This is a genomic window from Alcanivorax sp. P2S70 (assembly GCF_000475295.1).
Classification (GTDB): domain Bacteria; phylum Pseudomonadota; class Gammaproteobacteria; order Pseudomonadales; family Alcanivoracaceae; genus Alcanivorax; species Alcanivorax profundi.
The window spans coordinates 1-57,671 of the sequence record NZ_AXBZ01000007.1 but is presented as its reverse complement, the minus strand read 5'-3'; the positions used below and the strand labels follow the sequence as shown (position 1 = coordinate 57,671).

Below are 57,671 nucleotides of genomic sequence, written 5' to 3'. Positions count from 1 at the left end.
ACCAGGCCTGTGCTGTTAAAGTCCAACCGTCCTGCCAGATGCAAGCCCTCTCTCGCCGCTTCCGGCAACAGATCCAGCACCGTAGGATGTGTCGCATCGGTTGTCGCACTGACCACCCCTGCAGGTTTGTTCAGCATCAGATAGCGACGGGTTCCGTCGCCGAGAAGCTGGTCGTCACATTCCACCCGGTCGAAGGGACCAATACGACGCTGACGGTCCCGCGCCACAGCCCCGTTCACGCGCACACGCCCCGCCGCCAACAACGGACGCAAGGCACTGCGACTCACCTGTAGCTGTTGACTGAGAAATCGATCGAGTCGGAAGTATCGGGTTGGCATGGCTCTAGTGTAATTCAAGTTCCGCAACGGCCGATAATCGGCATAGCCAAGGGCTATGAAGCCGGTTCAAAATGCCTATTGTTAAAAAGGAACCATAACCGTTCTCATTGCGCTCACAATTCTTACAACTTTTGCTGTCACCCTCAGGAATCTGTCCATGTCCCATGCCCCGTTCCGACTGACCGCCCTCGCTGTTGCCTGCATGGCCAGCGCGGCGGCTCTTGCCGACACAGATAATGCCCATGTCCTCGAAACCGTTGAGGTACAAAGCAGCGCGGATGCGTCGAAGGAAGGGCTCAGCGAAGCCTTCGCAGGCGGCCAGGTGGCCGAGGGAGGCTCCCTGGGCATTCTGGGGAAACAGGACAGCATGGCAACCCCCTACAGTTTCACCAACTACACCGAACTGTTGATTGAAGACCAGCAAGCCGAAAGCGTGGCGGACATTCTCATGAATGACCCTGCCGTCCGGGTCGCCCGCGGTTTCGGTAACTTTCAGCAGCTCTATCTGGTACGTGGCCTGCCGGTCTACTCCGATGACATGAGTTACAACGGCCTGTATGGCCTGCTTCCCCGTCAGTACCTCGCGTCCGAGTTTATCCAGCGCGTTCAGGTATTCCGTGGTGCCAATGCCTTTCTCAACGGCGCCGCCCCTGGCGGCAGTGGTCTGGGTGGCGCCGTCAATGTATTGCCCAAGCGTGCTCCGAACTATGACGTGAATCAGTTTACGCTGGGGGTACAGTCCGGCGGGCAAGCCTATGGTGCCGTCGACCTGGCCCGCCGCAGTAAAGATGGTCGTGCCGGCATCCGGTTGAACGCCGCCCGTCGTGATGGCGACACCGCGGTGGATGGTGAGAACCAGAAGATCTCCATGTCCCACATTGGCGTGGACTTCCGTGAAGAGAACCTGCGTATTTCCGCTGACCTGGGCTTCCAGAAATTCAGCATGGATGCCTCTATGCCCAGCATCACTTTCTTGTCAGGAGTGAGTAACCCCAAAACACCCGATGCCGATAAGAGCGTCGCGCAACCCTGGACCTACTCCAATTCCGAGGACCTTTTCGGAACAGTCCGGGCGGAGTATGACTTTGCTGACAACGTCACGACCTGGGTTGCACTGGGTGGCCGCGAAGGCAAGGAAGACGCCATCTTTGCCAACCCCAGGAATGTCAGCTCCGCAGGTGACTACACCGCCAACCGCTTTGACAATGTCCGCGAAGACACCGTCATCACCGGCGAAGCCGGGGTTCGCTGGAGCCAGCTCACCACAGGCCCGGTAACCCACACTCTGAGTCTCTCCACCGCGAGCTACGAGCTGGAATCCAAGAACGCCTATCTCTTCGGCTCAGGTGTCACCGGGAACATTTATGGCCCCACCGAAATGGCCATTCCACCTGCCCCCTTCGCGGGGGGCAACATGGATGATCCCGGCACCACCATTCGTACCGAATTACGCAGTGTCGCCTTTGCCGATCAGCTGAGCATGCTCAACGACAGCCTGCTGGTAACGCTTGGTGGCCGCTATCAGGAAATCGAAGACACCAGCTACGATTACATCACCGGCAATCGCAGCAACAAGTACGAAGATAATGCCGTCACCCCATCCGTTGGCCTGCTCTACCGATTGACCGAGTCCGTGTCCCTGTACAGCAATTACATTGAAGGTCTTGTGGCCGGAGGCAATGCCCCCGCCAACAACAATGGGCCCGTGGCCAATGCCGGTGAAACCATTGCCCCCTTTAAAACCGAACAAGCCGAGATCGGCATGAAGTTTGACGCTGGTAACCTCGGCGGCAGTGTCTCTTTGTTCCAGAGCGAGAAGCCCATCACCGGTTTCGACAGCAACAACAAGTTTGAAATCGTCGACGACCAGACCAACAGAGGGCTGGAACTGATGGCCTACGGCAAGCCACTTGACAGCCTGACGGTGCTGGGCGGTGTCAGCCTGCTCGATACCGATGTCGACGGTGAAAAAGCCATTGGCTCCCCGGACACCCAGGCCAATCTGAACGTGGACTGGGCCGTCCCCGGCACGGAAGGCCTGTCCCTGGATGGACGCATCATCTATACCAGCTCCCAGTACGTAGATGCCGCCAACACCGCCAAGATTCCCGACTGGACCCGCCTTGATCTGGGTGCCCGTTACCTGGTTCCCATCGGTGAAACGAAAATGCTCACCCTGCGCGCCCGGGTCGAGAACGTGGCGGATACCGATTACTGGGCCTCTGCGGGTGGCTACCCGGGTTCCAGTTATCTGACCGTCGGCGCACCTCGTACTGTTATGCTCTCCGGTACCTACGAATTCTGAAACAACGGATACGTCCCGGCACCGCCGGGACCAGCCAGCCTATATGAAAGCCAGCACACTCCGTCGCTGGTCCTGGTGGCACACCTGGACCAGTCTGATCAGTACCCTGTTCCTGTTGATGCTGTGCATTACCGGGTTGCCACTGATCTTTCATGATGAACTGGACAGCGTTCTGCACAGCGACACCTGGCAACCGGCCAATCCCGGTGGTGAGTGGTTAAGTCTGGACCAGATCCTCGATCACGCTGCGGCCAACCGGCCCGGCGAAGTCCCGCTTTACATGAGCTTTGATGTGGACCGCCCGGTGATCAATGTGACCACCGGACCGGCACCGGACTCTCCCGGCAGCGACATGCTGATGAGCTCCTTCGATCGCACCAGCGGCGAGCTGGTGCCCTACCACGAGGGGTTCGACATCATGCACTTCCTGCTGCAGCTGCATACGGACATGTTCCTCGGCTTGCCCGGCATGCTGTTCCTTGGCGCCATGGGCGTGCTGATGATCATCGCCATCGTTTCCGGTGTGGTGCTGTATGCGCCATTCATGCGCAAGCTGGATTTCGGCACCCTGCGAACGCAGCGGTCCCGCCGCATCAAGTGGCTGGATTACCACAACCTGCTGGGTATCGTCACCGTCGCCTGGCTCACCGTGGTCGGACTGACCGGAGTGATCAACACCCTGGCCGATCCCATCACCGCCACCTGGCGCAGCCAGGCACTGGCCGATCTCACCGCCGGTTATCAGGATACGAGCGTTCCCACACCCGCGCAGATGGCCTCCCTGGACGCCGCCGTTGAGCAGGCCGTTGCCGCCGCCCCGGACATGACCCTGCAGTTCGTGGCGTTCCCCGGGGGCTCCTGGTCCACCGACTTTCACTATGCCATCTTCCTGCATGGCAACACGCCGCTGACCTCACACATCATCACTCCGGTGCTGGTGGACGCCCGCACCGGTGAGTTTGCCGACATGCGGGAAATGCCCTGGTACAACAAGGCACTGTCCTTGTCCGGCCCGCTACATTTTGGGGATTACGGCGGGCTGCCGCTGAAAATCATCTGGTTTGTACTGGACCTGTTCACCATTGTGGTACTGGTAAGCGGCCTGTATCTCTGGTGGGTGCGCCGCGGCAATGCTGCACCGGGAGGCGCATGATGAAGCGTATCTTTGCCCTGCCATTACTGATCGCCATCACCAGCACGGTGGGACTGCTGTCCGCCTTGCTGGGTGACGGGGTGTATGACTGGGTATCCTGGTTAGGGCTTGGGGTACCGGTTATCGCCACCGGCTACGCCTACAGCAAACGTCGCTGAAACGCGTCACGGCCATTGCCATACCAGTGTGGCAGTGGCCGATGGCCTCTGAACGGGACAACGCACGCGGTTAAACTTCGGATGTCATCCCTCGCTCTCCAAAAGGGCTTCCACAGCGCGGGCCGCACTTTGACATGCCCCTTCCATAGTGGTGGTCCATTCCGTGTTGGTCCAGTCACCGGCAAGCGCTAAACCTGTCACCGACGTTTTCTGCTCAGGACGAACCCCTGACGTTCCCGGGCGCTGGGCAAAGGTGGAATGCGGCATGCGCACAATGTGGCTGTGAATCACCTGGGCATCTCTGGCCTTTGGATAATAACGACGCAACATCTCCATCTGGATAGCGATAATCTCGTCGTTGGACTTCTTGATCAGCTCGTAGGAGGCCGACACCGTGGTCGAGAAGAACCAGTGACCTGCAGGCTCCCGCCCATGCATCCGTTGACGATCCCAAACCTGTTCGAGGACCCCCTCTCCGTCGTAAAGAATTTCGCCCCAGTCTTCCATGCCGATATCGCGATCCAGGTACAAATTAACGCTGACAATGGGTACCGGGGTCAGCGCCTTCACTGCCCGCTCAATTTTTTCGTGCTCTGGCATTTGTTCCAACAAATCCTTCACCTGCCACACCGGCACCGCACAGATCACCGCATCCGCCTCCAGCTCCTCTCCATCACGCAGCGTGACGCCTTTCACCACACCCTCAACGATATCAATACTCTTCACCGGAGAGCGGGTACGCACCGACACATTATTCAGGCGGAAGAAGGCTTCGGCGCTGCGCACGAACAGGGTATCCAGATCCACCGTCGGGTAACCGATAGACACCGGGGTACGCATCTTCACGCCCTTGCGCATCCCTGTCACCAACAAGTCCGCAGGCACCTTGGCCGATGAGATGTCCGGCTTGTCGCCAGTCAAACCGATCACGATACCGTCCCACATGGCGCGGCGGGCAGACAAAGGCAGTCCCACGCGGTCGAACCATTGCGCAGCGGTAATCTGATCAAGATCGGCGGGTTGCTTTAGTGCTTCTCCAAAAATTCGTGCCTGGGCACGGGCCGTGCGCAGTTTGTCGAGCCCCTTGACGCCAGGCAAGTCGCCAACCATGGCCCGCAGCCCATCCAGGCCCCAAAATGCAGTTCGGCGGGTTTTCCCCCCTGGCATACGAGCCGTCATGTGACCGGGAAATTCAACGTGGTGGCGGGTCCCGACGCTGTCCAGATAGCGGAACAGATTCTCGTAACCACTGGCAAACACATGCTGCCCATTGTCAGGGACGTCGTTCACCTCTTTCTGTGGAATCGCGATCGTTCGCCCACCCAGGGCCCCGCGCCGCTCCAGTAGCGTCACCTCATATCCGGCTTCCGCCATCCACACTGCCGATGCCAACCCAGACAGGCCACCGCCTACCACAATGCATCTCATTCTCGTTTCTCCTATCCCTGAGTAACTCGCGAGATTAGCAAGGGAAAGGCCCGCCGGGGACACACAAAATCGAGGAAGATGAACACCCTTAACCGCGGAGCGGAAGGCATCAGAAGATGATCTCCATGATACGGCGCATCAGGGTATAGGGCAGCAGGCGGGCCGAGAGCGTCGCGAGCCAGTTGATCAGCCCGGGGACAACTTCACGCCGCCCGCGGTGCAACCCCTTTAGCGCTGACCAGGCCACCGCTTCACTCTTGCCGGTGAGCAGCTTCGCGAGCAGGTTCCGCTGGTGACCTGCCACGTCAAAAAACTCGGTTTCGGTGGCGCCGGGTGACACAACCGTGACCCGTACCCCTGCCGGCCGCAGCTCTCCGTTCAGGGCATAACCCAACGCCCGCACATAGTGTTTGCAGGCGCTGTAACCGGCATAGCCCGGAATCGCCATGTGTCCGGCCACTGACGCCACCAGCAGCACATAGCCTTCGCCCCGGGCCTGCATTCGGGTGGCAAAATGGTGAGTGAGGTGCGTCAGGGCGGTCATGTCTACGTCCATCATGCCCTGCAAATGGTCCCAGGGCATCGCCACAAACGGCTCCTGCAGCCCAAGACCTGCATTGTTGATGAGGATGTCCACTTTCACCCCGCGCCCATCCAGCGCATCCAGCATGGCCTGCCGTGACACCGGGTCCATCAGGTCACAGGGCAACACCAGCACATCCACCGAAAATTCCGCCAATAGCGTATCCCGCAGGGATACAAGACGGTCCTCACGGCGGGCAGTGAGCACCAGGTGCGCTCCTGCAGCGGCCAGCAACCGGGCGTAATCCTTCCCCATGCCGGAAGAGGCCCCGGTAATCAACGCAGTCTTGCCAGAAAAACGCTTCATCTCCAACTTCCCTTGTCACGCCAACCGTCAATGTCGCTGCAGGTATCACTGCAAGCATCGGCAAATTGCCAACAAGGAGGTGATGATTCAACCAAACCGGGAAACACCGGGTGACCAAAAATCGATGGAAGCGACCAAAGTGATCCCGGTCAGAAACGATCACCCAGGGGAACACTGTCTTCGCTGGAGAAAAAACCGCAAAAAAAGCTGAATTCGCACGGACAAAAACGATCAAGCCCGGTAAATACCGGCTTCAGCGCCCCTCAGGAGAGACAAGACAGGAAAGATCAGAAAGTGGCCAAAAACACATACCCTGCGAACAGCGTGGATCACACCATCGATATGATCTGCCGCCGTTCGCACAATTCACTTACCTGCTTCCAGAATAGGGAGCCCGGCTTCGGTCGGAATGTAGATCCTTTCTCCCTTGCCATCCTGAAGCCCCTTGATCCAGATATAGCGAAGGTACTCTTCGTTGTTTTTAAGTGACGCGCCTATAATTCGGTTCGCCTCGGCAGCGGCCTTCGCGCGTTCGATGTCCGCAGCCCCCTCCGCCTTTGCACGAGCGATTTGAGCTTTCCCCTCAGCCTCCGCTAACGTAATGCGTGCCTTGGCCTGCATCAGGGCGGCCTGCTCACGGGCCTTCGCCTCCTCTATGAGGATTTGCTTGGACCATTGCGCTTCCTTTAATGCCGCACGCCCATTCAGCTCCTGGCGATAAACGTTATATTTCGGCCAAATCCAGAACGCGAGAACCAACAACAAGACAACCGCCAACACCAACGTTATCAGGCTCCCCAGGGCCAGAGCCTGTCGATTCTGATACATATCCCCCCCAATCGTTTATTTTATTCCTGATGAAATGAAGGCCGTAAGGCCAGCACCACAAAGCTGACGGCCACGGCGAGGATTTCCAGGGCCAGATACAGATACATAAAGCCATTGGCAGATCCATCCACGATGAGGCCATAGCAGCGTCCCACCGCCATGCCGCCAAGCACCAGTATCACAGCCCAGACGCCGGCGCGTTGCGTTGCCGGCTCGCCAGCGAGTTTGAATAACACAACGGCAAGCCCCAAAGACAACCCACCGTAAGTGGCTCTAACATCGATCAGGGTGGATGGCATCACTGGCACCTCACCCAATTGCCGCAGCAGAAATATTTGCGGCCAGAACAAGAAAGCCGTTCCGTAAAACAGGAACACAGTTGCGACTATCCGTACCAGTAAAGCTTGCATGTGTAGCCTCCTCGGCCCGCAATCGTACAATCTGGTTTTCAGGTTGAATCAGAGCCAGAATGATTCGCCAGAAACTCGGCAAACAGCTCTTCGCCGGTAACATGTCGGGTCTTTTCTGCAAAGGAATAGAAGGATGGTTTACGTTCAATAAAAAGCTGTTGCGTCAGCTGCCAGTTTTCGTACTCCTGAAAAAGCCCAACGGGTATAGCGGTGTGCCCCCCCTGGCGAAGCCGGTAAAAAAGGTGCGTGCCACACTCACGGCAGAACCCGCGCTCCGCCCAGTCTGATGAAGCAAAAACCACAACGTGGTCCTCACCATTCACCACTACATCGTCATCACACTCAACGGCAAGCAAGGGACCTCCGCCCCATCGTCGACAAATATCACAGTGGCATACAGCAACATGCGGTGAATTTGGAGTAGCACCAAGGGAAACAGCACCGCATAAACAGCGGCCAGTCATGGGAGCCGGGAAATGCATGTCGAAATCCGTCCGTGGTAACTTGCACTGCTCTACTGTACCCCGACTCTGCACACTTGGCAGCCCCATTCACCGGTCACGCAGAGTCAGGCCAAAACAGAGCCATAACGAATCAAGAACGCCCATAACACGCGAGATCCGCGCGCCCCGTCTGCCTTGCCCACTCATCTGCCCACTCAGCCAGGGGACCCATTGCCTTCATCAACTTAAGGCCAAGGTCTGTGAGGGCATACCCCTTGCCATCTTCGAGTATCACCACCCCGGCCTCCCGAAGCTCCTTGAGACGAGACATGAGAACATTTGGAGAACTGATTCCACACTCTTGCTGCAACGCTCGACTGCTCTTGTGTTGATGCTCCCTCAGGCACCACAGAATCCGCAACGACCAACGGCGGCCCAGTAAATCCAGTGCCACCATAATTGGCTGTCCCGATTGGGAATTACGTACCGGCTGTCCCGGCTTGACTGAACGGGTTCTCGCCACACTTGATCTCCCGGCTTTACGCTACTAAATTGATAGCGCTATTTATCTGATAGCAAATTTTAACAGAAAATGAGGACAAACCATGATCATTGATGCTTGGGCTCAACACCCTACCCTGCGCCACCTTCAGGATCCTATTTTCGACTCCCTGAGGCGCTGGACTAAAACACCTGCCCCCTCCTCGGAACTCCCTGTGTCTGCCACCGTAGCGATGATGGATGCCGCCCAGGTCGACCTGAGTCTGATTTCAGCCTGGGAAGCACCGGGGAAAACCATGATCTCCAATGATGAAGTAGCGCAGTTTGTCCACCAGGCACCTAACCGGTTACTCGGGATTGGTTCCGTGGATATTTCCCGTCCAATGGCTGCAGTTCGGGAAATTCGTCGCTGTGTTAACGAGCTGGGGTTCAAGGGAATCCGAGTACTTCCCTGGCTGTGGGGAGTGCCACCCACCGACCGCCGTTTTTATCCTGTTTATACGGCCTGCGCTGAAATGGGCGTTCCATTCTGTACGCAAATTGGCCACACCGGACCGTTAATGCCGAGTGAAGTCGGTCGTCCCATTTATCTGGACCAGGTTGCGCTGGATTTTCCTGAACTAAAAATTGTGGGTGGTCATATCGGCTACCCCTGGACTGAAGAAGCGATTGCCATCGCCACCAAGCATGAGAACGTCTTCATCGACACATCTGCGTACACCGCAAACCGTTATCCGTCAGCGCTGGTGGAGTTCATGCGCGGACACGGCCGCAGCAAGGTCCTTTTTGGTACCAATTATCCTATGATCCCGGCCGAGAAAGCCCTTGAGGATCTGGACCAGTTGGCTCTCGATGACGAAAGCCACGCCCTGTTCCTTGCTGGTAATGCTCAGAGGGTGTTTGAGCTTACCTGGAACGGGTAATGTCCTGGCGGGTACTTCCGGTAGCCGCCGAAGGCGGGTAGCGATAATGCCCGGTGATCTCGTAGTCGAACAGCATATCCTCCAGTTCAGGGCCGGCACCAATGTTATGCACTATCAGTGGAGTGTCGCTGCCCTCAACCTTGCGGTCAGTCACAATACCGATATGCGGCAAGTTACCGGGTAACACCCATGTAACCATGTCACCGGGGGCATAGTCGGCGGGCCGATGGCTGACGGGAAAAGATTCACCATGTCGGCGGAAGAAAGTTTGCAAGTTGGGGACGCGGCGGTGGTCGATATTCCGATCGGTGAAATTCAACCCCCAGATCCGTTTCGACGGATAAGCGGCGAAATTGCTGACCATATCCTCATGGACCAATACCTGCAGATCAACGCCCAGTGCGCGGTAAGCCCGGATCACCACATCCGTACAGACACCGATATTGGAAGGGACATCACCATTTGGGTAAACCAACGCATAGTAGGCGCCGTTGTAACTAACCTGATGGCGTGTACGCTCCAGAGCTGCCAACACCAGCATCTGCTGAAACGTGGTTGCTTGCACCGTTCCTGGCACCAGCAAGCAAAGTAGCGTTACCCCTGCTACCAGACGTTTCATCTTTTTTCCGTCTCTTTCCCACCTCGATTCAGCAGACGGCCTCACATGGACCAACGCAGCGCCGGCGGGAATGATCAGTCATGGGAGCGTTGAGTCAGCGCCACCCAGCCGAAGAACACCATAAAGGCCAGATCGTTGAGCCCATAGATGCTGTAAAACACCCCGGCAAACAAATCCTGCTCATACACCGCACCAAGGCTATGGCTCGACATCCATACAGACCAGGCCACCACATACACCAGCTTCTCTACGGCAAACGCTGCCGCCAACCAACGAAGATCTCCCCGGACAAAAGCTGCCCCCAGATAAGCCAGCCCCCATACTACAATCATCATGAGCCCAAAGTTGGACATGACCACCGGGTCCGCCTGATTAATGGCATCATTGGTAAAGGCACGGGAGAAAAGCATCACCCCACCGATATTCATCAATGCCGCCGCAATAAAACCGTTACGAGTCAGGTTGCTATTCATTCTTTCTCCAAGGCAACACATTATTGTTTGATAAAGGCCAATCAGCACATCAGACATTCATGACTGCAGGATCGGTTTGGCAAGCTACGCCCGGAAAGCACTTGTAGGCATAACAGGTCAAAGGCGCTCAGCGATAAAGCGACCAACCCGGATCATGAGCGACCTCATAACCCCATTGTAGTGTTGATTCCTGTTGTTTCATGCTTTCAAGCACACCCTCAACCGTATCAGGCTGTGCAGTGTAAAAAACCAGTTGGCGCATTCTCGGGAGAGTCAGCACAACAGCAATGACAGTATCACTGTTTTTCAGAGCCGCCCCGACCTTATCTTCAAATTGATACAGTTCATGAGAGGCTTCGGCTACAGGAAACCCGTTCTCATCCACGCGGTTAATCCCGATCGCAATCATCACCCGGTAGGGGTAAGCCTTTCGACTCTTTGCCACCGCCAACGCGCCGCGGTTTTGTCTGACTATCAAGGGCGCGCCATCAACAGACCCACGGCTAATTTCCCAGGATTCCTCTTGCTCATCGATTGCTATCACGCTACTCGCGCAAGCCAGCAATGCCAAACTCACAGAGCCCACCACAAGCATTTTAATAATTTTCACGACTATCCATGTCCCTATTTTCTTCAACAACTCGGCATTACAGGATAATGATATCCAGTAGAAGTCGGGGTTAGCCTTTATTCTTCCAATCCAGACTATAAAGGTCATCCCTGCGATCGCGCAGATTGGTCACCGACCCCTCCCGGTGCAGCAGTTTCAGTTTTTCCAGATCCACATCCGCAAACATCAGCATTTCGGTGTTGGGTACCGACTCACTGATGATGGCATCGTGGGGGAAATAGAAATCGCTGGGGGAAAATACCGACGACTGGGCGTACTGGATATCGACCGCATCCACCCTGGGCAGATTGCCCACGGAACCGGCGATGGCCACGTAGCATTCGTTTTCGATGGCGCGAGCCTGGGCACAATGACGCACCCGCAGATAACCATTCTTGGTGTCAGTCCAGAACGGGACGAACAGGATATCCATCTTTTCTTCGGCCAGCAGACGGCCCAGCTCCGGAAACTCCACGTCGTAGCAGATCAGAATACCGACCCGACCGGCATCGGTATCGAATACCTGTACCTTGTTGCCGCCCTGGATCACCCAGTCCCGACGCTCATGGGGCGTGATGTGGATCTTGTACTGGGACTCCACCGACCCGTCACGGCGCATCAGATAAGCGACGTTATAGACCTTTTCATCTTCAATCACCGGCATGGAACCACCGACAATATTGATATTGTAACTCACGGCCATATCCGCCAGCGCATCACGCACTTCATCGGTAAAACTGGCCAGGAAACGCACCGCTTCCACTGAGTTCAGTTCCGGACGCAGGCCCATGAGTGGCGCACTGAAAAATTCCGGCAACACGGCAAAGTCCGCGCGATAATCCGATAACGCGTCGATAAAGAATTCCACTTGGTTAAGCAGGTCCTGCACATCCCGTGCCGCCCGCATCCGCCGCTGGACAACGCCCACTCGAACCACGGTACGACGGGGCCACTCAGTATCTTCATCTTCCGGTTCATAAAGAATGTTGTCCCATTCGAGCAGCGTCGCGTACCCGCGAGAGTCTTCATCCTCCGGCAGGTATTGCTTCATGAGACGTTTCACATCGAAGCCATTGGACAGCTGAAACGACAGAATAGGGTCGTAGATTGCGCGGGCTTCTACCTGCTCAATGTATTCGGTGACCTTCATCTGATCTGCGTATTTGGAAAAGCCTGGCAAACGACCACCGGCCAGAATGGCACGCAGATTCTCTTCCCGACACAGCTCCTTGCGCGCCTCATAAAGCCGACGCCCCAGACGGTAACCGCGGTATTCCTTGTCCACAAACACATCCAGACCATAGAGCGCATCCCCCTTGCGGTTATGGGAACGCACCTTGTCGTCGGTGATCAGGTCTTCATAGCGGTGCGGGTTGGAGAAGCGGTCGTATTTCACCTTGATGGTTAGCGCGGTTGCCACCAGTTCCCCGTTATCCTCTATCACCAACTGCCCTTCCGGAAAAATACGGATCAGGGTGCGAATAGTGTCTTCCGGCCAGGCCCCGCCAATGTCGTGATAGACCTGGTCCATCAGTCGTGCCAGCGCCGGGTAGTCTTCTTCGGTCAGGGTGCGCAGGCGCAGGCGGGTCGTTTCTTCAGCCATAAAAACTCCTTGTGGATACGCAGCACCGCTCTGTGCGGAGCGCTGCAGCACATGAAACATCAACAACATTACCGCTTTGAGGCCGGGCTCTATCAGGCATTCAACGGCGGGAACGGAATCAGCCAACTCATGGCACGATTGTGCAGCGCATCGGGGCCTGTAGGATAGAGGGCAACGCCATCGGGACGAATAAAAATCACCCCTCCATCATTCAGTGCGACGTAGCCGGAAGCATGCTCACGCACAAACCCGCAGGCTTGCCCCCAGGACGGTTGCAGCGAGGGTGGAATGCTTTCGTAGCCAATGACACCATTGGCAAGGGGGTCATCGATGGCGACCCGGTCACGATAGAGGCCAATAGCATCTTCCCCCACCAGCAGCACCATGCCCTGATGGAAGTGCAGCAGGGTCACATTGCCACGGCCGTTGAGAGTCAGATTTTCCTGGCGATCGATAATGGTATCCATAAGCAACCTTGGCAGATTGGGCAGATAAATGGCTGAAAACATTGTAATACTTACCGGCGCGGGAATCTCGGCGGAATCCGGCATCAAGACGTTCCGGGCGTCAGACGGCCTGTGGGAAAACCACCGGGTCGAAGATGTGGCCACACCCGAAGCCTTCTTTCGCAACCCGCTGATGGTGCAACAGTTCTATAACACCCGCCGCGAGCAATTGCTCAGCGCCACCATCAAGCCCAATGCCGCGCATCAGGCCCTGGCGCAGCTTGAAACGGCCTGGCCTGGACAGGTTCTGCTGATCACCCAGAACATCGACAACCTGCATGAACGGGCAGGCAGCCGCAACCTGATCCACATGCATGGGGAGCTGCTCAAAGGGCGCTGTCAGACCAGCGGTGGGTTGCTGGAGATTGATCACGACCTGACACCGGCGCTCCCCTGCCCGCTCTGTGGGAAACCCGGCTGTCTGCGCCCCCATGTGGTGTGGTTCGGGGAAATGCCCCTGCAAATGGAGACGATCTACCAGGCGCTGGCCCGGTGTGACCTGTTCATCAGTATCGGGACCAGCGGCAACGTCTACCCGGCGGCAGGTTTTGTGGAAGAGGCCAATCGTCACGGCGCGCACACCATTGAGCTCAACCTGGAACCCTCGCAGCGACTGACCGCCTTTGCCGAGCACCGTCACGGACTGGCCACAGATCTCGTGCCCCGCTACGTGGATGAGCTGCTTACCACCTGAACCTGCACGGTGGCCCACGTGCTCGCCAGACAAAGCAGGATCAGGTACGGAACCTGCGGATGGCAGGTCTGCAACAGACACCAATATTGAGGGTTTCTATCACCGGCAGAGCCGGCCTCATATTTCTATAAGCCGCTGTTTCCGCTAGACTGCTGGACCTCTAAGAAGGGAGAGTCAGCCAGGGGCGCGGCCTCCAGCAACGACAGGTAGCAAAGACCATCATGACCGATAAACAGGTAGACGATCTCAATATCGCCTCACAGGAACTCCTGATCACCCCGAATGCGCTGAAAGAAGAGCTGCCGCTCTCGGACAACGCGCGCAAGACGGTGATTGAAGGGCGCGAGACCATTCGCAACATCCTCGACCGCAAGGACCACCGTCTGTTCGTGGTCATCGGCCCCTGCTCTATCCATGACACCAAGGCGGCCATGGACTACGCGCAAAAGCTGAAAGCACTTGCCGAGGAAGTGAAAGACACCATCTACCTGGTGCTGCGGGTCTATTTCGAGAAGCCACGTACTACAACTGGCTGGAAGGGGCTGATCAACGACCCCTACATGAATGATTCCTTCAAGGTGCAGGATGGTTTGCATATCGCCCGCAAACTGCTGCTGGACGTGGCCGAGCTTGGCCTGCCGGCCGCCACCGAAGCACTGGACCCAACCACCCCCCAGTACATTCAGGATCTGATCGCCTGGAACGCGATTGGCGCCCGTACCACCGAAAGCCAGACCCACCGGGAAATGTCGTCCGGTCTGTCCAGCCCGGTGGGCTTCAAGAATGGCACCGATGGCAGCCTGGATGTGGCCGTCAACGCCATGCTGAGTGTGCAGTCCCCACACCGCTTCCTGGGTATTGATCCGGAAGGCCGTGTGGCACTGACCACCACCAAGGGCAACCAGTACGGACATGTGGTACTGCGCGGTGGCGGCGGCAAGCCGAACTATGATTCCGTATCCGTGGCCCTGGCCGAAAAAGCGCTGGAAAAGGCCGGCGTCTCCACCAACATCATGGTGGACTGCTCCCACGCCAACTCCAACAAGGATCCCGGCCTGCAGCCTCTGGTGATGGAAAACATCGCCAATCAGATTCTCGAAGGCAACCAGTCCATTGTAGGCCTTATGGTGGAATCCCACCTGAAATTCGGCAACCAGAAGATCCCGGCCAATCTGGATGACCTGGAATACGGTGTGTCCATTACCGATGGCTGTATTAGCTGGGAAACCACGGAAGAGTCCATCCGTGACATGGCCAGCAAGCTGCGCGAGGCGCTACCCAAACGTTTGGGCTGAGCCACTGCCCAGTACTGAAAAGCCGCCTTCCTGGCGGCTTTTTTTATGGTTCATCGCGGATTAACGGGAATCGTCCACAGCCCTCCCTTACGCAGGAGCGTCACTGGCGGCGCGATAACCCAGGTCGTTAAAGACGGATTTACCACAGAGGGCACAGGCTCCACAGAGCAAAACCGTCTTCCTGCGCGAACCGTGCCCTCTGTGATAAAAATGCTTTTGATCCTGGTCTGGGATCGCGCCGCCACCGAGCGTAGCGAAGGAACGCCTGCAGGGCCGCCCGGAGGCTGAACGAAGCGAATAACCGACGCTCCTACGGCAAGTAAGGGGATTAAACCGGGCCTTTCCCGCTACCCGCGATAAACCCAAAAAAAACCCGGCGCTAAACGCCGGGCTTTTTCAGGCTGTTTCCTGACAGGCAGATTTACATGAAACCGCCAAACAAGGTATCAAACAGCTCAGTCAGGGCACCGGTATCAAGAGACGGTTGTTCCGGCGCTTCCTGATTGATCAGACAACCCAGACCCAGTGTCAGGGACAGATTACCTTCTTCGTTGAAGGCGCTCAGCAACGGACAGCCTGGCAGCAGGCCAATGCTTTCCGTATTGAGCAGTTCAACGTTGTCCAGTGACTCCACAAAGCAGGCACGCGGATCGACACTGCCAGTAGCAGACGTCTGCGGGCATACCTGTTCGGTCAGCGGATTCGGCTCACTCAACGGGCCCAGCAGTTCTTCCAGAGCGGCAAGACCTGCTCCCGCTTCTGCCAGACAATCCGCCGGGGTGGTCGGTCCCAAATCACCCGCTGCCGTTTCCGGGCAGAATTGCTCCAGCGCAGGGGCCAGCGGGTTGTCACCACCGCCCGGCATACCACCAGTCACCGCTTCTTCGAAACAGGCTGCCGGATCCACGGAACCGTCTGCAGATTCCATGGGGCACAGGGCTTCGGTAAGTGGGTTGGCGCCACCGATGATGTCCTCAATGTTGCCAAAGCTGCTCCCCGCTTCGGTCAGACAGTCCACCGGTGTGGTTGGACCAACCTCGGCTTCAGCGGTATTGGGGCAGAACTGCTCCAGCACCGGTGCCAATGGATTTTCACCACCACCCGGAGTACCTCCAGACAAGGCCTCCTCAAAGCAGGCTGCCGGATCTACCTGCCCATCAGCGGACTCTGCCGGGCAGAACTGCTCGGTGAGCGGATTTGACCCAGAGATCAGGTCCTGCACATCGCCAAAAGCGGAACCGGCTTCCGTCAGGCAGTCGATCGGCGTCGTCGGACCGACTTCACCGGTGGCGGTTTCCGGACAGAACTGTTCCAGAACAGGGGCAAACGGATTCTCACCACCACCCGGCAGTTCCCCGCCCATTGCCAGGGCTTCCTGGAAACAGGCCGCCGGATCTACCGTGCCATCGGCGGATTCTTCAGGACACAGCTGTTCGGTCAGGGGATTGGAGCCTGAAATCAGATCCTGGACATCACCAAACGCAGCACCGGCTTCAGTCAAACAATCGATGGGAGTGGTCGGGCCGACATCGGCGTCTGCCGTTTCAGGGCAGAACTGCTCAAGCACAGGGGCCAACGGATTGCCCCCGCCACCACCGGGGAGGCCTCCCGCTGCGGCTTCTTCAAAACAGGCCGCAGGGTCAATCGGTGTTGACGCTGCCGCTTGCGGGCACAGGTTCTCGGTCAGGGGATTAGGCCCTAACAGCAGATCCTGAACATCCTGGAAGTTACCGCCGGCTTCCGTCAGACAGTCAATCGGCGTAGTCGGCCCCAAATCTCCTTCGGCCGTTTCCGGGCAGAACTGCTCCAGCACTGGCGCGAGAGGGTTATCTCCGCCACCACCTGGCAGCTCGCCCCCCATAGCCAAGGCCTCCTGGAAGCAAGCCGCAGGGTCTACCATGCCATCAGCCGATTCTTCCGGACACAGCTGTTCGGTCAGGGGATTGGAGCCTGAAATCAGGTCCTGGACATCACCAAACGCAGCACCCGCTTCGGTTAGGCAATCAATCGGCGTGGTGGGGCCGACGTCACCCGCGGCAGTCTCAGGGCAGAATTGCTCCAGTACCGGTGCCAGTGGGTTATCGCTGCCACCATTCCCGCCATCGCCACCGTCACCACCATCTCCGCCACCTGCGGCTTCCTCGAAGCATGCGGCTGGATCAATGGGGGTTGTCTGGGCCGCTTCCGGGCACAGATTTTCGGTCAGTGGGTTCGGGCCCAGTAGCAAGTCTTGTACATCCTGGAAGTTACTACCCGCTTCCGCGAGGCAGTCGACTGGCGTGGTTGGGCTTACATCACCGGCTGCCGTTTCCGGACAGAATTGTTCCAGCACCGGGGCCAACGGATTGTCACCACCACCAGGCAAACCACCACCAGCGGCTTCCTGGAAACAGGCGGCCGGATCGACCTGACCATCAGCGGACTCTTCCGGGCAGAACTGGTCGGTAAGCGGGTTAGAACCAGAAATCAGGTCCTGCACGTCGCCAAAGGCGGAACCGGCTTCCGTCAGACAGTCCACTGGGGTGGTCGGGCCGACCTCACCCGCTGCCGTTTCCGGACAGAATTGTTCCAGCACCGGGGCCAGCGGATTGTCTCCACCACCGCCACCGGGCAGACCACCGCCGGCCACTTCCATGAAACAGGCTGCCGGATCAATGGGGGTAGTCTGTGCAGCTTCAGGACACAGGTTTTCGGTCAGCGGGTTGGGCCCAAGCAGCAGATCCTGCACGTCCTCAAAGTTACCGCCAGCTTCGGCCAGGCAGTCTACCGGGGTGGTTGGGCCAACAGGCGCCAGCGCCGCTTCCGGGCAGAACTGTTCCAGCAGAGGTTTGAACGGATTGCTGTCGCCGCCCCCATCACCGGGGAAACCACCGGCACCCATGGTCGCTTCGGCAAAACAATCCGGGGGATTGACTCGCCCATCGGCCGCGTCCATGGGACAGATTTGCTCTGTCAGCGGGTTAGGCGCAGTGATCATGTCAATGATGGTAATGTAGACGCGGCTGGCTTCATCCAGACAAGCTGTTGGCGCTTCAGGAGACGGCGCAACGCTGCCGGTTTCCGGACATAGCTGGCCGGCAATCGGATCTGCCTCTGCATCACCGCCGTCGCCGCCACCCGGTAAACTACCGCCCGCGACCGCCTCAGCGAAACAATTCGCAGGATCGACCTCACCATTGGCAGACTCCACCGGACAGATAGCCTCAGTGATCGGGTTGCTTGCGCCAAGAAGATCACCAGCATTCTGCAGGCTGCCTGCGGCTTCCTGCAGACAGGCTGCAGCAAAAGTACCAGACTGCTCAACGAAGCCGGTCAAGGCCGCCTGAGGGTCTTCCTGCAACAGTGACGGGTCAAACAGGCCCTCAGGGTCGAATGCAGTGACCGCCTCCGGACAAAATTGCTGGACGATCATATCCTGCGAAAGTTCTGAGTCCTCTTCCCCTTCCTGGAAACACTGAAGAGGATCCAGAGACCCGCCCTCGGCAACCTCTCCGGATGCTTCCGGACAGAGAACATTCGTCAGTTCATTCTGCTGATCGATGATTGATGCGATTTCTGGTGGCAGAGTGCGAGCTACCGCATCCGCTGCGTCGGAGGAAGGCGATGAACTACCCCCTCCACCGCCACAGGCTGCCAGCATGGCTGCCAGAGCGCTGCTGCCTACCAGAAGTTTGAGTTGATTGGCCAAGATGAACCCCTCCATCGTGCTTTGTCGTTATTGCCCCCCCTCGGGGAGATTGCATTAGCGACTATGGAAGGGATGTGCAATCTGCTGTAGAGCAACGCCGTTGACAGAATGTAAGCTAGCGTAGCCAGCGTTACCCAATGGTGTCTGAAGTCGGGTCAGTGCAACTTATTGATAACAGATTACACTCATGGGCTGGATGACCCCATTACCAGGGACGCATGAGCTCGCACATGATGATGGTTATCCGTCTTGCTCAGATGAGGATGAACAAAAGCACCAATTTCCCGAAACGCCTGCCCTGCTTCCGGTAACCAACCAGACAACGCCTGAAACACATGAGGCATCTTTTCCCATACCTGTAGCAGACAAGTTACCCCCGCGGCCCGGGCACGTTCCGCAATCCGCTGGGCATCACTGAGCAACACTTCCGTGCTGCCAACCTGAATAATCAGGGGGGGCAACCCAGTAAAATCGGCGAACACCGGCGAGAGGGTCGGAGCTGCCGGATCCTCGCCCCGACTGTACGAGCCAGACACGAAGCGCAGAGCCTGCAGAGGGATCAGCGGGTCCTTATCCTCATTGTCCCGGATAGAATCGCCGGAACAGGTCAAATCCCCCCACGGACTAATCAAAACCGCGCAGGAAGGCAGCGGCAATCCCATCTCACGCAGTCGTATCATCGTGACCAATGACAAATTGCCGCCGGCAGAGTCGCCAGCAAAGACAATCTGCTGCGGATCATAGCCCTGAGTTAGCAAGGCACGATAGGCGCTCACAGCATCTTCAAGGGGCGCTGGATAGGACCAATCGGGGGGTTGCCGGTAATCCACTGCCAGCACCTTTGCCCGGCAATAGTGACTCATTCGCCAGGTCACCGCACGGTGTGAGCGCGGCGAACCAAAAAAATAGGCGCCACCGTGAAAATACATCACCACCCGACTGGCACGCACCTGTCGCCCGGTGATCAACCATTCACCGGGCACGCCTCCTACATGGGCGCGCGCTATGTGCACATCAGAAGGCACCGGCAAAGCCAGTGTAACGGCATCAAAGCCAAGCTGGGAAAACTTCATGAAGCGGGGGGTAAATCTCACCCGATTCACCACCGGTTTCACCACTCCTCGCAGAGCGGCACCAATGGCTTTGCCCTGCCAGCTGACGGCACGAAAATACTGGTTGTTATTGTCGTTCATTGCATCGTTATTCCACTGGCCCAAAACCAGAGTAAGTGGTCATTCTTTGGGGAACAAGCCACAATAGCCTCAGCTTTGTTGCTCAATGAACCACAGGAAGACGAGACCCGGTATGGAATCACTGCGCCAACGCTGGCGGCATATCATTTTTGGTACCGATACACCGGCCGGGCAGCTGTTTGATGTGCTCCTGATTGTGGCGATTCTGGGCAGTGTGGTCGCAGTAATGCTGGATAGCGTTTCCGGACTCCATGAGAATTACGGCACCTGGCTGTACGCCGCCGAGTGGTTTTTTACCATACTCTTCACCTTTGAATACGGAGTACGGCTCTGGGTCAGTGACCGCCCATTGCGCTATGCACGAAGCTTTTTTGGCATCGTGGATCTGCTTTCGATTATTCCGACGTATTTGAGCCTGTTTGTACCCGGCTCCAACTATCTGCTGACCATCCGTGCCCTGCGTGTCCTGCGGGTATTTCGGGTGATGAAGCTGGCCAAATTCATGGGCGAAGCCAATCAACTGGGGCTGGCACTGGTACGAACCCGGCGCAAGATTGCCGTGTTCATGTTTTCGGTTTTTGTGGTGATCATCATTTTCGGCAGCCTGATGTATGTCGTCGAAGGCCCCAGGAACGGCTTCACCAGCATCCCGCGCAGTATCTACTGGGCCATCGTCACGATCACCACGGTCGGTTACGGCGATATTTCTCCGCAGACGCCACTGGGGCAACTGATTGCATCACTGGCCATGATCACCGGCTACGCCATCATTGCGGTGCCTACTGGCATCGTCACAGCCGAAATCTCTGCCGCTCGCACCAGCATGCAGTACGAGCGCGAGTGCACCCACTGCCACCGCCACGCGCACGACCCGGATGCCCGGTTCTGCAAGCAGTGTGGCAATGAGCTGCCAAAGTTGTCACTGAAAGGGCCGGATGGCTAAGTCTGCTACGCTATGCTTGCGCGGCTTGACGCAACGGTGAAGCAGGGTTTGCGGTCTGCCTTCAAGGCCAGACGTCCGGGACTGTGAACATCTGGTCTGTCTCGCTCTTCCGCTAGCCCCTGATACACCTTAAATAAGGCCCTCGCGCTCCAGCACTTCAATAAACAGGGAAGGCTCCGGGCGAATCCGGTAGTTGTCGGTCAGATGCTGGAACACCAATCGCCCTTGAGCGTCCAGGATCAACACCGTGGGCATAACCGTATCACTGTCATAACCCAGCACTTCGAGTCCCGCCGGCGTGCCCCCCGCGTCAAGAATCCCCAGCGCACGGGCGGCAGCATTGTCATCATCTCGCAGATAGTCAAAATTCACTGAAAACTGTTTTGCCAGTTCCGCCGACTGGGCATGGGATTGCGGACTGATCAGCGCCACACGTACCCCCTTGTCTTGCAGGGACTGGTAGGCCGCTGCCACTTCGCGTATCTGGGCAAGACACAACGGACACCAGTTACCCCGAAAGAACAACATCACCACCGGGCTGCCCGCAAAGTCCGCCACCGTCACCGGACGATTCTCAAGATTGGTAAACTGTACTGTCGGCAGCATTTCACCGACTTTCGCCACCACCGGGCGCTGCTGATAACGGCTGTACCAACGAATATAAAGATGCACCCCGGCCAGATTCAGCACCGCAAGCGTGGTCATCAACCAACAGGCATGCCCGGCCAGAAACAGACTGATCACGGCAAGGGTGCCCAGCATTGAGGGCCAGAAGACCCAGGGTAATGAGGCACTGGTTCGTGCCGGTTTCCCGAGAAACAGCCACCCCAGAAACGCCAGCATGGGAACAGCGGCAAGCAGCAGCGCCAACGACGCCAGATTCCCGGACGACACCAGCAACCACAGAGCGAAAACGACCGTGGCTACCGCGAGGGAAATCAGACCGGAAATAAACAAGGATTTGAGACTTTTCATGGACAACCCCATTGTGCATTCGCCATTGGATGCACAATGGGGACAGGCGTTACAAAAGAAATCAGGCGCTGCAGGTTTCCAGAAGACCGCGCAGCTCCGGAATACACGACCCACAGTTGGTGCCGGCCTTGCAGCACTTGCCAATGGCTTCCACGGAATCTGCGCCCTCTTCCACAGCTGTCTCGATGGTCTTCTGTCGAACCTGATGACAGCTGCAAATCACCGGCCCCAGATCGGGACCGGCATCTGCGGGTTGCCCGGCCAGAATCGATAGCGCCTGCACTTCACCGCCTTCAGTGAAGCACGTCGCCAGCCACTCCACGTCACACAGCGGCAGGGTTTCGCCAATGGCCAGCCAGGCAATCAGCTTGCCATCGCTGTCCAGAGCCGCACGGCGGAAATGCCCGGTAGAGGGATCATTCAGCGCCAGCCACTGGGCGGCCTCTGGCATCCATTCGTGAAGTTGTTGTTCGGTTAGGTCCGCATCGCCGGCCAGCCGATAGCGTTGTACCTGGCCCGCCTGCAAAAATGCATCGACGGGAACTCGGGCCCAGTACTCCACGGCGGGCGGGGTTGCCGCCGTGAACAACCAGCCATGCCAGCGGGGTTGCCAGTCGCTGACATTAACCGGCGTATGTTTGAACGCTGGCTGGCCGGAATGCGGATCCAGACGTGCCGGTACCAGGGCATCAACCCGGGCCCGACGAGAAAACTGATCAGTCCAGTGCATGGGCATAAACGCGGTACCGGGTCGCTGCCCGCCATCGCTTTTAACCCGCACCAACGCATCACCCACCCGGCTGGTCAGGCGGACAAAACCGCCATCTGCAAGTCGGTAACGCTCGATGTCTTTGGGATGCAAAGCCGCAAACGGCTCGCTGAGGTGGGCAAACAAGCGACCTGCGCGCCCGGTGCGCGTCATGGTGTGCCACTGGTCGCGAATACGGCCACTGTTGAGAATGATCGGGAAGCTGTCGCCAATCTCGCGCACCACCGGATTCTCGCAGGCCACAAAACGGGCACGACCATCCGGGGTGGAGAACGTGCCGTCCGCAAAGCAACGGTCACCGCCCTGCAGTGGCCATTGCTGGGGCTGCCACTGCTCGTATTGGTCGGCACTCAGTTCCGCCGCAGCAGTCAGGTCAAGCCGCTTGCCAAACCGGCCTGCCAAGGCGGTGAGCGCCGAGTACTCGGCAAAAATTTCGTGTTCGTGCTGATAACCGAATCCCTGGGTGTACCCCATACGGCGCGCCACTTCGGTGATAATCCACCAATCCGCCCGGGCTTCTCCCGGGGCGGGCTGAAACGGCCGCTGACGGGAAATACAGCGCTCGGAGTTGGTGACCATGCCGGACTTCTCACTCCAGCCCAACGCGGGCAGACGGATGTCCGCACACGCGAGGGTATCGCCGCTGGCCACACAGTCGGAGACCACCACCGTGTCGCATCCCATCAAGGCGTGACGAACCCGGTCGGCCTCTGGCAGGGAATCCACCGGGTTAGTGGCCATGATCCAGACCGCTTTTACCTCGCCACTTTCCACCGCATTGAACAGGTCCACCGCGGTGAGACCGTTGTGTTTTGCCAACTGTTCGGTCTGCCAGAAATCCGCCACCGCGGCGTGATGTTCGGGGTTATCGATATCCAGGTGCACGGCCAGCTGGTTGGCCAGACCGCCCACTTCGCGCCCGCCCATGGCATTAGGCTGCCCGGTAATAGAAAACGGGCTGGCGCCCGGTTTGCCGACGCGGCCGGTAGCCAGGTGGGCATTGATAATCGCGTTACCCTGGTCTGAGCCGTTTCGGGCCTGATTCACCCCCTGTGAAAACACTGTCACAGTGCGTTCGCAGGCCGCAAACCAGTGATAAAAGGTGGTCAGATCGACTTTCGACACACCCAGCTGTCGGGATAGTGCGTCCCAGTCGTTACCCTGGGCGCGGGCTGTGGCCAGTGCCTGATCAAAGCCGTTGGTATGATGGGCGATGTAATCCTGGTCCAGCGCGTTGTGATCATCCAGCCAGGTCAGCAGACCGTTGAACAACGGCACATCCTGACCGGGTCGCACCGGTATATGCAGGTCGGCAAGATCGCAGGTGGCGGTACGGCGAGGATCAATCACCACCACTTTCATTTCCGGCCGTGCCTGCTTTGCCGCAGCAATGCGCTGGTACACGATCGGATGTGCCCAGGCGGTGTTGGAGCCAGTAAGAATCACCAGATCCGCGATTTCCAGATCTTCATAACAGCCCGGCACAACATCTTCACCAAAGGCACGCTTGTGGGCGACCACCGCACTGCTCATGCACAGGCGAGAATTGGTATCAATGTTGGCACTGCCGATGTAGCCCTTCATCAATTTGTTGGCCACATAGTAATCTTCGGTGAGCAGCTGGCCGGAGACATAAAAGGCCACGGCATCGGGGCCATGTTCATCCACGATACGGCGAAAACGCTCGGCCACTTCGTCCAGTGCCCGGTCCCAGCTCACCCTTTCCCCATCGATATCGGGATACAGCAAGCGGTCCTGGTCGCCCAGGGTTTCCAGTACAGACGAGCCTTTCACACACAGTCGGCCCGCGTTGGCCGGGTGTGCTGAATCGCCTTGCAGCTCCTTGCCATCAGTGCGAATTCCGCAACCTACGCCACAATACGGGCAAGTGGTACAGATACTACTCATGCGGCAATTTCCTCCTCGCCGTCGCCGCCCCTGTCCGCTGCCTTGTAGAACGCTTCACCCAGCAGCAACACCTGGCGACGGGCGCCGATATCTGCATGCTCGCGCCACAAGGTTTCGTAAAAGGCAGCGTCAGACACATCGCCATACAGCACCATGCCGATGATCCGGTTATCACGAACCTGAAGACGACGGTAACCACCCGGCAGAGACAGCTGCAGGGTTTCCCCTTCACCGCCTGTGCCTGCGCCTTCAAAATCGCCAAACGAGACCAGATCAATACCGGAAATTTTCAGGCGGGTGGCACTATCGGCATAGAGATATCGCCGGTGGCCCAGTTCCGCCAGATGGCTGGCACACACCGCAGCCTGTTCATACAGCGGTGCGACCAGACCGAAGGTCCGGTTACGGTGCTCCACGCATTCGCCAATGGCATAAATAGCAGGGTCAAACGTTTGCAAGGTGTCATCGACACGAACACCTTGGTTAACGCTTAAGCCTGCGTAATCGGCCAGTTCCGTCCGCGGAACAATACCCACGGCCTGAACCACATAATCTGCGGGCAGACGCTGACCATCGGCCAGCCTGACAGCCGCCACGCGGCCCTGCCCTTGCGTTTCCGTATCAGCGCTCTCGATGGCAGCCGTGCGGGCCTGCATGACAAATTTCACGCCCCGTTTTTCCAGGTCGTGTTGCAGGCGATGACCGGCTGCCTCATCGAGTTGCTGATTGAGCAAGTGGCCGCGACTGTGAACCAGGGTAACATCATGCCCCTGCTTCACCAGTGCATCGGCGGCCTCAAGCCCTAAAAAGCCGCCGCCCACGACCACCACACGGGCGGCCGAGAGCGACAACAACTTGCGCACGTCATAGAGATCGCGAAAGCTCATGACGCCGTCTAGATTCACTCCCTCAACGGGAAGCTGGCGGGGTGCAGCCCCGGTAGCCAGCACCAGGCGGTCGTAGTCCAGCTTGTGGCCGGCGGCAGTGACCACCTGACGACGGTGGCGGCGGATAGCCACCACCGGTGAACCGGTTATGAGTCGAATTCCCCGGTCCCGGTACCACTGGTGCGGGTGGGTGGTGATCGTGACTTCGTCAGTCCCACCACCCAACAGGGGCGACAGCATGACCCGGTTGTAACCAGCAAAAGGTTCTTCGCCGACCACCGTGATCTGATACAGATCCGGCGCCAGGCGAGTCACCTCTTCCAGCAGGCGGATCGCCGCCATGCCGTTACCAATTACTACCAGTTTTTTCATTACTACCTTGCCCTTGCGGTCAGTGTGCGGCCGACATGGCCACTTCGATCACGTCACCCTCCACCCGAACCGGGTAGACATTCAGGCTGACGGTTTCGTCTTCGATACACTGACCGGTTTCCAGATCGAAGTGCTGTTTGTAGATCGGCGAGGCCACGACCTTGCGGTCCCCGATCGATCCGAGGATCCCTCGGCTCAGCACATTGGCATGGCTGAAAGGATCCATGTTGTCGAGCGCATAAAACTGGCCATTACGGGTGCAGAACAAAGCGGCCTGGCCCGCCGGCAGACGAACGCCTACCCCGGTGCCTGGCAACACATCGCTGACCTTGCATACGGCTTTCCACTCCACGGCAACAGAACTGTTCATGATCAGGCCTCCTGAACCGTTTCAATGCGTTCGTGCTCGTAGGCGGGGCGACGTTGGCCTCGCTCACGAACGTACTGCAGGTTGTCATCATTGGCGTCATCGTTGACGAAGTGCTTGAAGCGCTTGACCGCTTCCTTGTCCTCGATGGCAGTCTTCCACTCACACTGGTAAGTGCCGATGATATGCTTCATCTGCGCTTCCAACTCTTCACCGATCCCGAGGGAATCATTGATGATCACGTCCTTGAGGTAATCGAGGCCGCCCTCCAGGTTTTCCATCCAGACACTGGTGCGCTGCAAACGATCAGCTGTCTTGATGTAGAACATCAGGAAGCGGTCGGTGTACTTGATCAGTTCTTCATCGCTAAGATCCGAGGCAAACAGATCGGCATGACGAGGGCGCATGCCGCCATTACCACAGACATACAGATTCCAGCCTTTCTCGGTAGCAATGACACCCACATCCTTGCTCTGCGCCTCGGCACATTCACGGGTACAACCACTGACCGCAAATTTGAGTTTGTGCGGGCTGCGCAGCCCTTTGTAGCGTTCTTCGATCTGGATGGCGGTGCCCACCGAGTCCTTCACACCGTAACGGCACCAAGTCGAACCCACGCAGGACTTCACGGTCCGCACCGACTTGCCATAGGCATGACCGGTTTCAAAACCGGCCTCAACCAGAATTTTCCATATTTCGGGAAGCTGATCGACGCGGGCACCGAACAGATCGACCCGCTGACCACCGGTAATCTTGGTGTAGAGGTCGTATTTCTTGGCCACTTCACCGAGCACAATCAACTTGTCCGGAGTGATTTCACCACCGGCAACGCGAGGCACGATGGAATAGGTACCATCGCGCTGCATATTGCCCATGAAGTAATCGTTGGTGTCCTGAAGGCCCGCATGGGGTTTGTTCAAGACCCAATCGTTCCAGCAGGAAGCCAGCACATTGGCCACGGTCGGTTTACAGATATCACAACCATCACCGCTGCCATGTTTTTCCAACAGCTGATCAAACGTGGTGATCTGCCCAACACGTACCAGGTGATAGATTTCCTCGCGGGAATACGGGAAGTGCTCGCAAACGTGGTTGTTGACCTCCACACCCCGTTTTTCCAACTCGCTGTCGAGCACCTGTTTCACCAGTGCGGCACAGCCGCCACAAGTACCCGCGGCATTGGTGCAGGCCTTCAGGTCGCCCACGGTCATGCAGCCACCATCGATAGCCGCACACAGATCGCCTTTGGAAACATTGTTGCAAGAACAGATTTGGGCGGTGTCTGGCAGGGCATCGGCACCCAGCAAGGGGGCGCCATCAGAGACCGGCGCCACCAGGGCTGCCGGATCGCCAGGCAAATCCATTTCGTTAAGGCACAGTTGCAGCAGGTTGCCATAATCGGCGGCGTCGCCGACCAGCACCGCGCCAAGCAGTTTCTTGCCGCACTCGCTCACCACCGCCTTCTTGTAAATGCCAGCGGTCTGATCCATGAACACGGTGCTGCGGCAGCCCGGGGTGTTGCCGTGCGCATCACCGATGGACGCGACATCCACGCCCATCAGTTTGAGCTTGGTGCTCATATCGGCACCCTGGAACGCTTTTTCGGCCTTGCCCATCAAGTGCTCGGCAGCAATTTCCGCCATCTGGTAACCCGGCGCCACCAGACCAAAGATACGGCCATTCCACAACGCCACTTCACCGATGGCGTAAACATCTTCATCTGAAGTCACACAGTGATCGTTGACGACGATACCGCCGCGCTCGCCCAGCTCCAGTTCGCAGGCACGACCCAGGGCATCCTGCGGACGGATACCAGCGGAAAAGACAATCAGGTCCGTTTCAAGATGCTTGTCTTCACCAAACACCATACGGTGTTTGCAGCTTTCGCCATCAATAATCTCCTGAGTGCCAGTGCTGGTATGCACAGTCACACCCAGTTCCTGAATTTTGTCTTTCAGCAGACCACCACCGAAATCATCCACCTGAACGGCCATCAAGCGCGGGGCAAATTCCACCACATGGGTTTCCAGACCCAGATCGTGTAATGCCTTGGCGGCTTCCAGGCCGAGTAGCCCCCCGCCGACCACAGCGCCGACTTTGCCGCCTTTACTGGCGGCAATCATGGCATCCAGATCATCGATGGTGCGGTACACAAAGCAATTATCGCGATCGTTGCCCGGGATCGGCGGCACAAACGGGTAGGACCCCGTGGCCAGCACCAGCTTGTCGTAAGCCAGGGTCTCACCGGTATTGGTGGTCACAGTTTTGGCAGCTCGATCAATGCTGTCGGCTCGGGTCTTGAGCTTCAGGGTAATACCGTGCTCTTCAAAAAAGCCCTGCGGCACCAGTGAAAGGTCATCGGCAGTCTTGCCGGAAAAGTAGCTGGTAAGCCCAACCCGGTCGTAGGCCGGCAGCGGCTCTTCACACAGCACGGTAACGTCGAATTGGTCACGGCCACCCTGGGCTACCAGCGATTCCAGATAACGCTGACCCACCATGCCGTGACCGATCAAAAGAAGTTGTTGCTTTGCCATAAGGCTCACCCTCGCGGTGCGTAACTGACACCCTCCCCAAAGCAACCCTTGTGCCAACTTTTTATATCATTGTTTTTACTGGTTTTTTTCAAATATAACCGAATACCCTACAGAAAATGTGCGTTCTTTTAATGCGCCAATGCACGACAAGGATGCACTTTTTAGTGCACCGAAATGTTCCATTTTCGCGCTCCGCATTTGCGCACCAGCACTAAGCACACTTTCCTGCCCCCTTCATCATCACACACGCTTCATCCCGGCCCTTTCATGCAGATCTCCCTGATCACAACAGCATCTCACTCCCATGCACTAACGCCGGAAGTCCCAGTCAGACACTCAATCTGTTCAACGATATTCGCGCCACATTGATTGTTGTCGCCCCAGCTACCAACTGTGCCGAGCAGCCTTCCCAAAGCACAGCCATAGCCCGACGACTGCGGGTATCGCATCCGGGGCAGCAAACAGGCAAACGCCCGCACAGGCTTCATTCTCATTACTGCGCCCCCAATGAACCGGAAAGCACACCTCAGGACAAATAAGAACGAGCGTCGACACCAATAGCCCTGCATAAGCAAGCCTTCTGCGCATGAGGGTTTTGAGGTAATCATCCACGGCGGCCCCCTGCCCCAATCGCGCCCACCTTTTTTGCACCAGCGGATAGCGCTTCGCGCCCCAGCTGCACCCCTCGAAACCTCGCATAATCACCAAAAATAATAAAAAACCTTAAATTTCAGCATATTAAAAAGTGGCACAACCTTTGCTTGGCATGCCACTGTCATCAACGCTGCCGTCTATGGAGTTACCATGAGCGCCGACAAGCTGAACCTGCTGAATTTCTCTGCGCCGCGCATCAGGTTGTTGCACCTGAGCTGGGTCGCCTTTTTTATTACCTTCGTGGTGTGGTTTTCCCATGCCCCGCTGATGGGTCACCTGCGTGAGGTATTTGACCTGACCACCGAGCAGGTCAAGGCCCTGCTCATTCTCAACGTCGCCCTCACCATTCCTGCACGGGTGGTCATCGGCTCCCTGGTCGACCGCTTCGGCCCCCGTATCGTGTTTGGCACCTTGCTGATGCTTGGCGCTCTGCCCTGCTGGGCCTTTGCCATGGCCAATACCTTCGAGCAGTTAGCCGTCACCCGTTTGCTGCTGGGTTTCGTGGGCGCCGGGTTCGTGGTGGGTATCCGTCTGATTGGTGAATGGTTCCCGGCTCGTGAAGTGGGCCTGGCAGAAGGTGTCTACGGCGGCTGGGGCAACTTCGGTTCTGCCGCGGCAGCCATCACCCTGCCCACCGTTGCACTGATGTTTGGCGGTGAAAACGGCTGGCGCTGGGCGATTGCCAGCACCGGTGTTCTGGCCTTCCTGTACGGTATGTTCTTCCTGTGGCGGGCCCGCAACACCCCGGTTGGCGCCTCTTACTTCAAACCCAAGAAAAGCTCTGCACTGGAAGTCAGCACCAAACGTGATCTGTATTTCTATCTGGCCATGAGTATCCCGCTGTACGCCGCCCTGCTGGTCATCGTATGGCGCCTTGGCCCGAGCAACCTGTCCCTGTTTGGTAGCACCGCCCAGTACGTCCTTATTGGCCTGATCCTGTCGCTGGCGTTTCTGCAGATGGGCCAGGCCTGGCGTGTAAACCGCGAACACCTGAAAGAAGGTGTGGAAGAACACGATCGCTATAACTTCAAACAAGTCGCCATTCTCGATCTGTCATACCTGGTGACCTTTGGTTCCGAACTGGCGGTGGTGTCGATGCTGCCTCTGTTCTTCGCCGACACCTTTGGCCTTGAGCCCGTGACCGCCGGCCTGCTGGCGTCCGGTTATGCCTTTATGAATCTGGCGGCACGCCCGGGTGGCGGATGGTTGTCTGATAAATTTGGACGCAAGAAATCCCTGATCATCCTGCTTGCCGGCCTGATGGTGGGATACGGCCTGATGAGCCAGATCAGCGGAACCTGGCCGCTGCTGCTGGCCGTGGTTGCCACCATGTGTTGTTCCTTCTTTGTACAGGCGGGTGAAGGTGCCGTGTTTGCCACCGTACCGCTGATCAAGCGTCGTCTTACCGGGCAAATCGCCGGTATGGTAGGCGCTTACGGGAATACCGGTGCGGTCATTTTCCTGACCGTCCTGACCTTTGTGGACGCCAGCACCTTCTTCCTGGTGATTGCCGCCAGTGCAGCCGTAGCCCTGGCCGCCGTCCAGTTCCTGGACGAGCCTAAAGGTCACATTGCCGAAGTGGATGAAAAAGGCGAAGTCCAGCTTATTGAAGTTGGCTGATCGCCACCCCTGCTCACCAGCCGCAGGCCGCCACAAGGCCCCTGCGGCTGGCGCAGTTAACCGTGAGACCCTGGAGCCCGGATATGGAAACTTCCACCGCTGATCTGCCCGCCCCGAGTGCGCTTGACACTACCGCGGAGCACGAACCCGACCTGCACCCGAAGGTTCGTATTGGTCAGTACAGCGATGCCGGGCCCAAACTGCACAACCAGGATGCCCTGGCCATGCAGATTCCCGAGGGCCCCCTGCTTCGTACCAAAGGCATCGTAGCTGCACTGGCCGATGGCCTGTCTACCGCCGGAGCCGCCCGCGAAGCGGCGGAGTCCTGTGTCCTCGGTTTTATCAGTGATTACTACGCCACTCCCGCTTTGTGGAGTGTCCCCCGCTCGGCCCAGCGCGTTCTCGAAGCACTGAACCGGTGGTTGTGCCGCCAGACCCTGGCCGGCGAAAGCCACTTGTGCACCCTGTCGCTGTTGATTCTGCGTTCGCGCACTGCCCACCTTTTCCAGGTCGGGGATTCGCGGATCTGGCGACTGCGCAACGAAAAACTGGAATGCCTGACCCGTGACCACAGTCGCATGATCGGTGAAAACCGGCAGGTGCTGACTCGGGTGATGGGCGGCGACACCCGGCTCGACGTGGATTACAGCAGCACCGACCTGCAAGTAGGCGATATCTACCTGCTGACCACCGACGGCATTCACGGGTTTCTGAGCCGTTCGCGCATGCAAGGCATTGTTCGCGGCTGCGAGGCCCCCGACGTGATTGCCCAGACACTGGTAGAAGCCGCACTGGCCAACGGCAGTGATGACAACCTCAGCTGCCAGGTGTTGAGAGTCGACGGCCTGCCGGATGCCAGTGCCGATGAAACCCTGAAACAGCGTGGCAGCCTGCCACTTCCCCCTCCCCTCAGCCCCGGCATGAAAGTCGACGGGTTCACCGTCAAACGAGAACTTTATGCCAGTGTGAGAAGCCACCTGTACCTGGTGGAAAATGAGGAAGGCAAGCGTTCCGTATTGAAAACTCCTTCGGTCAATCTGGAAGACGACCGCGATGCCCTGGAGCGGTTCGTGATGGAAGGCTGGGTCGGAAGCCGCCTGCGCAACCCGCACCTGTTGCACGCACTGCCACTGCCAAAGACTCCCAGCTGCCTGTACCAGCATCTGGAGTTCATCGATGGCGTTACTCTCAAACAGTGGCTCAAGGAACACCCGGATGCGGCCGTAGAGGAAAAACTGTATCTGGCTGACCAGCTGCTCAACGGTATTCGCGCACTGCACCGTGCGGACGTTATCCACGGCGACCTGAAACCCGACAACATCATGGTCGATACGTCCGGGCTGGTTCGCATCGTGGATTTTGGTAGCTGCCATTGCCGTGGCATGGAACAGAGCGCCTCGGACATTCCACTGGGTACCCGGGACTACACGGCACCGGAACTGGTCGACGGGGACGCTCCCAGCGAACAAAGTGACCTGTTTTCAGCCGCCGCGATCATCCACGAAATGCTGACCGGTGCCCTGCCCTGGCAAGGCCGTTACGAGAAGAGCAACCACCGACCGCTACCCGCACTGCAGACCCTGAACGCCTTTATCCCATTGTGGATCAACAACGTCCTGCAAATTGGCCTGCAACGGCACCCCAACCAACGTTTCGCCGACGCCGCCGAATTCCGCGACGCCCTGCGCCGACCCGTCCGCGCCACCAAACCCGGCAAGGACAACAGCATCAACGAGCTGCGATTATGGAAAGGGGCTTGCCTGGTGTTGGTGATGTTGTTGTTGATTAGTGTGAGCCTTAATCAGTGAACAATTAACAGTGAATAGTGAACAGTTGCGCGAGCAACGACATTCTTTCTAAAACGCATGAGGCCGCGCCCAAGCCCTGGACGCGGCCTCATGCGTTTTAGGCCCAATTCCGGTTATTCCGCGGGTTTTCGCTGTTAACTATTCACTGTTAACTGTTAACTATTCCAGAGCACCCAACACAAACCCCTCCCCACCACTCTCAACCACCAACCTGCCATCCACCTCCTCTGCCCAATCCACCAACTGGTAGAATGCGCTTCGGCCGATCAGGGCGTGCAGGTTCTTGCGTACGGTAATGTAGGGTGAGGGTTCACCGGTTGCCGGGTCGGTGTCCACCCGGATCGGGTGCCCAGCACCCGCAATGACATGGCTACCCACATTAGTGGTGAACACCAGCTTGTTGTCGACCTGCTGGACTTCACCCGCCACAAAAGGCGCATCATCTACCTGGATACGGAGTTTCTCCACCGGCGTAATCAGGAAGTAATCCTCCCCTTCACGCAACAGGATGGTGGAAAACAGGGCGACCATGCGCTCACGCTCAATGGGCGATCCTTCATAATACCAGGTGCCGTCTCGGGCAATGCGCATATCAATATCGGCATGCCGTTCCGGCTTCCACGCATGTACCGGTGGCAAGCCGCTCTCGTCTTTCTCTGCCTTTTCCAACAAGGTCAGCAGGTCGTCGGGCTGGCTCATTTGGCCCCCCGTTGCCCCTTGTTCCCCATACGGATACCGATTTCGATAAGGAAATCCACGAAATCATCCTTGTCATCAATAAGACGCTGGTAAAACGGGGATTCCATCAGTGCCACCGCACCATGGGCCAGCGCCCAGGCGGAACAGATGTGGTAGATCGGGGGCACATCTTCCAGCGAACCTTCCGCCATCCGCGCTTCGACGATCTCCGTCAAGCGGGCAAAATTCGCTTCACGAATACTGTGCAGCTTTTCTACCAGCTCGGGCAGCGCGTGATCCTTGATCACCTTGTTTTCCAGGCGATCAAACAGTTGGTAACGCTTGGGATCACTGATCCGGAAACGGAAATACTCCCGGGCCAGCTTTTCCTTGTCGTCCGCACCGGAGATCTGCTTGAACACCTCTGCCAGATCCTCCTCGTAACGGAGCATCAACAGCAGATAGATCTCGTTCTTGGTTTCAAAGTGCTTGTAGATGGTGCCTTTACCGATGCCCACCCGGTCCGCAATCATTTCCACCGTGACACGGTCTTCGCCTTCCTCCAGAAACAACGCCAGAGCAGCATCAAGAATTTGCCGTTCACGCTGGCGAAACTCTTGCGCCTTGCGCGTGGCTTTTTCCAGGTCACCCATCCATTTCTCCTTGAGCACAACAGAACTTGTCACTCCTGCCGGCAATTCTAACGTATTCCTTTTTTATAAGCATACGAACGAATACCCTGCGCTGTTTACCTGCATAAGACAATCTGTCGCGTTAGCATGGTGTCAACGCCAGAACCGCTGCGCAAGCAAGGGAGCCAGGATGCCTTCATCAGTGCCAGATCACATGGAATTTCCCCAGCAGGATGACCTGCTCTATCTCAATCATGCGGCCGTTGCCCCCTGGCCGCAGCGCACCCGCGATGCGGTGTGCGCCTTTGCCGAGGCCAACTGCAGTCTGGGCGCCCGGGATTACCCGAAGTGGCTGGGAGTGGAACAACGGTTACGGCAGCGGCTTGCCTGGCTGATCGGCGAGGTCGATACCGATGAGATCGCCCTGCTGAAAAATACCTCCGAGGGCTTGTCGGTGATTGCCCAAGGGCTGGACTGGCAGGCCGGGGACCAGATTGTGATCAGTGATCAGGAGTTCCCGTCGAACCGCATTCCCTGGCAAGCCCTGGCCAATCAGGGGGTCCAGGTCGTTGAGGTCAATCTGGACGTCGACGACCCAGAGCAGGCCATTATTGAAGCGCTAACCCCCTCCACCCGGCTGGTGTCCCTGTCGGCGGTGCAATACGGCAGCGGTCTGTTGATGGACATGGCCCCCATTGGCAAGGCCTGCCGTGAGCGGGGCATTCTGTTCTGTGTGGATGCCATCCAGATCCTGGGCGCCCTGCCCTTTGACGCCCGCGCCTGCATGGCCGATTTTGTGGTCGCCGATGGCCATAAATGGATGCTGGGCCCGGAAGGGCTGGCACTGTTCTACTGCCGCCGGGAAGTACAGCCGAAGTTGACCCTGCGTCAGCATGGCTGGCATATGATTGCCAACCCGGGAGACTACACCCGCAAGGAGTGGAAAGTCGCCGACAACGCCAAACGCTTCGAATGCGGCAGCCCCAACATGCTGGGTGTTCATGCGCTGGAAGCCTCACTCTCGTTGCTGCAGGAAACCACCATGGACACCGTGGCAGACAGGCTGGCGGAACGTGTCCAGTACCTGATTGACGGTCTGTTGCAGCGCGGCGCCTCGCTCTTGAGCCCAGCTGCCCCCGAACGCTGCGCAGGTATCGTTACGTTCACCCTGCCCGGAGAAGATCCTGCTGCGACCTTTCAACGCCTCAAACAAGGTGGGGTGGTCTGTGCTGAACGAGGCGGCGGCGTGCGATTTTCACCACATTTCTATACGTCATATTCGGTCATCGACCGCGCTTTGGCCCTGTTGTAAGCTCCAGTGACTTTGATTGTTGGGTGGGATAGAGAATGAGTCGACAGCGCGCGGTCTACGAATGGATTTGCCGCCGTCTGCAACGGGACGAGTCCTTGGGCCACCCCAGTGCAGATCTGGAAAGCCTGCGCTCGGTAATTCGCCCCTGCGATGTGCTGCTGGTCTCTGGCCACAGCACGGTAGACCGCACCCTCAAGGTGATCGGCGATAGCCGTTACGCCCGTGCCGTACTTTACGTGGGCCGACTTCATGATGTGGCCGACCCGGCCCTTCGCGCCCTGCTCGCCGACTACACCCCCTGCGAACCGGACACCCAACTGGTAATCGATGCCCGCCTGGAACGGGGCCTGATCGTGGAACCCCTGTCAGCCCTCGAAGGGCGACAAATGCGTGTTTGTCGGGCCCAGGGGCTTAGCGACAGCGAAGCCCAGGACGTCATGCGGTATGCGATCAGCCGTATCGGGGCTGGTGGCGGGCAGTCCTGGGGCGCCCTGGGCCTGCTCGGCATGATGCCGTGGCGTTGGCTACCGCTGTTGTGGCGTACCCGCATCTACAGGCGCTGGGCCGGGGAACTGATCAAGGCACTAAGCGGCACCGTGGTCGCCGATGCCTTCAGCTTCGTCCAGTTTCCGGTCATGCCACTGGTCAAGGAAGATGGCAGCGGCGCTCGCCTTCTTCGGCTACAGCCCAGAGCCGTCACCGCGGCCGACTTCGATCACTCGCCCTACTTCGAAATCATTAAGGCTCCCTTCCAGCTGACGGAAATTCCAAAAGGGGTAGATGCGGTACCCTGGAAGGGCAATCAGGGAGCACTGGCGCCGGAACGCCAGCGTCACCTGTCACTGGTGGAACCGGCGAACGGCAACCAAAAGTAACGTGGTCAGCCATAACCAGGACACACTGCCACCACCGCCACTATCACCGCCCCCATTAGAAGCGCCTGCAGCCTGCTCACTGTCCGCCGCACGAGCCTGTGCAGGACGCGTGGAGGCAACAGTATCGCCGCCGGGATAATCACCGTTATCCGTCCAGACTTGCACTTTCATCGCGGTGTCACCCTGACCGTCCAGCAGAATTTGCCGGGACGCCAGTGATCCGGGAGCCACATCCCCAAGGCCGCATTGCACCGAAACACTGCCATAACAGCCCTCTGGTAACAGTGCGCTCCAGCCGGACGGAATGCTGAAACCGACGCGAACCCGGGAGGCCGCTACATGACTTGCCTGGTTTTTCACTTGGGCATTTACCCTCACCAGACCATCTTCTCCACGGTGCGTGGAGAGAGACAGAACAATATCCGGCTCGTCACTGAACACCACCTGAAAGGTTTCGCTGCCAAGGTTAAAATAATCGTGCGAATCACTGATCGGCCGCACCGTTACTTCTCCAGCCCAGCGCTGGTTGGAATTAAGGCTGACGCTATACTGACCGCCCTGTGCACCTGCGCTAAGAGAACTGGCACTGCGGCATTCTGTGTATTCATCACGCGAGGTACAATTAAGACCGGCAACTGACACCTGCAAACCATCGCCATGCTCAATCCGCAAGCCGACATTGCTGGCTCTGGTCTGCTGACTCACGTTATGCAATGAAGGAAACAGCGACAGACTCTGGCCAACAGGCTGGTAGGCCTCATCGGCAAGCCCCCGTGCCTCCAGATCTACCAATGCACCACTGGTCGTGCCTTCCAGCCATTCAAGATAGCTGTCTACACGAGTGTAAACAGCCGGCACGCCATTCGTCGCACAGGTTTCGTGACCATAACTGGTAATTCCCACTAGCCACATTTTGTCCCCATTGTCATAGATCAGTGGCCCGCCACTATCCCCGCGGCAACTATCCTGAACCTCCCCCCTGGGATTCATTTCCCCCGCGCAGATCTGGCGATTGCTGAGGTTACTCCACTGGCTCGCACAGTAATTGCTGCTGACATAGTCCAGCGTAACGCTCTGCAGCGTTTCTGACATGCCGTAACCACTCTGCAATGTGGAACCCCATCCCAACGCTTCCAGCGCCTCATCCGACGTGCCCTGACTCAGCGCGGACACCACAGACGGCTTGGCCAGGTCCAGAGGGGTGTACTGGCTCGCCGAAGCCAGCTTGAGCAAGGCGATATCGTTATGGAAATTGCCGGGATTGTAGTGAGGATGCACCTTCACTGCCGCAATGGCATGCACTTCCGGCGCCCGCACCGAACGATTGATTGCACCCAGGGAGACAAACAGAATGGGGGCCGCCAGGATACCGTTGTCGTTACTGACACAATGCGCCGCAGTGACAACCCATTGGGGAGCAATCAAGGTACCCCCGCATAGCGTGGCCCCCCGGGAAGAATCTCCGGAACGACTGATTTCCACTTCGGCCATCCACGGCCTGATTGTGTTTACATCCTGTCCCCCGACCACCCGGGGTTGAGCTTCCAACGCCGTAACCGTCTGACTCAGACCCATTGCCAGCAACAGAATCAACATCAAACGATACATTTCATTACCCTCAGAAAAAATTCGTAACGCGACGAATCTTAACCAAGGTTTTTAAGAAAATCGTGTGACCCAGTTCTGATATTATAATGGTGGCACAAAGGTACCAGATAGACTTGCGGCGCGACCATCATTAATGGTCACTTTATATGGTTTTTCGACGCTATTTAGCGCAAATAGCGTCATCTGGAAGTATTTTTTACTGAAAAAAGTTAATCTAAAATCAACTGCATATTGCTGTGATTTTTACATTGTATCGCTTACTTTGTCAGACAGACCCGTCAGTCATTCTGAATCATCGTCAGTTACACGCGGTAACGCACGGCGCGCCTTGGCCCCCAGATCCATCAATTGGTTGGCCTGACGTAACAGGTTCCCCCTTCCTTGAGTGAGACGATTATGGGTGGTCTCCCAGGCAGAATGCGCCTTGTTGAGCTTGTCGCCCAGGTCGCCCAGGGACTCATCCAGCAACGAGACCTGGTCGCAGATCTTGCCGGCCCGGTCGGCAATATCCAGTGCATTACGGTTCTGGTATTCATACCGCCAGATATTCTGAATGGTGCGCAGGGTAACCAGCAGTGTGGTCGGGCTCACCAACACAATATTGCGTGCGAAGGCATCGGTGTACAGGCTGGCATCCTGCTCCATGGCCACCATGAAGGCTCCCTCAATGGGGATGAACAGCAGTACGAAGTCCAGGCTGCGGATACCTTCCAGACCACTGTAGTCCTTGGCATCAAGCCCCTTGATATGGCTGCGCAGGGACGCCAGATGCTCACGCAACGCCTGCTCCCGCTCCTCGGCATCCGCGGCTGACGCCAACCGTTCGTAGGCCACCAGAGATACCTTCGCATCAATCACCACATCCTTGTCTTCCGGCAAGTGTACGATGGCATCCGGCAAGCGACGTTGACCGCTCTCATCCTTGAGGCTCACCTGGGTTTCATATTCCCGGCCCCGCGTCAGGCCTGACGACTCCAGCACCCGTTCGAGAATCATCTCGCCCCAGTTGCCCTGGGTCTTCACCTGCCCTTTCAGGGCATCGGTCAGGTTGCGGGCATCCTCGTGCATCTGTTGGTTCAGCCCCTTGAGCTGATTGAGCTGTTCCAGCAAGGTCGCCTGGGTGCGCGTCTCATCACTGTGAATCTGGTCGACCCGACGACGAAAGTCCGTGAGTTGCTCACGAAAGGGCTTGAGCAGACCGTCCAGGCCCTGTTGTTGCTGTTCGTGAAGCTGCTTGCTGCGTTGTTCAAAAATCCGCGCGGACAGGTTTTCAAATTCCTGCTTGAGCAGCTCTCTGCTTTTCTCCGCGAACACAAGTTTTTCTTCCTGCCCGGCCAGCCGCTCTTCCAGACGGGCTTTCTCTGCAGCCAGCTGCTGAGCCCGGCTTTCACTGTCCTGCAGCCGCTTGTTGGTGATCTCTATCTGCTCTCGCAACAGGGGCACCTGAGCCAACGGCTCACGCAGCTGCTCCTTTTCCTGCTGGAATTGCAGGCTCAACTGTGACTGCCGCCGGCGCTCCAGCAACCAGACCAACAAAGCCGCTATCAGGGCTGCGACCAATGCCGATGCCAGAGCAATCATTACCGTGGTATTCATCGTTGCGCCTTGCTGAAAAGAGTAAAGAAGTTATCTGCCGTCACCCGAGCCAACTCATCCACCGGGACCCCTTTAAGCTCCGCCACACACTCCGCCACCTGAGCAACAAAACGGGGTTCGTTGGGCTTGCCACGAAACGGTACCGGCGCCAGCCACGGCGAATCGGTTTCGATCAACAGGCGCTCGATCGGTAGCGCTTTCACTGTATCCCTCAAGGACTCGGCATTACGGAAGGTGACAATGCCTGAAATAGAGACGTAGAACCCCATCTCGATGGCCTGCAGGGCCATGTCCAGGTCTTCGGTGAAACAGTGCAAGACCCCTTTCACTTCACCTTGCCCGTGCTCGCGGAGCAACGCCAGCGTGTCGTCCTTGGCCCCCCGGGTATGGATGACCAGAGGCAAGCCGGTTTCGCGTGCCGCCTCGATATGGGCAATGAAGTAGCGGCGCTGCCAGTCACGCTCTTCCTTGGCGTAAAAGTAATCGAGCCCCGTTTCCCCAATGGCCACCACTTTCGGGTGTGACGCCCGCTCGACCAGCTCTTCAGCAGAAGGCTCACGGGACTCCTTGTACAAAGGGTGCACGCCGACACTGGCAAACACATGGGGATAGCGGTCCGCCAATGCCTGCACATCAGGAAAACTTTCCAGGTCGACCCCGATGCAGAGCATATGGCTGACCCCGGCCTCTTCCGTCGCGGTCATCATGGCGGAAAAGTCACCGCCGTGGGCATCCAGATTCAGTCGATCAAGGTGACAATGGGAATCCACAAAAGTGGCAGCAGACATGAACAGCTCCGGCACGATTAAGGCCCGGAATTGTAGCGTAGATCACCGCCATGCTTCACGCTCCAGGCCTGGATTGATCCCCCGGAAACAACAAGGCCGCGTTCCAACCCTGGACGCGGCCTGCCGTGGTTTTTCGTATTGCGTGTTGCGTTACATGGTATGGGTGGGCCGGTCGGATTCCAGCGAGCCGGCCAAATGGTTCTCAATAGTGACCCGGGCAGTGTCATCCTGATCCGAGAACTGCACCCCAATCCCGGCACTACGGTTGCCCTGAGCCCCCTTGGGAGTAATCCAGACGACCTTACCGGCCACCGGAATCTTGTCCGGCTCATCCATGATATTAAGCAACAGGAAAATCTCTTCGCCCAGCTTGTATTGCTTGTCGGTGGGAATAAACAAGCCACCATGGGTAATGAACGGCATATAGGCCGAATACAGCACCGCCTTGTCCTTGATGGAAAGCGACACAATGCCGCTGCGCCCGCCAGGCATTTTCATGGGAACCGCCTCTTTGCTCTGGTCATCCGTCTAACGCCACTCTTGCCACTCTGGGGTAAAGGGCCCGTCCGTACGACTTTATTATTAATTTTCAATCAAGATTAGTGGCCAGCCGGGGCAGCGTCAACGCCCACCAGTACCAGCAGCCATTGCTCGTAGAGCAAATCCTTGTTGGGGTTGGCCCCGGCCAGCAAGGCACGGCGACCTTCCAGCACCCGCTGGGCGGCGCGCATCAGGCGTGCCGCAGGCACCGCCGTCGCCAGGCGCTTCAGCAACGGTGCCAGCTCCGCATCCGCACTGTTATCGTCAGCCACGACGGATTTCAGGCCTCGGGCCAGCCAACCGTAAATCACCCCTGCCAATTCTACCGGGTCATGCTTTGCCAGCACTGGCGAAGCCTGCGCGGGCGACTGCCGCCCCTCTGCCACCATGACCAGCGCTTCCAACAACTTGCGGCGATCGGCAAACCAGTCAGCTTGCTCCAGCGCCAGCGCCTGCAGGGGGGCCCCTTGCGCAGCATCCAGCAACGATTCCGGCTCACTGACCTGCCCCTGCAACCACTCCAGTGCCTGGCCAGTGGCTGGCACCGCCAGCGGCCGCTGTTGGCAACGGCTACGGATGGTAGGCAACAACAAACTGGGTTGGTGGCTGACCAGCAGTAGCAGGGTCTGGTTACCCGGCTCTTCCAGGGTCTTCAGCAAGGCATTTTGCGCATTGCGATTAAGCGCTTCCGCCGGCTGGATGATGGCCACCCGGTAACCGCCGTATTGCGCCGTTCGGGTCGCAAAACTCACCAGCTGGCGCACCTGATCAATCTTGATGGCCTTGCTGCCATCTTCCGGGCTGAGACGGTGGTAATCGGGGTGCGTCCCGGCGGTACTGAGTTGACAGCCCTGGCAACGCCCACAGGGCAACCCGGCAGGGTTGTCGCACAGCAGCGTCTGGGCCAGTGATTCCGCCAACCGCACCTTGCCTATGCCACGAGGGCCGCTCAATAACAGGGCATGGGGCAAGCGCCCTTGCTGATGCTGATCGAGCAGCCGCTCCATCTCTCCCTGGTGCCAGGGGCAGGGAACCTGAATCGGAGCGGTTACGGCCATGCCAGCATCTCCTCAAGCAGAGGATTGAGTTGCTCTCGCACCTGTTCCAGCGGCTGTGCCGCATCCAGCACCCGAAAGCGCCCCGGCGCCTGACTGGCCCGTTGCAGGTAATGCGTACGAATTCGTTCGAAAAAGGCCACATCCTCCTGCTCGATACGGTCCAGGGCGGCGCGTTTGCCAGCCCGGCTCATACCCACCTCCACAGGCACATCAAACAGGATCGTCATGTCCGGACGGCTTTCGCCAATCACCAGCGTTTCCAGCTGGGCAATGGCCTCAGCATCCAGACCGCGACCTGCGCCCTGATAGGCCCAGGTAGCATCCACAAACCGGTCGCACAATACCCAGTCACCACGCTCAAGAGCCGGGCGAATCTTTTCCGCCAGGTGTTGGGCCCGGGCAGCAAAGACCAATAGCAGCTCGGTATGCGCTGCCATGGGCTCATCCGAGGGGTTCAGCAAGACATGGCGAATGGATTCCGCCAGCGGTGTCCCACCGGGCTCGCGGGTCAACAGCACCGTTTTGCCCGACACACGCAATTGCTCGGCCAACCATTCAAGGTTGCTGCTCTTGCCGGCTCCCTCACCGCCTTCCAGGGTGATAAAGCGTCCACTCATTGTGACGCTCCCGGGGACGAGCGATAGCCTTCACGACGACGCAGCTGGTAATCACGCACCGCTTTCTGGTGCTGAGCCAGGGTTTTGGAAAAGTAGTGACTGCCATCGCCACGGGCAACAAAGTAGAGAGATTCGGTTTTCGCCGGGTGCAAGGCAGCCACAATCGCGTCCTTGCCTGGCATGGCAATGGGCGTGGGCGGCATACCCTTGATCACATAGGTGTTGTAGGGCGTCGGTCGACGAAGGTCACTGCGACGGATATTGCCCTGATAGGACTCGCCCATGCCGTAGATCACCGTGGGATCCGTTTGCAGCCGCATGCCCTTGCGCAGACGGTTCACAAATACCCCAGCAATTTCGGCCCGCTCGCTGGGCACGCCGGTTTCCTTTTCCACGATGGAGGCCATCACCAGAGCGTCATAGGCCGTCTCGTAAGGCAGCCCTTCCTCTCGCTCCAGCCAGGCTTGTTCAAGTACAGCTTCCTGACGCTCCAGAGCCCGCTTGAGCACGGTCAGGTCTGAGGTACCACGGGTATAGAAATAGGTTTCCGGCGCAAACCAGCCTTCCGGATGGCGATCCGGATAACCCAACCGGGCCATCACCTCCTGATCCGATAATCCCTCAAGGGTTTGTGTCAGGGTATCTTCCGTCTCAAGACGGGCACGCAGCTCACGAAAATTCCAGCCCTCAACCAACGTCAGGCTTCGCTGCATGACTTCACCACGATCCATTTTCTCGAGCAGGGCCAGCAACGAATCGCCAGGATTCAGCTGGTACTCCCCCACGTGCAAACGCGAGTCCATGCCGGTAAAGCTGCTATACAGACGGGCGCCCAGACGACGAAACTCAGCCTCCTGAGCAGCACCAAGAATCCCCTCGCCTTTCAGCTTCCAGAGCACACGGCTGAGCCCCTCACCGGGCTCAACGCCTACCACACGGGGCTCGTCAACAGGCAGAGGGCGATGGAGATAACTGCTGACCCAGGCCCCGGCCAGAGGAACAGCGACTACCAGCAGGACTACCAGTAGTCCGAAAATTCGAATTTTTTTACGCATAGCGAAATTGTAGGGCCTGTGAGAAGGAAAGCCAGCAAGATTGTATTGGCTGACTGAAAGGCGCACCACGGGAGTTATTGATGGAAAAGTTGTTCCGCCTGCGCCTGTAATGCGGCCAGCTCGGCCGTCACCGGCCAGTGCCACTGCGCCAGTTTACGCACCGGCAGCACGCCGACAACACTGTTGCACAAAAACAGCGCTTCAGCGTGACGGAGCTGTGACAGCGGCCGCAGATCAGAGCAGACACGCATGCCCTGGGCAACCAGTTTTTCCTGGAGCACATCCCGCATGACCCCGGCGACCCCTGCACCGGCCCTCGCCAGATCCGGTGTCCACCAGTGATCCTCAAAACGGACAAACAGATTCATGCTGGTGGCTTCCAGCGGTTGCTGACGCGGGGATAGCAACAAGCCTTCATCCCACCCGTAACGGGCGACCTCCCGGCGCGCCTGCACCTGGGGCAGGCGGTTAAGATGCTTGTAGCCTGCCAGCAGATCAGGATGAAGAACCGTCTGGCACACGCCAAGCTCAATGCCTTGCTCTCGCTGGACCCTGGACCACTGCGGAAGCTCACCGTGTTGCACAAAAAGGGTCGGGGTAACGCGCGATGGCGGCAGGTAACCCCGCCCACCCACACCGCGAGTGACCGTCAGCTTGACCACTCCCTCGCGCCCTGCCAGCGCTCCGATCGCGGGCGCCATGGCGATCTGGAGACAGGCCGGGTCCGGGGCCGGGATGCCCAGGGCCTGCAAACCCGCCTGCAGGCGGGCCAGATGACGAGGCCATAACGGGGCCTTGCCGGCCGCGGTGATGCGCAGGGTTTCGAAAACCCCATCGCCATAGGCAAGGCCACGATCACGCGGGTCCAGGCGCATTACACCTTCTTGAACAGCAGGGTGCCGTTGGTGCCACCAAAACCGAAGGAATTGGACATGGCATAGTCGATGTTGCGCTGTTGCGCTTCATTGGCGACCAGATTGAGATCGCAGCCTTCATCCGGATTCTGCAGGTTGATGGTTGGCGGTGCCACAGAGTCGCGCATGGCCAGAATAGAGAAAATCGCTTCGATCGCCCCCGCCGCCCCCAGCAGATGTCCGACCATGGACTTGGTAGAACTTACCGCCAGCTTATAGGCATGATCTCCGAACAGGGTCTTGATGGCCGCCACTTCAGCCAGATCGCCCATCTGCGTGGAAGTGCCGTGGGCATTGATATAATCCACCTGATCAGGGCTGATACCGGCATTGCGAAGCGCATTACGCATGGCCTGCATGGCACCCGCGCCCCCTTCAGCTGGCGCGGTGATGTGGTAGGCATCATCGCTCATGCCATACCCCACCAGCTCAGCATAAATGGTCGCTCCACGGGCCTTGGCGTGCTCATATTCCTCCAGCACAACAGCACCCGCGCCATCCGCGAGCACAAAGCCATCACGGTCCTTGTCCCAGGGACGGCTAGCGGCTTGTGGATCATCGTTACGGGTAGACAGCGCCCGAGCCGCTGCAAAACCTCCAAGCCCCAAAGGAGTTGAGCCTTTCTCCGCCCCACCGGCCACCATCACGTCGGCCTGGTTCAGCTGAATTTGCTGGGCAGCAAATCCGATATTGTGGGTACCAGTCGTACAGGCTGTCACGGTGGCAAAGTTCGGACCTTTCATGCCGTACATGATGGCCAGATTACCCGCAATCATGTTGATGATGGTTCCTGGCACGAAGAACGGTGTCAGCTTGCGAGGGCCACTATTGAGCATTTTGATATGGTTTTCTTCGATGTTGGTCAGGCCGCCAATGCCTGAGCCGAAGGCCGCACCTACCCGTTCAGCATCTTCCTTTTCCATATCCAGCCCGGCATCACGTACCGCCTGAATCGCCGCGACCAACCCATACTGGATAAAAACATCCATCTTGCGGGCATCTTTTGCCGGGAGGTAATCAGTAATATCAAATTCCGGCACCAGCCCAGCGAAACGGGTAGAAAACGGCTCCGTATCAAAATGCTCAATGGGTCGGATCCCGCTTTTTCCTGCCTTGATACCATCCCAGGTAGAAGCCACATCCGTGCCCAGTGGGGTCAGCATGCCAAGCCCAGTGATTACAACTCGCCGTGTTGTCACCCGAATTCCTCCAGTTCTTCAAATTTGGAGCATTAAACGCTGCCATTGCGACAAGATTACTACAATCGTCGCTTTGGCAGGCCGCCATTATGTAAGCGGTTATCTCCTTAATGCGCCGGCAGCTTTGGCTACCGAAAGACGCGCACAAAAAAACCGCAAGCTCACTGAACCTGCGGTTTTTTTGTCGTGCTCAGCAACTGAATATCAGCTGTGGGCTTTGATGTAGTCGACTGCGGACTGAACGGTGCTGATTTTCTCAGCTTCTTCATCCGGAATCTCGGTCTCGAATTCTTCTTCGAGAGCCATAACCAGCTCAACGGTGTCCAGGGAGTCGGCACCCAGATCTTCAACGAAGGACGCTTCTGGCTTTACGTCTTCCGGCTTAACACCCAGTTGTTCTACGATGATTTTGTTTACGCGTTCTTCGATGCTGCTCATGATCCTTTAACTCTCCTGATTGATGGTGTGCTAGCACCTGTCAGCGGCTATTCTAGGTGAACGCAGTTTGCGCTTGCAAGCGAACAGGCCCGGTGCATTTCCTTCAAGTTTTTCCAAATATTTTTTTCTGTAAAAACAGTCAATTAGACCGCTTACACAGAAACACTTGCGTGCCCCACTTCGGGGCCCGGAGTCTTAACCGGTAAACATGCCGCCATTGACATGCACGGTAGTACCGGTCACATACCCACCGCCATCGCTGGCCAACCAGGCCACTGCGCTGGCAATTTCTTCCGGCTGTCCAAGGCGCCCCAGCGGGATGCCGGACAGCAGGGATTCTTTCTGCGCGTCTGCCAGGCCATCGGTCATATCCGTCTGGATAAAGCCTGGCGCCACGGAGTTTACCGTGATGTTACGGGAACCCAGCTCACGGGCCAATGCACGGGTAAACCCTTCTACCCCGCCCTTGGCAGCCGCATAGTTTGCCTGACCGGCATTCCCCATGGTGCCAACGACTGAACTGATATTGATGATCCGGCCCCAGCGCGCCTTGGTCATGCCTTTCAGGCATGCCTTGCTGACACGGTAGAGGGAATTCAGGTTGGTATTGATCACATCTTCCCATTCATCATCCTTCATGCGAAGCATGATGTTGTCACGGGTGATGCCAGCATTGTTCACCAGTACCAGCGGCGCGCCGAATTCCTCGGTGATGGCTTTCAGCGTGCTCTCAACGGACGCTTTATCGGCCACGTTCAACACCTTGCCAGCACCGTTTGCAGCCAACGCCTCACCGATTGCAGTGGCGCCACCTTCAGAGGTCGCCGTGCCTACCACAAAGAAACCATCGGCAATCAGCTGGTTGGCAATAGCACGGCCAATGCCACGGCTGGCACCGGTGACCAGGGCCACTTTCTTGTCTGTCATCCTTTATCCCCTTGTTCTGTATTGGTCTGAGGTCCGTGCCATCCGCAGGCTGCCGGGCAATCCTGCCCGGCACACATGACAGCCGGGTTACTGTCCGGTCAACGCCGCCTCGAAGGCATCCGCGGTTTCCAGCGCACAGGAAGCCACATCACGATCAATACGCTTGATCAGGCCGCCAAGCACCTTGCCCGGACCACATTCATACACCCGGATCACACCCTGTTCCTTGAGCGCCTGTACGGTTTCCACCCAGCGCACCGGCGAATAGAGTTGGCGAATCAAGGCATCGCGAATCTGTGCAGGATCAGTTTCCACCGCCACATCCACGTTATTGATCACCGGCATTTCCGCCGCATGGAAGTTGGTGTTGTTCAGGGTCTCGGCAAGCTTCTCGGCGGCAGGTTTCATCAGCGCACAGTGCGACGGCACACTGACCGGCAGCGGCATGGCACGCTTGGCACCCGCTTCCTTACAGGCAGCAATGGCACGCTCAACCGCCTCGGCGGACCCGGCAATCACTACCTGGCCGGGGGCGTTAAAGTTCACCGCCTCGACCACATCGCCGTTAGCCGCTTGCTCACAGGCGGCCCGCACCTGGTCATCATCCAGACCCAGCACCGCAGCCATCTTGCCCTGGCCTTCCGCCACCGCTTCCTGCATCAGCTGACCCCGGGTGCGAACCAGGCGCACCGCATCGCCCAGATTGATCACCCCGGCACAGCTCAAAGCGGTGTATTCGCCCAAACTGTGGCCAGCCAGAAACTGCGGGCGCGGCCCACCGCTCTGCTCCCACAGCCGCCACAGGGCAACACCTGCCGTGAGCAACAGTGGCTGGGTATTTTCGGTCTGATTCAGCGCTTCTTTCGGGCCATCCTGACACAAGGCCCAGAGGTCCAGATCCAGCGCACCGGACGCTTCCGCAAACGTCTGCTTTACCGCGGGTCGATCCGCGAAATCGGACAGCATACCCAGTGCCTGGGAGCCCTGACCGGGAAAGATGAAAGCCGTCTTGGACATTGGTTATCCCCTTGAATTCGGCGGCAGTATGCCCGGTTTCGTCGGTGCTGTCCGGGCCACGCTGCAACAAAGTATGAATGAAATCAGTGGTCTTGCCCGGCCGTAGCGGCGGGCGCAAGGGCATCGCTGATCAGCGCCGGCACATTGCGGCGTGCTTCCACTTCAGCCACCTCCAGCGCACTGAGAAACCCCTGCTCGGAGGTACCACCGTGGCTTTTCACGACGATACCGCGCAGCCCTACCAGGCTGGCCCCGTTATAGCGATCCGGGTCCATGCGTTTTTTGAGGCCGCTGAGTACCGGCAAGGCGAGCAATCCACTCAGCTTGCGCAACCAGGAATGGCCAATTTCCTCGCGGATCATGTTGCCAATCATCTTGGCCACGCCTTCCATGGTCTTGAGGGACACATTACCCACGAAACCATCGCAGACCACCACATCGGCCTCACCGGCGAAGATGCCGTTCCCTTCGACAAACCCCACGTAGTTCATGTCCGGGGCAGCTTTCAACAGGGCGGCGGCTTCCTTGATCTGCTCGTTGCCCTTGATGTCTTCCTCGCCAATGTTCAGCAATGCGACGCTGGGCTGGCTGACGCCATCCACCGCCCGCACCAGCGCCTGCCCCATCAAGGCAAACTGCATCAGATGCTCCGGCTCGGAATCCACATTGGCGCCCAGATCCAGCATATGGCAATGGCCTGTGGCGGTAGGAATGGCAGTACAGATCGCCGGGCGGTCCACGCCGGGCAAGGTCTTTAGAACAAAACGACTGACCGCCATCAGGGCGCCGGTGTTGCCGGCACTGACCGCCGCCTGGGCTCGTCCTTCCTTGACCATATTGATGGCGACCCGCATAGAGGAATCTTTCTTCTGGCGCAAGGCCACCGCCACGGGATCATCCATAGCCACCACTTCCGTAGCAGGCTGGATCTCCAGGCGGACATGGCCAGACAATCCCGCCTTTTGCACCGCTTCAGCCAGCGGCTCAGCCTGCCCCACCAGGATGATATTGAGATGAGCATGGCGGGAAAGCATTTTCGCCACGGCGGGAACAGTCACGGACAAACCATGATCGCCCCCCATGGCATCCACCGCCAACGTCACAACCGACATGGGCTGCTTCCTTTATAAGATATTCGTTCAAATAGCCCGGCCTTGCGGCCAGTTATCAAGGCCGCCATTCTGACAAAAAAGCGGCCGGGAAACAGGCTTGCTTGTATCCGCTTACAAAAAATCCTCCCGAAGGAGGATTTTGTGGGCACCGTGACAGGCACCTGCGGCCAATAACAAAACGGGAGCCTTAGCCCCCGTTCTGTACTACCACTTATTCTTCGTCGTCGGTCTCAACCTGACGAATCACCTGACGGCCACGGTACATGCCATCCGGAGAGATGTGGTGACGACGATGCACTTCACCAGTGTTGGTGTCTTCAGTCAGCGCAGAAGAGGTCAGCGCATCGTGAGAGCGGCGCATGCCGCGCTTGGAACGGGTTTTACGGTTCTGTTGAACAGCCATTTCGAGCTCCTCGGGCGTTGAATCAGCCTGAATTTACTTGCCTTGACCTTTAAGCTTGGCCAGCACGGCAAAAGGATTATCCGCGTTTTCCTGTTTCTCAGGTTTGCCGCTGTCTTGCGGCAAAGCTGTCGGGCAAGGGTCATGCAGTGCCACCAACGGCATGGCCAGCAACAGTTCTTCCTCGAGCAGGTCGGTGAGAACCATGGGTTCTTCGCCAACCAGCCAGGGATCAAGTCGCTCCGGCAGTGCCTTGGCCTGATCCTCGCTCCACACCAGTGCCACATTGATATTGGCCTTGATGTCGCAAGTCACCGGCTCCAGGCAGCGCTGACATGGCAGCACCAGTATCGTGCTGACCTCGCCCTCAATACGCCGATGCCCCTCTTCATCACGGCCGAATGCCAGCGAAAGATTCACCGGCTGGTCAAGACTGTCGTGGTAATCCTGCAGGCGAGGCAGGTCCGCAACGGTGAGTTGACCTTCAACAATGCGACCCTGGTCCGCGTATTTGCGGGGATCGAGGAACTGTGGCAGTTGCCCTGAAAACATAAGCGCGCAATTCTAGGGCCGAGAGGCCCGCCTGTCAAAGTTAATCTCGGAAGCTAACCAATTGAACTAAAAAGACTTTTTCCAAAACGGGAAAAAGTCAGCGAGCAAAAAGCACATTTTTTGCCCGTCAGCGGGGATTTTACCCCAAATCCCCTGCCGCAAACCTTCTTCCCGCAGCAGAAAATCACTACACTCGTGCCCGCCAGAAGTGGAGATCCCCATGACAGACACCCCTACCCTGCTACTCGCCTCCTCCTCGCCATTCCGCCGTGAGCTACTGGGCAAGCTGCAGCTGGATTTTATTCACCAAAGTCCAGACATCGACGAAAGTCGTCTACCGGGCGAAAGCCCCACCGAGCTGGTGATGCGGCTGGCGAAAGAAAAAGCCGCCGCTTTGGCCGCGCAACACCCGGACACCCTGATTATCGGTTCGGATCAGGTGGCGGTCCTGGGCGAGCAGGTGCTGGGCAAACCTGGCACCGAAGAAAAAGCTGTTGAGCAACTGACAGCCGCCAGCGGGAAGCGGGTAACCTTTCTAACCGGGTTATGCCTGCTCAATACCGCCACCGGGCGCACCCAGGTCGCCTGTGAGCCCTTCAATGTACAATTTCGTACCCTGAAACCCGAGCAGATCACCCGTTATGTGGCGCTGGAACAACCGCTCAACTGCGCCGGCAGCTTCAAGTCAGAAGGGCTGGGGATTGTGCTGTTCAAGGCACTGGAGGGGCGCGACCCCAACAGCCTGATCGGGCTGCCCTTGATTACCTTGACGGAATTTCTGGCGGCGGAAGGAGTTCAACTGCCACCTGAGCTGTGAGCTGTGAGCTTGCAGAATGGTGATCTGACCAGACTAAAACGCCCCCTTACAAAGCAAAAACCCGGCACCCCGGATTTTTGCTTTTCCTCGTAGCTGAAGGCTCCCAGCTCACGGGTGCCTCAGCGAATGCTCGGCACGGTAGCACCTAAACCCAGCCGACTTCCCAGCCCTTCTCCGACAGAGACACCGAACTGACGCATGAACTCCTCAAAAGGAGAACGGCTGGCACTGTAGTTTACAGCTTCTTCCAGCCCCACTATGTCCCGAGCGACCTGACCAGGGCTCTTGAGACCGTCCACCAGCCCCATTTTTTGCGCCCGCTCACCCGTCCAGAACAATCCGGAGAACATTTCCGGATAATCATCCACTTTCAGGCGGTCGCCACGACCGTTCTTGACCGCAGTAATGAACTGCTGGTGAATCTCGTCAAGCATGGCTTTCATGTGCTGTCGATCACGGGGTTTAACCGGCGAAAAGGGATCCATGATCGCCTTGTTTTCTCCGGCGGTCAGCACCCGGCGCTCCACCCCCAGCTTCTCTGCCGCTTCCTGTAGACCAAAACCGGCCATGATCACACCAATGGAGCCAACAATACTGGCTGGGTCGGCATAAATCTCGTCCGCCGCAGACGCAATGTAGTAGGCGCCGGACGCCCCCACATCCGTGATAGCCGCATACAACTTCTTGTCAGGGTACTCACCGCGCAAACGCTTGATGGCGTTATAGACCTGATTGGACTGTACGGGGGAGCCGCCCGGGCTATTGATCTTGAGCACCACCGCCTTGCTGTTGTCTGCCTCAAAGGCCCGGGTCAGGCCACTGACAATCAGATCAGCGCTGGCATCCTGATCCGGGGCAATCACTCCGGACACCTCAACAATGGCAACATGCTCCTCGGCCACCACCATGGTGTTGCCGGTCTTGCCCGGCAGCACCATCACCAGCACCGCAAACAGATACACAAAGGTCAGTGCCTTGAAGAAGATGCCCCAGCGTCGGGATTTCCGGTGCTCGTCCTGCGCCTGGCCGAGCAGCTTTTCGATCAGTTTCCACTCACGCTCATTGGCAGGACGCTGCGGGGCGTTATCGTTTTCCATTTATACCGTCTCCGTGACCAGTTCATTCGCCGCCAAACCCACCAGCGGCAACAAGTCGTTCAATCTATCAATCACCGCCAGCGGCTCACAAGGCAACAGCCTGTCCAGCGGATGAGCGCCATAACTGACCGCTATTCGGTCAACGCCGGCATTGCGGGCCATGTCGAGATCAAAAGAGGTATCCCCGACAACCACCGCCCGTTCAGGCGCAACTGCCAGCTCGTCCAGCAGCTCCAGCACCATATGGGGCTGCGGTTTCGAGCCGCTTTCATCGGCACAGCGTGAGGCATGAAAGTAGCGGTCCAAGCCGGTATTGCCCCACACCCGCTGCAAGCCTTTACGACTCTTGCCAGTGGCGACGGCCAGTTTCAGCCTCTGGCCGCGTAGCTGGGTCAACACCTCTTCCGCGCCGGGATACAGAGCGCTGGGCGTCGACTCGGCCTCAATAAAGTGAAAGGCATAACGGTCTCGCATCTGCTCTACGCCGGCCGTATCCAGCACCGGATACAAGCTGGAGATCGCCTCTGGCAAACCCAACCCGATAATGCCGCACACCTGATCGTCAGCCAGCGCCGGCAGCGCCAGGTCCCGGGCCGCCGCATGCATGCAACTGACAATCCGGCCGGTAGAGTCCATTACTGTCCCATCCCAGTCGAAAATCACCAGATCGTATTTCATTGATTCCCCCGCAATGCAGCCAGGATAGCCTCAAAGTCCTCATCCAGCGGCGCCGTGATACTCAGGGTCTTTCCGGTGTCCGGGTGCGGAAACACCAGCGTTCGGGCATGCAGACACAAACGCTTGTGCCCCAAGGCATCCAGCAGTTGGGCGCCCTTGTCGATACCGTATTTGTCGTCCCCCAGCAGCGGGAAGCCGCCGAACTGGCTATGCACCCGAATCTGGTGGGTACGACCCGTCTCCAGAGTCGCCTCGACCAACTGGGCGTCTTTGAGCCGCTCAATCATGCGAAAATGCGTCACCGACGGTTTTCCCTCACGAGACACCCGCACGATACGTTCATTGCCATTCTGCATCTTCAGCAGGGGCGCCTCGATCGTTCGTTCCCTGCCCTTGTAACCCTGACAGATCAGCCAGTAGCGCTTTTCCACCTTCCCGGCCTGCATCAGCCGTTGCAGTTTACGCAAGAAAGAACGGCGTCTGGCCACCATTATCAGGCCGCTGGTATCGCGGTCCAGCCGGTGGACCAGCTCAAGCTCCTTCTCTTCGGGGTAGATCACCCGTAGCGCCTCAATCAAGCCCAGGCTGACCCCGCTACCCCCATGCACGGCCAAACCTGCCGGCTTGTTGAAGATAAACAAATGAGGATCTTCATGGACACAGGCCCGTGACAAGCGCTCGGTCAGGCCGTCACTAACCTTGGGCGGAGCATCGGATTCACTGGTACGAATCGGCGGAATACGCACTACATCCCCAGTGGCCAACCGGGTCGTCTGCTTGGCACGCCCCTTGTTCACCCTCACCTCACCGGAGCGAATAATCCGGTAGATACGGGATTTGGGCACCCCTTTCAGGTGGGTGAACAAGAAATTATCAAGGCGCTGTCCGTGCCGGCCATCGTCGATGGTCACAAAGCTGACACGGTTCGCTGCGGGGGTATCGTCTGACATGGCGGCGATTCTATAGAAAGCCGCATATAGTGAATAGTTAACAGTGAGCAGTTAATAGCTAAAACAAATAAAGACAAAGCCAAGCATAGCCCAACAGCCCTCTGACGCGGGCACAGCCAGTCAGAACCTGCTCCACCACCCGAGACTATTCACTATTCACTGTTCACTGCCACAACCGATTGATCCCCCTAGCCTTTTGTTGCTATAGTCAAGCGTCGACCTGAATAGAAGGCAACGGCGACGCGCAGCGAACATTCGCCGTGTGGCCCGCTCCGGCACAGCCGCGAACGACATGGGCCCCGCCCGATCAGGTCTGGCAAAGCGTTACCACCCGCCACTGTCCCCACAAGGTAAACAGTGCCGGGCACAACGCTGCAGAGTAACCCATTTAAAACAGCGTCCAAGGTATGGACCCTGAACATTAACAATGGTGGCCTGCAGCGCCGGTCAAATGACCTGGAAAACAGACAGACAAGAGTTTACATATTGTTGTGCTGCCCGGGAGTGAGATACCACCTCGAGGCCACGGCAATCGCGTAGAAGTAAAACCGCCTGGCCACACTGCCAGTGACCGTTACGCACTAAACATTGCCAATAACTCGGAGAGACGCTGACTCAGGCACACTGATCACCCAGGAAAGCGAAGATCCACGCCCTGCGTGCGCCCTGCCCGTGACTTGCCTGCAGCCCTCCCCCTGGTCTGCTACCGGTTTGCCCCCGGCCCTGCCCAGTGCCACCACTAACGTGTGGTAGCACCATGAAACGTATGCTAATCAACGCCACTCACCCTGAAGAGGTACGGGTGGCACTGGTCGATGGCCAACGGCTGTATGACCTGGATATCGAACACCGGACTCGGGTTCAGAAAAAAGCCAACATCTACAAAGGCAAAATCACCCGGGTAGAACCCTCTCTCGAAGCGGCCTTTGTGGACTTCGGCGCCGAGCGACACGGTTTTCTGCCTCTCAAGGAAATCTCCCGCCAGTACTTCCAGAAAGACCCCAAAGACATTCAGGGTCGCATCAACATCAAGGAAGTCATCAAGGAAGGCCAGGAAGTCATTGTCCAGGTCTCCAAGGAAGAGCGCGGCAACAAGGGCGCAGCCCTTACCACCTTTATCAGCCTGGCCGGCCGCTATCTGGTGCTGATGCCCAACAACCCCCGTGCTGGCGGCATTTCCCGCCGTATTGAGGGCGAAGAGCGGGCTCAACTCAAGGAGGCCCTGGGCGCCCTGACCATCCCCGATGAAATGGGTGTCATCGTGCGCACTGCTGGCCTGGGCCGCAGCGCCGAGGAACTCCAGTGGGATCTTAACTACCTGCTCAAGCTGTGGAGCTCCATTGATTCCGCGGCAGAAGAACGCAAGGCGCCCTTCCTGATCTATCAGGAATCCAATGTCATCATCCGCGCCATTCGCGACTACCTGCGCAAGGACATCGGCGAAGTGCTGATTGACTCCGAGAAGGTATTCGCCGAGGCCCAGGGCTTCGTGCAACAGGTGATGCAGGACTTCCAGCACAAGATCAAGCTGTACAACGAAGAAACCCCGTTGTTTTCCCGCTTCCAGATCGAATCCCAGATCGAGACCGCCTTTGAGCGGGAAGTGAAGCTGCCCTCCGGTGGCTCCATCGTCATCGATCCCACCGAGGCACTGGTATCCATCGACATCAACTCCTCCCGCGCCACCAAAGGGGCGGATATCGAGGAAACCGCCCTGCAGACCAACCTGGAAGCCGCGGAAGAAATCGCCCGCCAGCTGCGTCTGCGCGATATCGGTGGCCTGATCGTGGTGGACTTCATCGACATGGGGCCGTCGCGCAACCAGCGCGACGTGGAAAACCGCATGCGCGATGCACTGGAAGCCGACCGCGCCCGCATCCAGCTTGGCCGCATCTCCCGCTTTGGCCTGCTCGAGTTGTCACGCCAGCGTCTGCGTCCGAGTCTGGGGGAGACCTCCAGCATCGTGTGCCCCCGTTGTGATGGACAGGGCCACATCCGTGATGTGAAATCCCTTGCCCTGAGCATCCTGCGCCTCATCGAAGAAGAAGTGATGAAAGAGCGCACCGGTGAAATCCAGGCCCAAGTACCTGTCGCCGTGGCTACTTACCTGCTCAACGAGAAGCGCGAACCGCTCCGCGCCATCGAGCAGGCCCACAAGGTACGGGTGGTGATTATCCCCAACCCGAACCTGGAAACCCCGCATTTCGAGGTAGAACGCATCCGTGACGATCAGGTCGTCACCCAGCTGAGCCATGAAATGGACCTGCTGGAAAACAATAACGACGGTGAAGTGCCCAATGCCCAGGACGCCACCGCCAAGCCGCCGCAGGAGCCTGCGGTCAAATTGATGGCACCGGATACTGCCCCGCCGCCACCGAAGCCCGCGGCCCCGGCCCCGGCCCCCTCTGCCAATGTGCAGAACCTTGGGCTGCTGGCACGTTTCTTCACCTGGCTGGCGCAGGTCTTCACTGCCGAGCCCAAGCCGGAGAAAAAGCCCAAGAGCAGCAAGCCCCAGCAAAAGGGCAACAAGGGCCAGCAAAACAACCGTAACCGGGGTGGCAACACCCGTAACCGCAACGACAACCGCGGCGGCCGCAATGACAACCGCAATCGCCAGGATGATGGCGGCAAGGGCGGCAACCGTGGCAACAAAAGCGGTGACGACAGCGGTAACCGCAACAACCGTGGCCGCAACAACAAGCAGCAGGACAAGGACGACAACCGAAAGGACAATCGTCAGTCCGACAACAAACGCAACGCCGCGGACAACCGTAACAACGAGAACGGTAACGACAACAACGGTGGCAACAACGAGCGCCGTAGCCGCAATCGCAGCAGTAACCGCAATAACGACAACCGCGGCGACAAGGGCGGCAACAACAAAGCCGAAGGCAATAAGCCACGTAACCGCAACAAGCAGCAGGACAGCGGCAAATCCGAAGGCAATAACGACAAGGGCCCCAAGGCACCGCGTCGCAACGAAGCCAAGGATGACCGCCCCCTGCGCGAACGTCAGCGTCCGGCCAAAAAAGGCGCGGCCCCCGCGAGTGATGCCGCGGCCGCCGAGCAGGCAAACGACAGCGCCGTAGCCAGCAAAGCCGCGCCGCGCCCGGAGCAAAAGCAGCCCCCCCGTGCGCAGGCCGAGGACACGGCTGCACCGGCTGAAGGGCACCCGCCTGCCAAGCTGGTTCCCGAGCAGGAACCCGCGAGCAACCCGCAACAGACGCCTGCTGCCGCCAAGGAGGCTGCTGAGACTGCGCAGAAACCCGCCCCGGCCAAACCGGAGCAGGCTCCTGTCGCCAAACCCCAGGCTCCGGCGGCTGACGCCAAGGCAGAGCAGGCTCCGAAGGCTGCCCCCGCGCAACAGCAACAGCCCGAGACAACGGCAGAACCCGCCAAACCTGCCGCGCCCAAGGCTGACGCTACCGCCACCAAGCCGTCCTCTGAAGCGGCACCGTCTGACGCACCGAAGCCTGCCGATGCGCCAGCGCCTCAGGCACCACAAAGCGAGAACCGTGAAACCCCGGCGGCTTCCCCGAAAGCCGAGGAATCTACGCCGGCAAATGAGGCAAGCGGTGTAAAGGCTGAGAAGACGGAAAAGGTGCGTGCCAGCAACGATCCACGCTCGCCGGACTACAAGCCCAGCCAGCACACTCCCCGTCCACGGGCGGAGAAGCCCAAGCCGGCTCCTACCGGCAATGAGCTTCCCAGCCGTGCAGTGGAAGTGAAGCCGGTGGCCGCAGAAACCAAACCGGCTGCCGCCGAGCAAGGCATGGCTTCCAACGACCCGCGCGCGCGCCGTCGTCAGCAACAGGCCGAAGCCGCCGCCAAGGCCGAAGCCGATGCGAATAACAGCGGCAACAAGGAGAGCACCCCATCAGATTCCTGAGGGTGATCGCCTGAAACAACAACGCCCC

At 58.1% G+C, this 57,671-nt stretch carries 52 protein-coding genes (1 of these 52 running past the window's edge); 13 read left to right on the top strand and 39 right to left on the bottom strand.

The window, feature by feature from the left end:
- Positions 1-338: the start of a pseudouridine synthase gene (locus tag Q672_RS20115; RefSeq protein ID WP_031225945.1), read on the bottom strand. It extends 373 nt beyond the left edge of the window; only the first 338 of its 711 coding nucleotides appear in the window; the start codon lies at positions 336-338; its stop codon lies off the left edge, out of view.
- Positions 339-495: 157 nt separating this feature from the next.
- Between Q672_RS20115 and Q672_RS20110 the strand changes: the two genes are divergently transcribed.
- From Q672_RS20110 to Q672_RS34270, 3 genes are read left to right on the top strand one after another with little or no spacing between them, the layout of a single operon-like run.
- Entirely contained in the window at positions 496-2,643 is a 2,148-nt protein-coding gene (locus Q672_RS20110) for a TonB-dependent receptor (protein WP_022984212.1), read from the top strand.
- A 43-nt stretch (positions 2,644-2,686) separates the two neighbouring features.
- Entirely contained in the window at positions 2,687-3,796 is a 1,110-nt protein-coding gene (locus Q672_RS20105; protein ID WP_022984211.1) for a PepSY-associated TM helix domain-containing protein, read from the top strand.
- Positions 3,793-3,954 (top strand): hypothetical protein, encoded by a 162-nt coding sequence (locus Q672_RS34270; protein WP_199699415.1) that lies wholly within the window; start codon positions 3,793-3,795, stop codon positions 3,952-3,954. The genes Q672_RS20105 and Q672_RS34270 overlap by 4 nt, the downstream gene beginning before the upstream one ends.
- Positions 3,955-4,038: 84 nt before the next feature.
- Here the strand turns inward: Q672_RS34270 and Q672_RS20100 are convergent, their stop codons facing one another.
- The 6 genes from Q672_RS20100 to Q672_RS20080 form a co-directional block, all read right to left on the bottom strand.
- Positions 4,039-5,382, bottom strand: a complete 1,344-nt coding sequence (locus Q672_RS20100; protein ID WP_022984209.1) for a hydroxysqualene dehydroxylase — start codon at positions 5,380-5,382, stop codon at positions 4,039-4,041.
- 109 nt (positions 5,383-5,491) lie between these two features.
- A complete protein-coding gene (locus tag Q672_RS20095) occupies positions 5,492-6,271 on the bottom strand; it encodes an SDR family NAD(P)-dependent oxidoreductase (RefSeq protein WP_022984208.1) in 780 nt (259 codons plus the stop codon).
- Positions 6,272-6,637: 366 nt separating this feature from the next.
- Positions 6,638-7,099: a hypothetical protein gene (locus Q672_RS20090; RefSeq protein WP_022984207.1), complete on the bottom strand. Its 462-nt coding sequence runs from the start codon at positions 7,097-7,099 to the stop codon at positions 6,638-6,640.
- Positions 7,100-7,119: 20 nt separating this feature from the next.
- A complete protein-coding gene (locus tag Q672_RS20085; protein WP_022984206.1) occupies positions 7,120-7,509 on the bottom strand; it encodes a DUF4345 family protein in 390 nt (129 codons plus the stop codon).
- Positions 7,510-7,547: 38 nt separating this feature from the next.
- Positions 7,548-7,973: a GFA family protein gene (locus tag Q672_RS0117020; RefSeq protein WP_267899597.1), complete on the bottom strand. Its 426-nt coding sequence runs from the start codon at positions 7,971-7,973 to the stop codon at positions 7,548-7,550.
- Positions 7,974-8,103: 130 nt separating this feature from the next.
- A complete protein-coding gene (locus tag Q672_RS20080; RefSeq protein ID WP_022984204.1) occupies positions 8,104-8,409 on the bottom strand; it encodes a winged helix-turn-helix transcriptional regulator in 306 nt (101 codons plus the stop codon).
- A gap of 148 nt (positions 8,410-8,557) precedes the next feature.
- On the opposite strand from Q672_RS20080, the gene Q672_RS20075 reads away from it, so the two are divergent.
- Positions 8,558-9,376, top strand: coding sequence for an amidohydrolase family protein (locus Q672_RS20075; protein ID WP_022984203.1), 819 nt, complete (start codon positions 8,558-8,560; stop codon positions 9,374-9,376).
- Here Q672_RS20075 and Q672_RS20070 read toward each other — a convergent pair.
- From Q672_RS20070 to Q672_RS20050, 5 genes are all read right to left on the bottom strand, one after another.
- Positions 9,360-9,995, bottom strand: a complete 636-nt coding sequence (locus Q672_RS20070; RefSeq protein ID WP_022984202.1) for a DUF1287 domain-containing protein — start codon at positions 9,993-9,995, stop codon at positions 9,360-9,362. The genes Q672_RS20075 and Q672_RS20070 overlap by 17 nt on opposite strands.
- Positions 9,996-10,069: 74 nt before the next feature.
- On the bottom strand, positions 10,070-10,468 hold the full coding sequence (locus Q672_RS20065; protein ID WP_022984201.1) for a hypothetical protein: 399 nt from the start codon (positions 10,466-10,468) through the stop codon (positions 10,070-10,072).
- Positions 10,469-10,595: 127 nt separating this feature from the next.
- The gene (locus Q672_RS20060; RefSeq protein WP_158586912.1) at positions 10,596-11,078 is read right to left on the bottom strand and encodes a DUF695 domain-containing protein; all 483 of its coding nucleotides are present in this window, start codon (positions 11,076-11,078) and stop codon (positions 10,596-10,598) included.
- A 70-nt stretch (positions 11,079-11,148) separates the two neighbouring features.
- Positions 11,149-12,681 carry a bifunctional GNAT family N-acetyltransferase/carbon-nitrogen hydrolase family protein gene (locus tag Q672_RS20055; RefSeq protein ID WP_022984199.1) on the bottom strand — a complete coding sequence of 511 codons (1,533 nt, stop codon included), beginning with the start codon at positions 12,679-12,681 and terminating at the stop codon, positions 11,149-11,151.
- A gap of 92 nt (positions 12,682-12,773) precedes the next feature.
- A complete protein-coding gene (locus Q672_RS20050; protein WP_031225938.1) occupies positions 12,774-13,148 on the bottom strand; it encodes a hypothetical protein in 375 nt (124 codons plus the stop codon).
- Between the two features lie 28 nt (positions 13,149-13,176).
- Between Q672_RS20050 and cobB the strand changes: the two genes are divergently transcribed.
- On the top strand, positions 13,177-13,881 hold the full coding sequence (gene cobB / locus Q672_RS20045) for a Sir2 family NAD+-dependent deacetylase (protein WP_022984197.1): 705 nt from the start codon (positions 13,177-13,179) through the stop codon (positions 13,879-13,881).
- 221 nt (positions 13,882-14,102) lie between these two features.
- Entirely contained in the window at positions 14,103-15,176 is a 1,074-nt protein-coding gene (locus tag Q672_RS20040; RefSeq protein WP_022984196.1) for a 3-deoxy-7-phosphoheptulonate synthase, read from the top strand.
- Between the two features lie 421 nt (positions 15,177-15,597).
- On the opposite strand, the gene Q672_RS20035 is transcribed toward Q672_RS20040, so the two are convergent.
- Both Q672_RS20035 and Q672_RS20030 read right to left on the bottom strand, forming a co-directional pair.
- On the bottom strand, positions 15,598-18,864 hold the full coding sequence (locus Q672_RS20035; protein WP_200866009.1) for a hypothetical protein: 3,267 nt from the start codon (positions 18,862-18,864) through the stop codon (positions 15,598-15,600).
- Between the two features lie 185 nt (positions 18,865-19,049).
- Positions 19,050-20,057, bottom strand: coding sequence for an alpha/beta hydrolase (locus Q672_RS20030; RefSeq protein WP_022984194.1), 1,008 nt, complete (start codon positions 20,055-20,057; stop codon positions 19,050-19,052).
- Between the two features lie 112 nt (positions 20,058-20,169).
- On the opposite strand from Q672_RS20030, the gene Q672_RS20025 reads away from it, so the two are divergent.
- Positions 20,170-21,000: an ion transporter gene (locus Q672_RS20025; protein ID WP_022984193.1), complete on the top strand. Its 831-nt coding sequence runs from the start codon at positions 20,170-20,172 to the stop codon at positions 20,998-21,000.
- 129 nt (positions 21,001-21,129) lie between these two features.
- Here the strand turns inward: Q672_RS20025 and Q672_RS20020 are convergent, their stop codons facing one another.
- The 5 genes from Q672_RS20020 to nirB form a co-directional block, all read right to left on the bottom strand.
- On the bottom strand, positions 21,130-21,975 hold the full coding sequence (locus Q672_RS20020; RefSeq protein WP_031225934.1) for a peroxiredoxin family protein: 846 nt from the start codon (positions 21,973-21,975) through the stop codon (positions 21,130-21,132).
- Between the two features lie 61 nt (positions 21,976-22,036).
- Positions 22,037-24,652, bottom strand: coding sequence for a nitrate reductase (locus Q672_RS20015; RefSeq protein WP_022984191.1), 2,616 nt, complete (start codon positions 24,650-24,652; stop codon positions 22,037-22,039).
- Positions 24,649-25,911 (bottom strand): NAD(P)/FAD-dependent oxidoreductase, encoded by a 1,263-nt coding sequence (locus Q672_RS20010; RefSeq protein ID WP_022984190.1) that lies wholly within the window; start codon positions 25,909-25,911, stop codon positions 24,649-24,651. The genes Q672_RS20015 and Q672_RS20010 overlap by 4 nt, the downstream gene beginning before the upstream one ends.
- A gap of 19 nt (positions 25,912-25,930) precedes the next feature.
- Positions 25,931-26,281 (bottom strand): nitrite reductase small subunit NirD, encoded by a 351-nt coding sequence (nirD, locus tag Q672_RS20005; RefSeq protein ID WP_022984189.1) that lies wholly within the window; start codon positions 26,279-26,281, stop codon positions 25,931-25,933.
- Positions 26,282-26,283: 2 nt separating this feature from the next.
- Positions 26,284-28,812 carry a nitrite reductase large subunit NirB gene (gene nirB / locus Q672_RS20000; RefSeq protein ID WP_022984188.1) on the bottom strand — a complete coding sequence of 843 codons (2,529 nt, stop codon included), beginning with the start codon at positions 28,810-28,812 and terminating at the stop codon, positions 26,284-26,286.
- A gap of 804 nt (positions 28,813-29,616) precedes the next feature.
- On the opposite strand from nirB, the gene Q672_RS19995 reads away from it, so the two are divergent.
- Positions 29,617-31,086 carry a NarK family nitrate/nitrite MFS transporter gene (locus Q672_RS19995; RefSeq protein WP_022984187.1) on the top strand — a complete coding sequence of 490 codons (1,470 nt, stop codon included), beginning with the start codon at positions 29,617-29,619 and terminating at the stop codon, positions 31,084-31,086.
- An 83-nt stretch (positions 31,087-31,169) separates the two neighbouring features.
- Positions 31,170-32,894 carry a bifunctional protein-serine/threonine kinase/phosphatase gene (locus tag Q672_RS19990; protein ID WP_022984186.1) on the top strand — a complete coding sequence of 575 codons (1,725 nt, stop codon included), beginning with the start codon at positions 31,170-31,172 and terminating at the stop codon, positions 32,892-32,894.
- 159 nt (positions 32,895-33,053) lie between these two features.
- On the opposite strand, the gene Q672_RS19985 is transcribed toward Q672_RS19990, so the two are convergent.
- Together Q672_RS19985 and Q672_RS19980 are read right to left on the bottom strand one after the other, a co-directional pair.
- Complete coding sequence (locus Q672_RS19985; RefSeq protein WP_022984185.1) at positions 33,054-33,593, bottom strand: DUF1285 domain-containing protein; 540 nt, start codon at positions 33,591-33,593, stop codon at positions 33,054-33,056.
- On the bottom strand, positions 33,590-34,225 hold the full coding sequence (locus Q672_RS19980; RefSeq protein ID WP_022984184.1) for a TetR/AcrR family transcriptional regulator: 636 nt from the start codon (positions 34,223-34,225) through the stop codon (positions 33,590-33,592). Before Q672_RS19980 ends, Q672_RS19985 begins: the two co-directional genes overlap by 4 nt.
- A gap of 169 nt (positions 34,226-34,394) precedes the next feature.
- Between Q672_RS19980 and Q672_RS19975 the strand changes: the two genes are divergently transcribed.
- Entirely contained in the window at positions 34,395-35,516 is a 1,122-nt protein-coding gene (locus tag Q672_RS19975) for an aminotransferase class V-fold PLP-dependent enzyme (protein WP_031225928.1), read from the top strand.
- A 35-nt stretch (positions 35,517-35,551) separates the two neighbouring features.
- Positions 35,552-36,391 carry a hypothetical protein gene (locus Q672_RS19970; RefSeq protein WP_022984182.1) on the top strand — a complete coding sequence of 280 codons (840 nt, stop codon included), beginning with the start codon at positions 35,552-35,554 and terminating at the stop codon, positions 36,389-36,391.
- Here the strand turns inward: Q672_RS19970 and Q672_RS19965 are convergent.
- From Q672_RS19965 to Q672_RS19895, 15 genes are all read right to left on the bottom strand, one after another.
- Positions 36,356-37,999, bottom strand: a complete 1,644-nt coding sequence (locus tag Q672_RS19965) for a S1 family peptidase (protein ID WP_022984181.1) — start codon at positions 37,997-37,999, stop codon at positions 36,356-36,358. The two genes, Q672_RS19970 and Q672_RS19965, sit on opposite strands and share 36 nt — an antisense overlap.
- 282 nt (positions 38,000-38,281) lie before the next feature.
- The gene (locus Q672_RS19960; RefSeq protein WP_022984180.1) at positions 38,282-39,595 is read right to left on the bottom strand and encodes a DNA recombination protein RmuC; all 1,314 of its coding nucleotides are present in this window, start codon (positions 39,593-39,595) and stop codon (positions 38,282-38,284) included.
- Positions 39,592-40,383 carry a TatD family hydrolase gene (locus Q672_RS19955; RefSeq protein WP_022984179.1) on the bottom strand — a complete coding sequence of 264 codons (792 nt, stop codon included), beginning with the start codon at positions 40,381-40,383 and terminating at the stop codon, positions 39,592-39,594. The genes Q672_RS19960 and Q672_RS19955 overlap by 4 nt, the downstream gene beginning before the upstream one ends.
- Before the next feature lie 150 nt (positions 40,384-40,533).
- Positions 40,534-40,881 carry a PilZ domain-containing protein gene (locus tag Q672_RS19950; protein ID WP_022984178.1) on the bottom strand — a complete coding sequence of 116 codons (348 nt, stop codon included), beginning with the start codon at positions 40,879-40,881 and terminating at the stop codon, positions 40,534-40,536.
- 101 nt (positions 40,882-40,982) lie between these two features.
- Complete coding sequence (locus Q672_RS19945) at positions 40,983-41,981, bottom strand: DNA polymerase III subunit delta' (RefSeq protein WP_022984177.1); 999 nt, start codon at positions 41,979-41,981, stop codon at positions 40,983-40,985.
- Positions 41,972-42,598 (bottom strand): dTMP kinase, encoded by a 627-nt coding sequence (gene tmk / locus Q672_RS19940; protein ID WP_022984176.1) that lies wholly within the window; start codon positions 42,596-42,598, stop codon positions 41,972-41,974. Before tmk ends, Q672_RS19945 begins: the two co-directional genes overlap by 10 nt.
- Complete coding sequence (gene mltG, locus Q672_RS19935) at positions 42,595-43,653, bottom strand: endolytic transglycosylase MltG (RefSeq protein WP_022984175.1); 1,059 nt, start codon at positions 43,651-43,653, stop codon at positions 42,595-42,597. Before mltG ends, tmk begins: the two co-directional genes overlap by 4 nt.
- Positions 43,654-43,727: 74 nt before the next feature.
- Complete coding sequence (gene pabC / locus Q672_RS19930; RefSeq protein WP_022984174.1) at positions 43,728-44,528, bottom strand: aminodeoxychorismate lyase; 801 nt, start codon at positions 44,526-44,528, stop codon at positions 43,728-43,730.
- A complete protein-coding gene (gene fabF / locus Q672_RS19925) occupies positions 44,528-45,766 on the bottom strand; it encodes a beta-ketoacyl-ACP synthase II (RefSeq protein ID WP_031225924.1) in 1,239 nt (412 codons plus the stop codon). The genes pabC and fabF overlap by 1 nt, the downstream gene beginning before the upstream one ends.
- 204 nt (positions 45,767-45,970) lie before the next feature.
- Entirely contained in the window at positions 45,971-46,204 is a 234-nt protein-coding gene (gene acpP, locus Q672_RS19920; protein WP_022984172.1) for an acyl carrier protein, read from the bottom strand.
- A 195-nt stretch (positions 46,205-46,399) separates the two neighbouring features.
- Entirely contained in the window at positions 46,400-47,131 is a 732-nt protein-coding gene (fabG, locus tag Q672_RS19915) for a 3-oxoacyl-ACP reductase FabG (protein WP_022984171.1), read from the bottom strand.
- A gap of 87 nt (positions 47,132-47,218) precedes the next feature.
- On the bottom strand, positions 47,219-48,148 hold the full coding sequence (fabD, locus tag Q672_RS19910) for an ACP S-malonyltransferase (protein WP_022984170.1): 930 nt from the start codon (positions 48,146-48,148) through the stop codon (positions 47,219-47,221).
- 83 nt (positions 48,149-48,231) lie between these two features.
- On the bottom strand, positions 48,232-49,260 hold the full coding sequence (plsX, locus tag Q672_RS19905) for a phosphate acyltransferase PlsX (protein WP_022984169.1): 1,029 nt from the start codon (positions 49,258-49,260) through the stop codon (positions 48,232-48,234).
- A 211-nt stretch (positions 49,261-49,471) separates the two neighbouring features.
- Entirely contained in the window at positions 49,472-49,663 is a 192-nt protein-coding gene (gene rpmF, locus Q672_RS19900) for a 50S ribosomal protein L32 (RefSeq protein ID WP_022984168.1), read from the bottom strand.
- A 33-nt stretch (positions 49,664-49,696) separates the two neighbouring features.
- Complete coding sequence (locus Q672_RS19895; protein ID WP_022984167.1) at positions 49,697-50,212, bottom strand: YceD family protein; 516 nt, start codon at positions 50,210-50,212, stop codon at positions 49,697-49,699.
- A gap of 220 nt (positions 50,213-50,432) precedes the next feature.
- On the opposite strand from Q672_RS19895, the gene Q672_RS19890 reads away from it, so the two are divergent.
- Positions 50,433-51,029 carry a Maf family protein gene (locus Q672_RS19890; protein ID WP_022984165.1) on the top strand — a complete coding sequence of 199 codons (597 nt, stop codon included), beginning with the start codon at positions 50,433-50,435 and terminating at the stop codon, positions 51,027-51,029.
- Between the two features lie 119 nt (positions 51,030-51,148).
- Here Q672_RS19890 and sppA read toward each other — a convergent pair whose 3' ends face one another.
- The 3 genes from sppA to Q672_RS19875 are packed head-to-tail and all read right to left on the bottom strand — an operon-like array spanning position 51,149 to position 53,754.
- The gene (gene sppA / locus Q672_RS19885; protein WP_022984164.1) at positions 51,149-52,126 is read right to left on the bottom strand and encodes a signal peptide peptidase SppA; all 978 of its coding nucleotides are present in this window, start codon (positions 52,124-52,126) and stop codon (positions 51,149-51,151) included.
- Complete coding sequence (locus tag Q672_RS19880; RefSeq protein WP_022984163.1) at positions 52,127-52,804, bottom strand: HAD-IA family hydrolase; 678 nt, start codon at positions 52,802-52,804, stop codon at positions 52,127-52,129. It lies immediately after the preceding gene.
- Complete coding sequence (locus Q672_RS19875) at positions 52,801-53,754, bottom strand: RluA family pseudouridine synthase (RefSeq protein WP_022984162.1); 954 nt, start codon at positions 53,752-53,754, stop codon at positions 52,801-52,803. Before Q672_RS19875 ends, Q672_RS19880 begins: the two co-directional genes overlap by 4 nt.
- Before the next feature lie 757 nt (positions 53,755-54,511).
- On the opposite strand from Q672_RS19875, the gene rne reads away from it, so the two are divergent.
- Entirely contained in the window at positions 54,512-57,643 is a 3,132-nt protein-coding gene (rne, locus tag Q672_RS19870; protein WP_031225921.1) for a ribonuclease E, read from the top strand.
- Positions 57,644-57,671 lie beyond the last annotated feature (28 nt).

What these genes read in the sequence shown, in the direction of transcription:
- Q672_RS19975 (WP_031225928.1), top strand. Translation starts at nt 34,395, where the DNA reads ATGCCTTCATCAGTGCCAGATCACATGGAATTTCCCCAGCAGGATGAC.
- Q672_RS19895 (WP_022984167.1), bottom strand. Translation starts at nt 50,212, where the DNA reads ATGTTTTCAGGGCAACTGCCACAGTTCCTCGATCCCCGCAAATACGCG.
- Q672_RS20095 (WP_022984208.1), bottom strand. Translation starts at nt 6,271, where the DNA reads ATGAAGCGTTTTTCTGGCAAGACTGCGTTGATTACCGGGGCCTCTTCC.
- Q672_RS20015 (WP_022984191.1), bottom strand. Translation starts at nt 24,652, where the DNA reads ATGAGTAGTATCTGTACCACTTGCCCGTATTGTGGCGTAGGTTGCGGA.
- acpP (WP_022984172.1), bottom strand. Translation starts at nt 46,204, where the DNA reads ATGAGCAGCATCGAAGAACGCGTAAACAAAATCATCGTAGAACAACTG.
- Q672_RS20020 (WP_031225934.1), bottom strand. Translation starts at nt 21,975, where the DNA reads ATGAAAAGTCTCAAATCCTTGTTTATTTCCGGTCTGATTTCCCTCGCG.
- Q672_RS19970 (WP_022984182.1), top strand. Translation starts at nt 35,552, where the DNA reads ATGAGTCGACAGCGCGCGGTCTACGAATGGATTTGCCGCCGTCTGCAA.
- Q672_RS19945 (WP_022984177.1), bottom strand. Translation starts at nt 41,981, where the DNA reads ATGGCCGTAACCGCTCCGATTCAGGTTCCCTGCCCCTGGCACCAGGGA.
- pabC (WP_022984174.1), bottom strand. Translation starts at nt 44,528, where the DNA reads ATGCGCCTGGACCCGCGTGATCGTGGCCTTGCCTATGGCGATGGGGTT.
- rpmF (WP_022984168.1), bottom strand. Translation starts at nt 49,663, where the DNA reads ATGGCTGTTCAACAGAACCGTAAAACCCGTTCCAAGCGCGGCATGCGC.
- rne (WP_031225921.1), top strand. Translation starts at nt 54,512, where the DNA reads ATGAAACGTATGCTAATCAACGCCACTCACCCTGAAGAGGTACGGGTG.
- Q672_RS19950 (WP_022984178.1), bottom strand. Translation starts at nt 40,881, where the DNA reads ATGAAAATGCCTGGCGGGCGCAGCGGCATTGTGTCGCTTTCCATCAAG.
- Q672_RS19960 (WP_022984180.1), bottom strand. Translation starts at nt 39,595, where the DNA reads ATGAATACCACGGTAATGATTGCTCTGGCATCGGCATTGGTCGCAGCC.
- Q672_RS19955 (WP_022984179.1), bottom strand. Translation starts at nt 40,383, where the DNA reads ATGTCTGCTGCCACTTTTGTGGATTCCCATTGTCACCTTGATCGACTG.
- mltG (WP_022984175.1), bottom strand. Translation starts at nt 43,653, where the DNA reads ATGCGTAAAAAAATTCGAATTTTCGGACTACTGGTAGTCCTGCTGGTA.
- Q672_RS20010 (WP_022984190.1), bottom strand. Translation starts at nt 25,911, where the DNA reads ATGAAAAAACTGGTAGTAATTGGTAACGGCATGGCGGCGATCCGCCTG.
- tmk (WP_022984176.1), bottom strand. Translation starts at nt 42,598, where the DNA reads ATGAGTGGACGCTTTATCACCCTGGAAGGCGGTGAGGGAGCCGGCAAG.
- cobB (WP_022984197.1), top strand. Translation starts at nt 13,177, where the DNA reads ATGGCTGAAAACATTGTAATACTTACCGGCGCGGGAATCTCGGCGGAA.
- Q672_RS20050 (WP_031225938.1), bottom strand. Translation starts at nt 13,148, where the DNA reads ATGGATACCATTATCGATCGCCAGGAAAATCTGACTCTCAACGGCCGT.
- sppA (WP_022984164.1), bottom strand. Translation starts at nt 52,126, where the DNA reads ATGGAAAACGATAACGCCCCGCAGCGTCCTGCCAATGAGCGTGAGTGG.
- nirD (WP_022984189.1), bottom strand. Translation starts at nt 26,281, where the DNA reads ATGAACAGTTCTGTTGCCGTGGAGTGGAAAGCCGTATGCAAGGTCAGC.
- Q672_RS20055 (WP_022984199.1), bottom strand. Translation starts at nt 12,681, where the DNA reads ATGGCTGAAGAAACGACCCGCCTGCGCCTGCGCACCCTGACCGAAGAA.
- Q672_RS20105 (WP_022984211.1), top strand. Translation starts at nt 2,687, where the DNA reads ATGAAAGCCAGCACACTCCGTCGCTGGTCCTGGTGGCACACCTGGACC.
- Q672_RS19980 (WP_022984184.1), bottom strand. Translation starts at nt 34,225, where the DNA reads ATGGGTGACCTGGAAAAAGCCACGCGCAAGGCGCAAGAGTTTCGCCAG.
- fabG (WP_022984171.1), bottom strand. Translation starts at nt 47,131, where the DNA reads ATGACAGACAAGAAAGTGGCCCTGGTCACCGGTGCCAGCCGTGGCATT.
- Q672_RS20080 (WP_022984204.1), bottom strand. Translation starts at nt 8,409, where the DNA reads ATGGTGGCACTGGATTTACTGGGCCGCCGTTGGTCGTTGCGGATTCTG.
- Q672_RS20100 (WP_022984209.1), bottom strand. Translation starts at nt 5,382, where the DNA reads ATGAGATGCATTGTGGTAGGCGGTGGCCTGTCTGGGTTGGCATCGGCA.
- fabD (WP_022984170.1), bottom strand. Translation starts at nt 48,148, where the DNA reads ATGTCCAAGACGGCTTTCATCTTTCCCGGTCAGGGCTCCCAGGCACTG.
- Q672_RS19890 (WP_022984165.1), top strand. Translation starts at nt 50,433, where the DNA reads ATGACAGACACCCCTACCCTGCTACTCGCCTCCTCCTCGCCATTCCGC.
- Q672_RS19985 (WP_022984185.1), bottom strand. Translation starts at nt 33,593, where the DNA reads ATGAGCCAGCCCGACGACCTGCTGACCTTGTTGGAAAAGGCAGAGAAA.
- Q672_RS20090 (WP_022984207.1), bottom strand. Translation starts at nt 7,099, where the DNA reads ATGTATCAGAATCGACAGGCTCTGGCCCTGGGGAGCCTGATAACGTTG.
- nirB (WP_022984188.1), bottom strand. Translation starts at nt 28,812, where the DNA reads ATGGCAAAGCAACAACTTCTTTTGATCGGTCACGGCATGGTGGGTCAG.
- Q672_RS20075 (WP_022984203.1), top strand. Translation starts at nt 8,558, where the DNA reads ATGATCATTGATGCTTGGGCTCAACACCCTACCCTGCGCCACCTTCAG.
- Q672_RS19965 (WP_022984181.1), bottom strand. Translation starts at nt 37,999, where the DNA reads ATGTATCGTTTGATGTTGATTCTGTTGCTGGCAATGGGTCTGAGTCAG.
- Q672_RS20110 (WP_022984212.1), top strand. Translation starts at nt 496, where the DNA reads ATGTCCCATGCCCCGTTCCGACTGACCGCCCTCGCTGTTGCCTGCATG.
- Q672_RS0117020 (WP_267899597.1), bottom strand. Translation starts at nt 7,973, where the DNA reads ATGACTGGCCGCTGTTTATGCGGTGCTGTTTCCCTTGGTGCTACTCCA.
- Q672_RS20040 (WP_022984196.1), top strand. Translation starts at nt 14,103, where the DNA reads ATGACCGATAAACAGGTAGACGATCTCAATATCGCCTCACAGGAACTC.
- Q672_RS19990 (WP_022984186.1), top strand. Translation starts at nt 31,170, where the DNA reads ATGGAAACTTCCACCGCTGATCTGCCCGCCCCGAGTGCGCTTGACACT.
- Q672_RS20070 (WP_022984202.1), bottom strand. Translation starts at nt 9,995, where the DNA reads ATGAAACGTCTGGTAGCAGGGGTAACGCTACTTTGCTTGCTGGTGCCA.
- Q672_RS20085 (WP_022984206.1), bottom strand. Translation starts at nt 7,509, where the DNA reads ATGCAAGCTTTACTGGTACGGATAGTCGCAACTGTGTTCCTGTTTTAC.
- Q672_RS20065 (WP_022984201.1), bottom strand. Translation starts at nt 10,468, where the DNA reads ATGAATAGCAACCTGACTCGTAACGGTTTTATTGCGGCGGCATTGATG.
- Q672_RS19875 (WP_022984162.1), bottom strand. Translation starts at nt 53,754, where the DNA reads ATGTCAGACGATACCCCCGCAGCGAACCGTGTCAGCTTTGTGACCATC.
- Q672_RS19880 (WP_022984163.1), bottom strand. Translation starts at nt 52,804, where the DNA reads ATGAAATACGATCTGGTGATTTTCGACTGGGATGGGACAGTAATGGAC.
- plsX (WP_022984169.1), bottom strand. Translation starts at nt 49,260, where the DNA reads ATGTCGGTTGTGACGTTGGCGGTGGATGCCATGGGGGGCGATCATGGT.
- Q672_RS20030 (WP_022984194.1), bottom strand. Translation starts at nt 20,057, where the DNA reads ATGAACGACAATAACAACCAGTATTTTCGTGCCGTCAGCTGGCAGGGC.
- Q672_RS19995 (WP_022984187.1), top strand. Translation starts at nt 29,617, where the DNA reads ATGAGCGCCGACAAGCTGAACCTGCTGAATTTCTCTGCGCCGCGCATC.
- Q672_RS34270 (WP_199699415.1), top strand. Translation starts at nt 3,793, where the DNA reads ATGATGAAGCGTATCTTTGCCCTGCCATTACTGATCGCCATCACCAGC.
- Q672_RS20025 (WP_022984193.1), top strand. Translation starts at nt 20,170, where the DNA reads ATGGAATCACTGCGCCAACGCTGGCGGCATATCATTTTTGGTACCGAT.